Here is a 57,671-nt window from a genome sequence, read left to right as displayed (position 1 = left end):
GGTATAATAGGTCTGCGCACGATCGTAATCGATCCGCGGACCGACCGCATAGCGACCGTCGTAGATCGTGCTGCCGTCGTTGCGCGACGCGCCGGTCGTCGAAAGATTGCCCGCGGTCAGATTATACTGCTGGAAATCGCGGTTGTTGGTCTTGTCGGTCTGCTGGAACTTGCCGCCGAGCTTGATCGTGCTGTCGCTGCCGAGCCCGATCGGGACGGTCAGGTCGGCGCGGCCCTGGTACAGATCCTCCGCGGCGCGACGACGGTCGTAATTGACGCGGTAGCCGCTGAAGAGAGCTGGGTTGGTCGACGTCGCATTGGCGGTGTTGACGGTGAACAGGGGATCGCTGCGATCAAGCGACAGGCCGGTTAGCGCGGTGCTGCCGGTGCGGAACGAATATTCCGAGCGGAGCGGATCCTTCTTGAGCGCCTTGCTGTAGGTGCCGCTGACTTCGAGCTGGGATCCGCCGAACCCGAACTTGCCGCCCAACTGGCCGGTGAAGGTCGAATCGTCCTCGTTGCGCAACCGTAGGAAGCGCGTCCCGCGCGAACTGAACGTGCCCCCCGCCGTGACCGTCGCGGTCTGCGGGATCTCGATGCGGAACTGGTCGCGCGTCTCGTGATCCTTGAACGCCGAATAGAGCGTGCGGAGATAGACGCTGGTGGTCGCGTTCGGGCGCCAGTCGAAATTGCCGACTGCGCCGTAGCGGGTGCGCGTGAGGTTGTAATCGCGGACGCGGAAATCGTCGGGCACCGCGACGCCGTTGACCGTCTTCCAGTTGGACGATCCCTGGAAATTCTCGGACTCGATCGGGCGGCGCGAATAGTTGGCCGAGAGCACGACCCCGAAGGTCTTGTCCGCACCGAAGCGCGAGCCAGCGGTGATGTCGCCCTCATAAGGGCTGCGGCTGTTGAGATTGTTGTAGCCGTTGACGAGCCGCGCGTTGGCGAACGCCTTGGTGCGGTCGAATGCGGTCAGCGTGTCGATGTCGACCTGTCCGGCGATCGCATTGGCGTCGCGATCGGGGGTGAGCGACTTGATGACGGTGACAGAGCCGATCAGCGACGACGGGATATCGTCGAGCTTGACCTGGCGTCCCTCGGGCTCGGGGGCAGGCGCAGTCTGGCCGTTGATCGTCACGTTGGCGAGGTTCGGGTTGGCGCCGCGGATGATGACGTAGCGGCCTTCGCCCTGATCGTTGGCGACCGAGATGCCGGGCAGGCGGCGGACCGCTTCGGCGACATTCTGGTCGGGCAGCTTGCCGACGTCGTTGGCGTTGAGCGTATCCTGGATGACGTTGGACGTGCGCTTCGCTTGCAGCGCGCGGCGGTCGGCGGCGCGCTGGCCGGTGACGACAATGTCGGTGCCGACGGGATCGGCATGGGGCGCGTCGAGCCGGAAGGCGACGACCGAGGGCGTGTCACTCGACACCGCGCTGCGCGTGACGGTGGGGTAGCCGACGTAGCGGAAGGTCAGTTCGACCGGTCCAGCGGGGAGATCGCGGAGCACGAACATCCCGTCATTGTCGGCGGTCGCGCTACGCCCATTCGCCGTGACCGTAGCACCCGGCAGCGCATCGCCGGTGGCAGGGTCGAGGACACGCCCCGCAACGTCAGCGGCGAAGGCGGGCATTGCGGTGGAGGCGAGCATGGCAGCGCACAGCGCCGCCCGAGGCGCGCAGATGCGCGCCCGGAAGTGTCCGAACATGATGAATTTTCCCCTGGACGAAGTCCGGGGGTTCCCGGTCCTTCGTGATCCCGGCGCGCTACGCGAGGTTCATGACGCGCGCGTGACGAAGCCGACGCAGGGGGTCGTTTTGCAACGGGTGTGGGATTGTGGTGCCACGCGTGGTGACGCTCCACGGTTTTCCACAAGAAAAGGGCCGGGGATTGCGCCCCGGCCCTTCCTGTTCGTCCAGCCACTAGGGGCAGGGTGCATGGTCCTGTCCGGACCCGAGGGTCTCGCGCCGACCAAAGCCGGCGCAAGGCCCCGCGGGATCAGAAGTCCATGCCGCCCATGCCGCCCATGCCGCCGCCGCCCATGGGCATGGCGGGCTTGTCTTCCGGCAGCTCGGACACGGCGGCTTCCGTCGTGATGAGCAGGCCAGCGACCGATGCTGCATTCTGCAGCGCGGTACGGACGACCTTGGTCGGATCGATCACGCCGGCAGCGACGAGGTTCTCGTACGTGTCGGTCGCAGCATTGAAGCCCATCGTGGTGTCGTTGCCGTCGAGCAGCTTGCCCGAGACGACGGCGCCGTCATGGCCCGCGTTGCTGGCGATCTGGCGAACCAGCGCGGTCAGCGACTTGCGGACAATGTCGATCCCGCGGGTCTGGTCTTCGTTCGCGCCGGTCAGGTTCTCGATCGCCTTGGTTGCGTACAGCAGAGCCGTACCGCCGCCGGGGACGATGCCTTCTTCGACAGCTGCGCGGGTTGCGTGCAGCGCATCGTCGACGCGATCCTTGCGCTCCTTGACTTCGACTTCCGAAGACCCGCCGACCTTGATCACGGCAACGCCGCCAGCAAGCTTCGCGAGACGCTCCTGGAGCTTCTCCTTGTCATAGTCCGAGGTCGTGTTCTCGATCTGCTGACGGATCGCATCGGTGCGGCCCTTGATCGACTCATGGTCACCAGCGCCATCGACGATGACGGTGTTGTCCTTGTCGATCGTGACGCGCTTGGCGGTGCCGAGCATGCCGAGCGTGACCGACTCGAGCTTGATGCCGAGGTCTTCCGAGATCATCTCGCCCTTGGTCAGGATCGCGATGTCCTCGAGCATCGCCTTGCGACGATCGCCGAAGCCCGGTGCCTTGACCGCTGCAACCTTGAGGCCGCCGCGCAGCTTGTTAACGACGAGCGTGGCCAGAGCCTCACCCTCGATGTCCTCGGCGATGATTAGGAGCGGACGACCCGACTGAACGACGGCTTCCAGGATCGGGAGCATCGCCTGCAGGTTCGACAGCTTCTTCTCGTGGATCAGGATGTAGGGATCCTGAAGCTCGACCGACATCTTCTCGGGGTTAGTGATGAAGTAGGGCGAGAGGTACCCACGGTCGAACTGCATGCCTTCGACGACGTCGAGCTCGAACTCGAGACCCTTGGCTTCCTCGACGGTGATCACGCCTTCCTTGCCGACCTTCTCCATCGCTTCCGCGATCTTCTCGCCGACTTCCTTGTCGCCGTTGGCGGAGATGATGCCGACCTGGGCGACTTCATGCGAACCCGAAACCGGCTTCGAACGCGCCTGGAGATCCTTGACGACTTCGACGACCGCGAGGTCGATACCGCGCTTGAGGTCCATCGGGTTCATGCCGGCCGCGACCGACTTCATGCCCTCACGGACGATCGCCTGCGCGAGAACCGTTGCGGTGGTCGTGCCGTCGCCAGCGATGTCGTTGGTCTTCGACGCGACTTCGCGCAGCATCTGCGCGCCCATGTTCTCGAACTTGTCCTTGAGCTCGATTTCCTTGGCGACGGTGACGCCGTCCTTGGTGATGCGCGGGGCACCAAAGCTCTTGTCGATCACCACGTTGCGGCCCTTTGGCCCCAGCGTGACCTTGACCGCGTCGGCGAGAATATCAACGCCGCGGAGAATGCGCTCGCGGGCGTCACGCCCGAATTTTACGTCCTTGGATGCCATGGTGGGCTACCCTTTCAGAAGTTGAAGATAGTGAAGGTCGTTTACGGAAAAGCTCAGGCAACGATGCCGAGAATGTCCGATTCCTTCATGATCAGAAGGTCTTCGCCGTCGATCTTGATTTCGGTGCCGGACCATTTGCCGAACAGCACCTTGTCGCCGGCCTTGACTTCGAGCGGGTGGATTTCCCCTGCCTCGTTACGCGCGCCAGTGCCGGCGGCGACGACTTCGCCTTCCTGCGGCTTTTCCTTGGCGGTTTCCGGGATGATGATCCCGCCTGCGGTCTTCTCTTCTGCCTCTACGCGGCGGACGAGGACGCGGTCGTGCAACGGACGAAAGTTCATGCGCGGAGTCCCTTATCTTGTGAACAGCTGTTGGCACTCGCCATCGGTGAGTGCCAGCACACCGCATATGCGTACGCCACCCGGCATCGTCAATACGGGCGATCCGCGATTTACTGGCCAGCCGGTCCTATTCGCGGGCAGGGCGAGCCCGACCGCGAAAAGCTGTGTTGCGTCGCTAACACGCATTTACTCCGCCCGGGGGCTGCTCTAGCTGTACCGGGTATTTTTCCGCATTTGCAGGGAGCGGCGCAGGTGAAACTCGTTCGAGGCGCTTGGAAGTTACTGGTCGGGATCAAGGACGCGCTGGTGCTGGTCGCCATGCTGCTGTTCTTCGGCCTGTTGTTCGGCCTGCTCGCGGCAAAACCCAATGCGGGCGCGATCAAGGATGGCGCGCTGGTCCTCAAGCTCGACGGCCCGATCGTCGAGCAGCCGACACCGGGAGACCCGTTCGCGGCGCTCACCGGTGGCGGGTCCGCCCCTGAATATCGCCTGCGCGACGTGGTGCGATCGCTCGACAAGGCGGCCAAGGACGATCGCGTCAAGACGGTCGTGCTCGATCTCGACTCGTTCGCGGGCGGCTATCCCGCCGCGCTGACCGAAGTCGGCGATGCGCTCCGCCGCGTGCGCGATACCGGCAAGCCGGTGCTCGCTTATGCGACCGCCTATACCGATGGCGGCTACCGCCTTGCCGCGAACGCGAGCGAGATCTGGATGAGCCCGATGGGGGGCACGTTGTTCATGGGGCCGGGCGGCAGCCAGCTTTATTACAAGGGCCTGATCGACAAGCTCGGGGTCAACGCGCACGTCTACCGCGTCGGCAAGTACAAGTCGTTCGTCGAGCCCTACACGCGCACCGAAGCCTCGCCCGAGGCGAAGGAAGAGGTGGTCAAACTGTACCAGGTTCTGTTCCAGCAGTGGCAGGAAGTGGTCGCAAAGGCGCGGCCCAAGGCCAAGTTCCAGCCGTTTTTGACCACGCCTGGCGCGGTCATCACCGCCGCGCAGGGGAATATCGCCGAGGCTAACCTCCAGGCGGGGATCGTCGACAAGCTCGGCACCCGGCTCGATTTCGGCAAGCGCGTCGCACAGCTCGCGGGTGCGCCGACCGGCAAGGCACCGGGGACGTTCAACACGATCAAGCTCGCCAATTACGTCGCGGCGAACCCGCTGCCAACCGCCGGCGCCAAGATCGGCGTGCTGACGATCGCGGGCGACATCATCGACGGCAAGTCCAAGGCGGGCTCGGTGGGCGGCGACACGGTCGCCAAGCTGGTGCTCGAGGGCCTCGCCAAGAAGGACCTCAAGGCGCTCGTCGTGCGCGTCGATTCGCCCGGCGGCTCGGCGCTCGCGTCCGAGGACATGCGCCGTGCGATCATCGAGGCGAAGGCGCAGAAGCTGCCGATCGTCGTGTCGATGGGCAATATGGCGGCGTCGGGTGGCTATTGGGTCGCAACCGCAGGCGATGTGATCTTCGCCGAGCCGACCACGATCACCGGCTCGATCGGCATCTTCGGGATCATCCCGACCTTTGAGAATACGCTCAAGAAGATCGGCCTGACGTCGGACGGCGTGCGCACCACGCCGCTGTCGGGGCAGCCCGATATCTACGGCGGTACGACGCCCGAGACCGACACGATCTTCCAGGCGGGGATCGAGAATGGGTATCGCCAGTTCATCACGCGCGTCGCCAACGCGCGCAAGATGAGCCTCGAGCGCGTCAACGAGATCGGGCAGGGGCGCGTCTGGGATGGCGGGACCGCGCGCCAGCTCGGCCTGGTCGACCGCTTCGGCGGGCTGCAGGATGCGATCGACGAAGCCGCCAAGCGTGCCGGGTTGAAGCCAGGTGACGTGCACGCCGAATATCTCGAGAAGAAGCCGGGCGCGTTCGCGATGATGATCCAACAGGTCCTCTCGTCGGGTCGCGACGATGACGATGCTTCGGCGGGCGATGCGTTCACGCGGATGGCGGCGGATCGCCGTGCGGTGTTCGCGCGCGCGTTGGGCGACGTGAAGCGGATTGGGACTGGCGCAGCGATTCAGGCGCGTTGCCTCGAATGCGACGGGATTGGCGGGACCGCACCGCGGCCCGGTGACGCCAAGCTGCTCGATCTGGTGCTGGCGCGGTTCGCGCTGTGATCGCGCCACGGGAGGTTCCGTCCGAAGGTCCTACCCGCGTCGCGGTCCGGCCCGCGACGCTCGACGATGCGGCGGCGATTGCGGAAATTTATCGCCCGTATGTCGAGCGGGGGACGGTCTCGTTCGAAACCGAGGCGCCCGACACCGCCACCATGTGCGCGCGGATGGCGAAGTCGAACGGGCTCTACCCGTGGCTCGTCGTGACCGAGGGCGAGGGCGGGCCGGTGCGGGGGTACACCTATGCGTCGGCGTTCCGCGATCGGCCGGCGTATCGCTACACGATCGAGACGACGGTCTATCTGGAAATGGGCACGCAGGGGCGCGGCAACGGGCGGCAATTGTATGATGCGCTGATCGACACGGTGCGCGCGCAGGGGTTCACCCATGCGATTGGGGTGATCGCGCTGCCCAATGATCATTCGATCCGGTTGCATGAGTCGGTCGGGTTCAGGCGCGCGGGGTTCTTTCGCGAGGCGGGGTATAAGGACGGGCGCTGGATCGACGTGGGCTATTGGCAGTGCGAGCTCAACCCGGCGACGATCCCGCCGCTGGAGCCTAAGCCGTTCAGCGAGACGGGGATGGTGTGGAGTTGGTGAGGGCGTAGGCGGCGAACTTGACTAAGCCCCTCCCCTTTAGGGGAGGGGTTGGGGTGGGGAAGTGATGGCCACGGAAGCGGAGTTGCTGGCTCGCGCGCACGAGATGCGGCGGAATCCTACTGAGCCTGAAGTTAGGCTTTTGGCGGGCGCTCTCTAATTCCCAGCTCAATGGCCTCAAGTTTCGTCGCCAGCATGTCGTATTCGAAGCTCAGGCAACTCTGGACTTCTTCTGCCCGGGGATCGGGCTTGGGGTGGAGGTCGACGGCGACACGCATGATGGGCCTTCCGATGGCAAACGCGACGTCCGGTTAAGGGCGCTCGGCTTTACGATTGTCCGCTTTGGCAACCTTGACGTGATGACGAACCTCGCAGGCGTTGCTGAGATGATCGCTGCGACCGCTTCCACGCTTCCCGACCGCTGGCAGCGCACTTCCCCACCCCAACCCCTCCCCTGAAGGGGAGGGGCTATCCGCGGGCGGCGCTCTTCAAGGGGAGGGGCTTTCTACGGGGCGCGCTTCAGGCTAAGCGCTCAAGCAAATGACTGATACCCCCGCACCCGCGCGCGATTACCGCGATACCGTCTTCCTGCCGAAGACCGACTTCCCGATGAAGGCGGGCCTGCCCGCCAAGGAGCCGGGGATTCTCGCCAAGTGGCAGGCGATGGGGCTGTACGAGAAGGTCCGCGCCGCGCGCTCGGGCCGCGAGAAGTTCATCCTGCACGACGGCCCCCCCTACGCGAATGGCGACATGCACATCGGCCATGCGCTCAACCACATCCTCAAGGATACGGTGTGCCGGACGCAGACCTTGCTCGGCAAGGACGCGCCGTACGTGCCCGGCTGGGACTGCCACGGGCTGCCGATCGAGTGGAAGGTCGAGGAACAGTATCGCGCCAAGAAGCGCAACAAGGACGAAGTCCCGCCGCGCGAATTCCGCGCCGAATGCCGCGCCTATGCGCAGCATTGGGTCGACGTCCAGCGCGAGCAATTGAAGCGGCTGGGGATCAACGGCGACTGGGACCACCCCTATTTGACGATGGATTTCGCCGCCGAGGCGACGATCGTCACCGAGTTGATGAAGTTCGCCGAGAGCGGCCAGCTGTATCGCGGGGCCAAGCCGGTGATGTGGTCGCCGGTCGAGAAGACAGCGCTCGCCGAGGCCGAGGTCGAATATGAGGACGTCGTGTCGACGCAGATCGACGTCGCGTTCGAGATCGTCGATGCGCCGAACGCGCCAGAATTGGTCGGCGCGCATGCGGTGATCTGGACGACGACGCCGTGGACGATCCCGGTCAACCAGGCGCTGAGCTACGGGCCGGAGATCGAATATCTGCTGGTCCGCTTCGACGACATGGTCGAGGGGCCGCGCACTTTGCTGATCGCGCATGATCTGCTAGAGAGCTTCGGCGCGCGGATCGGGCATCCGGTGATCCTCAAGATCGGCGACAGCGCGGGGACGGTGACCGCGCTTCAGTCGATCAAGGGCTCGCAGCTCGAAGGCGCGACCGCGCGGCATCCGATGCATGACCTCGGCGGGTTCTTCGCCAAGCCGCGGCCGTTCCTGCCGGGCGATTTCGTCACCACCGACGCGGGCACCGGGCTCGTCCACATGTCGCCCGATCACGGCGAGGACGATTTCCTGCTGTGCAAGCAGTACGGGATCGAGCCGGTCTTCGCGGTTGATGGCGCGGGCATGTATCGCGACGATTGGGCTTGGCTCGGCGGGCAGGGCTCGGTGATCAACAAGAAGTTCGTCTCCGCGGAGGGGCCGATCTGTTCGGACTTGCGCGCGGCGGGGGCGTTGATCGCGGCGAGCGATGATTTCGCGCATAGCTATCCGCATTCGTGGCGATCGAAGGCGAAGGTGATTTTCCGCGCCACGCCGCAATGGTTCATTCCGATGGATCTTCCTAGCCCCTCCCCCTCGGGGGAGGGGTTGGGGTGGGGCAGTCCAGCAGAGCCCGGTCTCGGTGAGACACCCCCCACCCCCATCCCCTCCCCTGAAGGGGAGGGGCGAAATGGGCAGACGTTGCGCGAAACCGCTCTTCGCGCGATCGAAGCGACCACCTGGTATCCCCCCAAGGGCCAGAACCGCATCACCGCGATGGTCGCGGGCCGCCCCGACTGGGTGATCAGCCGCCAGCGCGCCTGGGGCGTGCCGATCACTTTGTTCGTCGATCGCAAGACCGGCCAGTATCTCGTCGACCCCGCGGTCAACGCGCGGATCATCGCGGCGGTCAGCGCCGAGGGCGTCGACGCGTGGAGCGAGGAAGCGGCGCAGGATCTGCTCGGCCCCGATTATGCAGTCGCGGATTACGAGCGTGTCACCGACATTCTCGACGTGTGGTTCGACAGCGGCTGCACCCACGCGTTCGTGCTCGACAGCGGGCGCTGGCCCGACCTGCAATGGCCCGCGGACCTGTATCTCGAAGGCTCGGACCAGCATCGCGGCTGGTTCCAGTCGTCGCTGATGGAAAGCTGCGGAACGCGCGGGCGCGCGCCGTATAATGCGGTGCTGACGCACGGGTTCACGATGGATTCCAAGGGCATGAAAATGTCCAAGAGCCTCGGCAATACGATCAACCCGCTCGACCTGATGAAGGAATCGGGCGCGGACATCCTGCGGCTGTGGGCGCTGTCGGTTGATTTCACCGAGGATCACCGGATCGGCAAGGAGATCCTGAACGGGGTTTCCGACCAGTATCGCAAGCTGCGCAACACCTTCCGCTATCTGCTCGGCGCGCTCGAGGGCTTCGACGAGCCGGAACGGCTGCCGGTCGCGGAGATGCCCGAGCTCGAACGTTATGTGCTCCAGCTGCTCGCCGAGCTCGACGCCAAGCTGCGCGCGGCGGTCGCGGTGTATGACTTCAACAGCTACGTCCGGCTGCTGACCGAATTCGCGCAGGAGGATCTGTCCGCTTTCTACTTCGATATCCGCAAGGATTCGCTCTATTGCGACGGGGTGGATGATCCCAAGCGGCGCGGGTGCCGGACGGTGTTCGACATGCTGTTCCACGCGCTGGTGCGCTATGCCGCGCCCGTGCTGTGCTTCACCGCCGAAGAGACGTGGCAGGCGCGCTTCCCGAGCGAGGACAGTTCGGTGCATCTGCTCGAATGGCCCGAGCTGCCCGAAGTCGAAGGCGTCGATGTCGCGCATTGGGCGCAGGTCCGTGCCCTGCGGACGCAAGTGACCGAGGCGATCGAACCGCTGCGGCGCGAGAAGATCGTGCGCTCGAGCCTCGAGGCGGAGGTCGTCGTTCCCGACGCACCGATGCCGGTCGAAGCGCTGGCCGAGCTGTTCATCGTCGCCAAGGTGACGACGGGCGAGGGCGTGGCGGTCAGCCGGACCGACTATGACAAATGCGGGCGCTGCTGGCGGCTGCTGCCCGACGTCGCCGAGGACGGCGCGCTGTGCGATCGGTGCGCGGAGGTGGTGGCGTGAGGCTCCCGCTTGCCGGGCTGACGACCGCCATCGTGCTGTTCGTGGTCGATCAGGCCGCGAAGCTCGGCGTGACCGAGGGGCTCAAGCTCAATGCGATGACCGACGCGCATTACGTCACGTCGTTCTTCAACTTGCGTTTCGTCGCGAACCAGGGCGTGTCGCTCGGGCTGCTGCATGCGGACACCGATACGATGCGCTGGCTGCTGGTCGCGATGACCGGGGTGATCGCGCTTGGCGTGCTCATCTGGATGTGGCGCGAGACCAACCGCTCGGAACAGGCAGCGCTTGGGCTGGTGCTCGGCGGTGCGGCGGGGAATATCCTCGACCGGATCCGGCTTGGCTATGTCGTCGATTTCGCCGATCTGCATTTCGGCAGTTGGCAGCCGTTCCTGGTGTTCAACATCGCGGATGCGGCGATCTCGATCGGCGTGGTCATCTTGTTCGCGCGCGCGCTTCTGGTACGAGAGAAACCGGTGCGGGGGAGTTCGGCAACGGATGCACCAGCGAGCGGGTCCGGAACGCCACCGGGCACGAGCAATTCAGGGGCAGATCAGGGCCCAACGGAGACGTTTCATGCGTAAGTCGACGATTATTCCCGCCGCGCTGGCGCTGGTTCTGCTCGCCGGGTGCGCGCACAACAAGGTCGGTCGCAGCGGTCCCGACGAGTTCACGGTCGCGCGCCAGGCGCCGCTGGTGATCCCGCCCGATTTCTCGCTGACCCCGCCCAAGCCCGGCGCGGCGCGTGCGAACGACGTCAGCGCGAATGCGCAGGCGCTCGACGCGCTGTTCGGTGGCCCGGCGCAGCGCAGCGCGGGCGAAGCGGCGACGATCAGCCAGGCGGGAATCGACGATGACGATCCCGGCATCCGCTCGTCGGTCGGCGACCCGGGGACGACCGTGGTCGACAAGGGCACGACGACGCGCGACATCGTCTCCGCCCCCGAAGGCGACGGCCAGGCCGCGCGCGCCGCAACGCCGCAGTAACGTCCCGATCTAGACACGGACCATGAGGGGGGCGGTGACGCCCCCCTTTTTCGTGATTACCGACGCCGGTATCAGGAACGCGCTACCCAGGACTGTCCCGGGTAGCGCGCCGTAAAGTCCTGATGACGGGTTAGAACGCCACGCCCAGCGAGGCGACCACGCCGCCCTTGCTGACGTTGCGACCGCCGCCCGACACGAAATGGGCATCGGTGTCGACATAGGACACGCCGAGCGTCAGCACCTTATAGGTCGCCGTCGCGCCGAGCGCCCAGTCGGTATACCCCTTCTTGCCAGTCGAATCGGTCGCGAGCCAGCTCGGTCCGAAACTGTGCCCGACGTGCGCGATCAGGCCGAGCGGGGTCTTGGGAATCCCCGCCGAGAAATCCCCCGCCAGATAAACGTTGTCGCGTTTGCGCAGCACCCCCGATGCGCCCTGGTCGAGCGTCAACGCCTTCTGCTTGAACGCGTAATTGACCGTGACCTTGGACGTCAGCGGGCCGAAGGTGTGCGAGATGTCGGCATAGGGCTCGAGAAAGTCCGAGCTGCTCGTGTCGCCTGCCGGATGCGTCTTGGGGTAGACGTAATAGAGCGCTCCGACATCGAACGTCGTCCCGCCGACGACCTTCTTGTAGCCGCCGATCAGATCGATTTCCTGATGCCCGGTTCCGGCGACGGTGACGTAATTGTCGACCGACGACCCCCATACGGAGACGTAGAAACCCGATTCATGCGTAACGGTGATCGACCCCTGGACCGCCGCGTTGCGGTCGGTCTGCGAGACGCCGCGAAAGCGATAGTCGCTGACGAGCGCCGCGGTGCCGTTGATCGTGACCGCGGGCGGAGGGGCGGTTTCCTGCGCGAAGGCAGGGGTAGCGGAAGCGACGAGCACGAGCCCGCCGAGCGTTGTTCTGGAGAAGCGCATCATTTCCCTTTCGAAAATGCGACTGTCCCCGCCTGCCTTCCCCGATCCAGCATCTGTCGATGGCTGCAAGCCACCCCGCGCCGATAACCGGAGAGGGCATAGCAATGCCGTGTTCCGCCGCAGCGCACAAGCGAGATTGCTGCCGCATTGCGCGTTCGTAAGGAAATGTTGCTGCGCTGCCACAGCAACCCGAATCTTACCGCACCGCAGCGAACCGCTTCAGGCCCGCGGCGAGATCCGCGATCAGGTCTGCCGGGTCTTCCAGGCCGATCTGGAGCCGCACCATCGGCCCCGCATCGGCGCGCTGCGTGACGCTGCGATGGCGTTGTGGATCGACTGGAATCGCGAGGCTTTCGAACCCGCCCCAACTGTACCCGATCCCGAAATGGTCGAGCCCGTCGATCAGCGCCGCGCGGGCGGCCTCGGTCCCGCCGTCGAGGACGAACGAGAACAGCCCGGACGATCCCGCGAAGTCGCGCAGGAACGTGGCGTGGCCGGGGCAATCGGGCAGCGCCGGGTGCAACACCGTCGCGACTTCGGGCTGGCGTTGCAGCCAGCGCGCGACCTCGAGCGCGCTTTGCTCGTGCTGGCGCAGGCGGATCGCCATGGTGCGCAAGCCCCGCGAACCGAGCCAGCAATCGTCAGGGCTGGCGACTTGCCCGAGCTGGAAACTGGTGTCGCGCAGCCGCGCAAAATGGCCGGGCGCGGCGGTGACCGAGCCGAGCATCACGTCGCTGTGGCCGACGATATATTTGGTGCACGCCAGGATCGTCAGGTCGATCCCGTGCGCGATCGCGGGGAAGAACAGCGGGGTGGCCCAGGTGTTGTCGAGCAGGGTGGTGACCCCGCGCGCCTTGGCCGCCGCTACGATCGCGGGAATGTCCTGCACCTCGAAGGTCAGGCTGCCCGGGCTTTCCAGCACGATCGCGCGGGTGGTGTCGCCGATGAACGCGGCCATGCCCGCGCCGATCAGCGGGTCATAGAAGCGCGTCGTGATCCCCATCCGCGCGAGCAGCCCGGTGGCGAGCGAACGAGTCGGATCATAGGCGGTGTCGGGGATCAGCACTTCGTCGCCGGGGGACAGGACCGACAGCAGCGCGGCGGCGATTGCTGCGACGCCCGAGGGATAGAGGAACGTGCCTTCCGCGCCGGGTTCGAGCTCGGTCAGCGCGTCGGCGAGGCTCCACTGCGTGGGCGTGCCGCGGCGACCGTAGAACAGGCGGTGATGCGTGTCGCGGGCACCCGCCGCGCGGAGGTCGGCGACCGAATCGTACAGGATGGTGGATGCGCGCCAGACGGGGGTGTTGACGACGCCTTGGGTCCATTCCTTGCGGCGGCCTGCGGTGACGACGCGGGTGGAATCGCCCTTGGGGGTGTCGGTTTTTTTCATGGCTTGGCGTCCCTGCAATGCTGGGGACTGCAAAGCGGGAGACGCGGCGGAAGGCAAGGGTAGAGCGTGGAATCTCTAAAGCCCCTCCCCTTCAGGGGAGGGGTTGGGGGTGGGGGAGTGCCTCGCAGAGAGTTGAGTACTGCTGGACTGCCCCACCCCAACCCCTCCCCTGAAGGGGAGGGGCTAAGACGGTTACGCCGCGCCTGTCGCCTTTGGCGTCGTGCGATCCGCGCCCCATTCGGACCAGCTGCCGTCGTACACCGCCGCTTCCACGCCCAATAGATGCGCGCCGAACGCCAGCGCCGACGCGGTGATGCCCGACCCGCACGTCGTCACCAGCGGTTTGGCGAGGTCGATCCCCGCGCCTTCGAACGCGCTGCGTAAGGGATCGCCGGTCTTCCACGTGCCGTCTTCGTTGAAGATCTGCCCGACCGGCAGGTTCCGCGAGCCCGGGATATGCCCCGGATGCGTCGCGGGGCGCGGATCGGCTTCCTCGCCGGTGAAGCGTGCGGCCGAGCGCGCGTCGAGCACTTGTTCCGCGCCGCTGTCGACGTTCGCCTTCATCTGGTCGAGCGTGCGGACGCCCTTGTCGTCGGCCCAGACGGTGAAGTGGCGATGCCGCAATTGCTCCTTGCCGCTCGCGGTGTCGCGCCCCTCGGCCTGCCACTTGGCAAGCCCGCCATCGAGAATCGCGACGTCGTGCGCGCCAAAGGTCCGCAGCATGAACCACGCGCGCGCCGAGGTGTGGTAGGGTGAATTGTCGTAGAGCACGATCCGGCTGCCGTCGCCGAGCCCGAGCGACTGCATCCGGCTGGCGAACTTCTCGGGGGTGGGGAGCATCGAGGGCAGGTCGTTCGACGTGTCGGCGATTTCGGCGAGATCCAGGAACACCGCGCCGGGGATATGCGCCGCCTCATATTCGGCGGCGGCGTTGCGATCACCGAAGCCCGCGAAATAGGTCGCGTCGACGATCCTGAGATCGTTCGCCCCGAGTTCGTTGGCGAGCCACTCCGTCGTTACCAGCGAGTCCATACCGCGTCTCCCTTGTGTGTTTTCGGGAGCCTAATACGCCTCTGCGGCGGCGTCGAGACGGTCGAGAAAGGCTTTTGCCGAGTCGCGGATCTCGCTTTGGGTCGCTTCGTCCATCTTGGCCCAGGTGCGATAGGGCATTGCCATCCGCGGGTTGCGCGCAAGCGTGTCCTCGTGGCGGACGACGAAGTCCCAGTAGAGCGCGTTGAACGGGCAGGCGTCGGGGCCGGTCCGTTGGCGGACGTCGTAGCGGCAACTCTTGCAGTAATCGGACATCTTGTTGATGTACGCGCCGCTCGCCGCATAGGGTTTGGACCCGAGCAGGCCGCCGTCGGCGAACTGGCTCATGCCAAGCGTGTTGGGCAATTCGACCCATTCGTACGCGTCGATATAAATTTCGAGATACCACAAATGGACGGCATGCGGATCCGCGCCGATCAGCAGCGCGAAGGTGCCCGTGACCATCAACCGCTGGATGTGATGTGCGTGCGCATTCTCCAGCGTCTGCCCGATCGATTCGGCGAGGCAGTGCATGTCGGTCTCGCCGGTCCAGTAGAAGGCGGGCAGCGCGCGCTTCGCATCCAGCACGTTGCGGTGCGCGTAATCGGGGCCTTCGCGCCAATAGATGCCGCGGACATATTCGCGCCAGCCGATGATCTGGCGGATGAATCCCTCCGCCGTGTTGATCGGCACTTTGCCCGCGCGATACCGTTCTTCGACCGCGCGGCACAGCGCCAGCGGGTCGAGCAGTCCGGCGTTGAGATACGGGGAGAGCAGCGAGTGCCACAGGCTGGGCTCGCCCGTCAGCATCGCGTCCTGATAATCACCGAACCCGGCGAGCGCATGGTCGAGGAACTGCTTCTGCTGGCGTTCGGCATCGTGCGCGGTCACCGCCCAGGCAAAGCTGTCGAGGCTGCCGGGATGATCTGCGAACCGCTCGGCAACGAGCGCGAGCACGGCTTGGGTGATCGCATCGGGCGGGAAGCGTAAGGGGCGCGGCATCAGCAGGTCGGCCTTGGCCGGCTTGCGATTGTCGTGGTCGAAATTCCATTGGCCGCCGACGGGATCCTTGCCGTCCATCAGCAGCCCGGTCTTGCGGCGCATATCTCTGTAAAAATACTCCATTCGGAGCTGCTTGCGCTCCTCCGCCCAAGTCGCGAACTCGGCGTGGGTGGCGATGAAGCGGTCGTCGCTGCGGATCTCGACCGGGATGCCGAACAGCGTTTCCCACGCATCGAGCATCGCGCGGACGCGCCATTCGCCCGCTTCGGTGACGACGATCCGTGCGGGATCATGCCGCCCGACCGCACGCGCGACCTCTCCGGTGAAGCTGCCGGTCGAATCGGGGTCGTCCAGCGCGACATAGTCGACCGTCCAGCCCTGGTCGCGCAGCAGCGCCGCATGGTGGCGCATCGCGGATAGAATGAACGCGATCTTCTGCTTGTGGTGGCGGACGTAGGTCGTTTCGTCGGCGACCTCCATCATCAACAGGCGCGCCGTCGCGGGATCGGCGCCCCGCAGCGACGACAGGCCGAGCGAAAGCTGGTCGCCCAGGATCGGGATCAACGTGAGGGGCGGCAGTTCCATTTCGGCGTCCGGTCTCCTATCTCTTGTGCATGACCCCATTGCATCTTGGCCAGACGAGTGCGCTGCCTGCTTCACCAGAAGCGGCGGTGCTCGATTACGTTCCCAATCCGCGCGTTGGATCCTTGTATCTCGTGCGGTTCGCGGTTCCCGAATTCACGTCGCTATGCCCGGTCACCGGCCAGCCCGACTTCGCGCATCTGGTGATCGATTATGCGCCGGCCGAGACGATCGTCGAATCCAAATCGCTCAAATTGTTTCTCGGGGCTTTCCGCAACCATCAGGGTTTTCACGAGGATTGCACGGTCGGCATCGGCGAGCGATTGTTTGCGGAAATGCAGCCGCAATGGCTTCGGATCGGGGGATATTGGTATCCGCGCGGCGGGATCCCGATCGACGTCTTCTGGCAGTCCGGGCCACCGCCCGAGCGGCTGTGGCTGCCGCCGCAGGACGTGCCCGGATATCGCGGGCGCGGCTGACGCATGGACCGTCCGCCAGGGTGGTGCATTCGGACTGGCGCGGGATTAACATCGATTAACGCGAATCTTTTGCTGCGGCGCAACATTTCTGCAACCATATTGAAACTTGGCCGTTCGTTTCGTGACAGCTGAGGGGAATTCCCCCTTTCACTCTTAGGATTACGAGCATGGTGCACTTGGCAGATGTCGTGACCCCGATCGATCACCTTGCACTGATCGGCAATTTCCTGCCTCGGAAATGCGGCCTTGCAACATATACGACGGACACGTTTACCGCATTGAAGGGTCGGTTTCCCGACCTCGACATCGATATTTACGCGATGGATGACCACCCCGGCCGGTACGAATATCCGCCCGAAGTGACGCGCAGCATCCCCGATCAGGACCGCAGCGCGTATCTCGATGCCGCGCGCGAAATCGAGGCGAGTGGGGCGCAGGCGATCTGGTTGCAGCACGAATATGGCATCTTCGGCGGGGTCGCCGGGGAGCATATCCTGGCGCTGCTCGACCGCGTTTCGCTGCCGGTTATTGTCACTTTGCACACGATTCTGGAGAAGCCTGACGCCGATCAGCGTCGAGTTATGGAAGGTTTGCTGCAACGTGCGTCGCGTGTCGTCGTGATGGCGGAGCGCGGCCGGGAAATCCTCGAGCGCGTCTATGGCGCCAGTGGCCGGTCGATCGTGATGATCCCGCATGGCGTGCCGGATCGCGATTTCGTCCAGCCCGATTCGCTCAAGCCGCGCTTCGGCTGGGAAGGGCGCAAGGTCGTGCTGACCTTCGGTCTGCTCGCGCCGGGCAAGGGAATCGAAGTGATGATCGAGGCGCTGCCCAAGATCGTCGCCGCACATCCCGAGACGCTGTACACGGTGCTGGGTGCTACGCATCCGAACCTCGTCGCCTATGAGGGCGAGAAGTATCGCGATGGCCTCAAGGCGCTCGCCGAGAAGCTGGGCGTGTCGGACAACATCCAGTTCATCGATGCCTTTCTCGAGCATGACGAATTGATCGACTATCTCCAGGCGGCCGACATCTACGCGACGCCGTATTTGAACCCGGCGCAGATCACCTCGGGCACGCTCAGCTACGCCGTCGGCGTGGGCAAGGCGGTCGTTTCGACGCCGTACGTCCATGCGACCGAAATCCTTGCGGATGGGCATGGCGTGCTGGTCGACTTCAGTGATTCGGACGCGTTCGCGCGCGAAATCATCGCTTTGCTCGGCAATGACCGCAATCGCACGCGGTTGCAGGAGCGTGCCTATGCGCGCGGTCGCACGATGATCTGGCCGCGTCTCGCCGAAGTCGCGATGCGCGAGATCGCCGGGATGGTTGCTGCCAAGCCGCGTCGGTTACACGGCTCCAGCACCTCGTTCACGCCGCTGACCCCCGATTTTGCGGCGGTCGAGCGGATGAGCGACTCGACGGGGATGCTCCAGCATTCGATCTATTCGGTTCCGGATCGTCGCCACGGCTATTGCATCGACGACAATGCGCGCGCGCTGATGCTGGTCAGCCAGATGCCCGACATGGACGAGGTCCAGCGCGACAAGTGGATGACGATCTACGCATCGTTCGTCCAATATGCGTGGAACCCGGAGGCGCGACGTTTCCGTAACTTCATGAACTTCGACCGGACCTGGTGCGAAGACACTGGATCGGAAGATTCGAACGGTCGCACGCTGTGGGCGCTCGGCGTGACGGCGCGCGATGCGCAGTCATCGAAGCATCGGGACTGGGCGGTGCGGATGTTCGACATGACTGCGTCGATCACGATGGAGCTCGGCTCCCCGCGCGCGCATGGTTTTGCGATGCTCGGGGCGGCGGCGATGCTCGATGCGCATCCGGGGCATGCTTTGTCGAAGCAGATCCTTGCGCGCTACGGCGACGAGCTGTGTGCCTTGCTCGAAGTCGCGCGGCGTCCGGAGTGGGAATGGTTCGAAATCGTTCTTGCCTATGACAATGCGCGTCTGCCGGAAGCGCTGATCCGCGCCGGGATCGCGCTCGATCGCCCCGAGTTCGTCAAGTGCGGGCTGACCACGCTCGACTGGATCGTCGGCAAGCAGACCTCGCCCGAGGGCCGCTTCCGCGCGGTTGGCAGCGAAAGCTTCGGGCGGGTCTATGCCGAGCCGCTCCAGTTCGACCAGCAGCCGCTCGAAGCGCAAGCGACGATCGATGCGTGTCATGCGGCGTATCTTGCGTCGGACGACCTCCGCTGGGTGGAAGAAGCGGGTAAGGCGTATCGCTGGTATCTCGGCGCCAATGATCTCGATTTGCCGCTGGCAACGTCCCAGGATGGCGGGTGTTTCGACGGATTGATGCCGACCGGACTCAACCGAAACCAGGGGGCAGAGTCGATCCTGGCGCTACAAATGGCGAATTGCACGATTTCGGGGCTGGCAAAGCGTACGGAAAGCGTGGCAGGACCCCATAGCGCCGTCGCGTAGCCTCGCTCGCGACGCCGCCGAAGGCGTTGAACGAGGCTATTACGTGTGATTGAGCTGTTCCAGCATGCCCTGCGGTTGCACGCAGACCCATCACGAGTGGTCGTCCGGCCATTCCACCTTGCGTGGTCGCGCAATGGTGGAAGCCGGACCGAGCGCATCGTTGCAGCGGTGATGTCGCTCGACGCGGCGCAGACGCGGGCCGAACTCGAACTCGTCCTCAAGGACTTCGAGGCGCGTCACTGGCAGACGCGGCGCGTGTTCATGACGCGCTACGACGAGATCGAGGACATGCTCGGGATCGACGGGAGCGAGATCGGCGACGAGAAGCGCCAGCTGATCGGCGCGTATTTCTGCCACGAATACAGCTATGCCGCCGCCGCGCTGATGAACCCGAGCGCGGTGCCGCATTTCGACCAGTCGGGCATGCCCGCCGGATCGCAGCGAATCCTGATGTCACTTCGCGCGGTCGGCGAGGGGCATATTTCGTCGGTCGCGTTCCGCGAGGGGATCATCACCGACGGCAACCAGCTCAAGCTCGCGCCCGAGCCGCCGTTCGCGACCGCGACCGACGCGGTCGGGATCGACGAGGAAACACTCCCCGAGGGGCCGATCACGGTGTTCCGCCATCGCGACTCGACGCTGTCGGGCACGGTGATCTTCCCGATCACCGCCGCGCAGTCGAAGGGACTCGAGGATCTTCGCCTCGTCCACTTCACGCATGACGACGGGACGGTCGAGTGGCTCGGCACCTACACCGCGTATAACGGCTCGGTGATCCAGTCCGAACTGATGCGCACCCGCGACTTCCGCGCGTTCGATCTGGTGCCGATGACCGGCCCGGCCGCACGCAACAAGGGCATGGCGCTGTTCCCGCGCAAGGTCGGCGGGCAGTATATGATGATCGGCCGGCAGGATGGCGAGAATCTGTTCCTGCTCAAATCGGACACGCTGACGCATTGGGACGAGGGGCAGAAGCTGCTGACCCCGGCGTTCCCGTGGGAGCTGGTGCAGATCGGCAATTGCGGCCCGCCGATCGAGCTTGACGAGGGCTGGTTGCTGCTGACGCATGGCGTGGGCGCGATGCGCAAATACGCGATCGGCGCGGTGCTTCTGGATAAGGCGGATCCGTCGAAAGTGATCGGCCGGACGCGCGAGCCGATCCTCGCGGCGGCGAACCAGGACCGCGAGGGGTATGTGCCCAACGTGGTCTATACGTGCGGCGCGATCCGGCATGGGGACACGCTGTTCGTGCCGTATGGCGTGGCGGACAGTTCGGTGGCGTTTGCGTTCATTCCGATCGGGTCGCTGCTGGAGGCGATGGAATAGCGGTTTTGGGTGGGGTGGCCGGTGTGGGCTGCTCCGCTCGGGGTCGACGGTGGGGAGGGGGCGGCGGCGCCAAGCCTTTTCTTCTTCATTCCCGCGGAGGCGAGCGTTCTACAAAACCGTCCGTCATCCTGAACTTGTTTCAGGATCCAGCCCTCCGCGAGTCCGGACTGTGCCTGTTGCACGGTGGATGCTGAAACAAGTTCAGCATGACGGCAACTTTTGGGGTGAGTGTGCCGATCAAATCTCCGATTGCCTTATTTGGAGGCCTCGCGACGGCGGGAATCCATTAGTACCGCCCGTCGTGTCCTGCGCCGTCAGCCAGTATGGATCCCCGCGTTCGCGAGGATGACGGGGGATGCCCCGGAACCCAGGATTACGCGTGTGGCGTTTGCTGCCCTGCACTCCTGCTTTTGCAGGAGAACGGTCGGTGGCTTTTCGTGCGCTACGCCCCACCGTTCGTTTCAAGCGTAGTCGGGAAACTTGGCACGGCGTAGGTTTCTCGACTTCGCTCGAAACGAACGGTGGTGGACGTGAGGTGTGAAATGTGCGCTCCCTGATGCATCAGGCTGAACGGCAATAGTTGGCGGAAAGCGGACCATCCGGGTACGAGAATGACAGGCTTCTGTATCCGACGTTACACGGGCCTGTTGCTGCGCGTCAGTGGACGTCACCTACGCATCGGCCCTCCGCGACCATTGTTGGCGTAGGGCCAGGCCAAATATGGGGCACCGTTGTCATGCGAACTCTAAGATCCGGGAGGGTGATCTCGTAACCGGTCATGTTGTAGTGGATAGGACCACGTCCAACGATCGAATTCGGGGTGATCGAGACTGGCATCGTCGTCGCCTCGAAATGGTTGCTACTTACTGTCATCAGGTGCGCTTTCCGGTCGATTAAAAGCGCAAATCGCTGCTGTTCGACGTCCTCGCCAACGAAGCACTGAAGGCTAACCGTGGTCGAGAGCGGGTCTGTGGGGGAAGCTAGCGCGGCAAGTATCAGAGCGAATAACATCCAATGTTTATAGCGCGGAACGATAGCTCTTCACTCAACGTAGTTCGCAGCGCCATTACTCAACATGGAATGGTAGACGCACGGACAAATAAGGCACCGCGTTTATTTTCAGCGAATGCGGCTCCTTCAGCCAGCATTGGGCGTCAGCGGAACAACCGCTTCAGGACGCTATGACCGACTTCCGGGGACCGCTACGCCGCCTGCGCAATCACCCGCCGCATCGTCGCCCGGTACAGGATTGCCACCATCGCCGCGAACAGCACCGTTCCCCCGATCAGCGCGGGCGTCGCGAACCCGGCGCCGACCACCGCGAGCGGTGAATCCGTCCCCGACCCCGCGACGACGAACGCGAACAGCACGCCGAACAGGCTTTCCCCCACGATCAGCCCGGTCGCGGTGAGCACGCCAAAGCGGCGCGCGCGTTCGGGGTTAACGGTGCGGTCGGCCCAGCGGTCGTAAAACCAGCCTACCACCGCGCCGATCACCGTCGGCAGGATCACGCTCATCGGCAGGTAGATGCCGATGCCGATCGCCAAGGGGGGCAACCGCAACAGCTTCGCGCGCCCGAGCAGCATGTCGACGACGATCGCGACCACCCCCGCGGCGATCCCCCAGTTGAGCATCGTCCAATTGAGGTTGCCGCCCAGCACACCCTGCGCAAGCGTGGATATCAGCCCCGCCTGCGGGGCGGCAAGCGCATTGGGACCGGCCCCCGGCGCCCCAACGAACCCGAACGCGCTGTTGAGCACGTTGAGCACCGGCGGCACCACCAGCGACCCGAACACCACGCCGATGATCAGCGCGACCTGCTGCTTCCACGGTGTCGCGCCGACCAGCTGGCCGGTCTTGAGATCCTGCAGATTGTCGTTCGAGATCGTCGCGACGCCGAACACGATGCCGGTCACGATTAGCGCATAGGCGATCAGCGCTTGCGTGGTTTCGGGCGCGGTGCCGCGCCCGAACAGCCCGACCAGCATCAGCGACGAGGCGATGACGGCGAGGATCCCGATTCCCGAGACGGGCGAATTGGACGCACCGATCAGGCCCGCCATGTACCCGCACACCGCCGCAATCATCAGCCCGATGACGAGGATGAAGACGAGCGCCCCGCCGATCAACGCGAGCGCCGCGGGTGCGAGCGGCCCGCCCGCGATCACGCTCCACAGCAGCCAGGCGATCGGCAGCAGCACCGCGATCGACCCGCCGAACACGATCCCGATCGGCAAGTCGCGTTCCTCGAGCGCGAGCGTCTCGCCAGCGCCGCGTGCGCGCGATGCCGCGAGCGCCGAGCGGATCCCGCCGATGACGGGCCGCGCGATGCTGATCAGCGTCCACACTGCGGCTACGCCGATCACGCCCGCGCCGAAGAAGCGCACGTCCGAGCGGAAGACGGTGTTCGCCCAGGTCTCCGCCCCGCCAGCGACCGGGTGGATCGCGGTGAGATACGGCAGCAAGATCCACCAGCCGATCACCATGCCGAGGCCCTGCGCCATCCCGACCGAGATCCCGACGAGATGCCCGACCCCGAGCAGCGCGAACGACAGCCCGCCCGAAATGCCGGTCGCGCCAGCCCCCGCGCGGAACCACACCGAGGCCTCGGCGATCGCGAGCTTCATTTGCGTAAGGAGCGCGAACCCCGCTGCGGCGAAGGCGTTGACGATGATGATGCGAAGGCCCGTCGCACTTTCGGCGGCCCCGCTCGCGTCGCCGTCGCCGCGCACGCCGGAACCGACCTGAAGCACTTCGGCGGCGGCGCGGCCTTCGGGATAGGGCAGGTCGGTGTCGACGACGAGCGCGCGGCGGAGGGGGACCGAGAACATCACGCCGAGCACCCCGCCGGTCATCGTGATCGCAGCGGTGGTCACGAACGGGAAGCCCTGCCACCAGCCGATCATGATCAGCCCGGGCAGCACGAAGATGATTGCCGCCAGCGTCCCCGCCGCGCTCGCGATCGTCTGGACGATGTTGTTCTCGAGGATCGTCGCGTCCTTGAACGCGCTCAGCACCGCCATCGAGATCACCGCCGCCGGGATCGACGTCGCGAAGGTCAGCCCGACCTTGAGCCCGAGATAGACGTTCGCGGCCGTAAACAGCAGTGTGATGATCCCGCCCAGCAGGATCCCGCGGAGCGTCAGTTCGGCGATCGGTTTTGCAGCGCGCGTGTCGGTCATGGCGTACCGTTGCACAAAGCGCGCGCGTCGGGACAGGACTTTGTGGCGCGGCGCGCTGTCGTGGCGTCTTGGGGGCGGGCGTGACTTTTCGGGGACTGGTGCGTTGGCGGGGCCATGAAGACTGTGTGGTTCATCACCAACCCGAAATCGGGCACTGCGACTCCCGCCAAGGCCAAGGCGCTCGAGACGATCTGCAACGAGCATGGGCTGACGCTCGCCGGGCGCACCGCTTTCCCGGACGAGCCGCTGCCCACCGCGCGATCGCTCGACGCGGCGGGGGTGGATACTGCGGTGCTGTTCGCGGGCGACGGGACGATCAACGCGGCGGTGACCGCGCTGCTCGACTGGCAGGGCGCGATCCTGATTTTGCCGGGGGGGACGATGAACCTGCTAGCGAAATTGCTCCATGGCGGGACCGATCCCGCGAAGATCATCGCCGCGGCGCACGACCGCGCGCACAAGACCGCCTTGCCGTTCGCGCAAGTGGGGGAGAACCGGGCGTTCGTCGGGCTGATCCTCGGGCCTGCCGCGAGCTGGGTCCGCGCGCGCGAGATCGTGCGGAGCGGGAGCCTGCGCGGTCTGGGGCGCGCGCTGAAGCATGCGTGGAGCCGGACCTTCGGCAAGGGCATCCGGCTGGAGGGTGTGCCCGGACTGAAACCCGGCGCGCAGGCGGTGCTGGTGCGCGCCGAGGACGACCGGCTCGACATCGCGGCGATCGACGCGCGCGATTTCCGGAGCATCACGCGGCTGGGCTGGGAATGGCTGACCGGGGACTGGGTCGCCGCGTCGGAGGTGACGCAGTGCCACGCGACCAGCTTCCGCACCGCCGGCAAGAAACCCGCGCTTGCGCTGTTCGATGGCGAACCCGCGATGCTCGAGCCGGGTAGCGAGGTCCGTATGGGGCGGACGCGCGACCTTTTCCTGACCACGCGCGAACAATAAGGGGTGTCCGCGATGATCCGTCTGTTTCACGTCAGCGACGTCCACTTCGGGCGCGAGGATACCGCCGCGGTCGCGTGGTTCGATGCGCTGGTCCATGCCGAGCGCCCCGATGCGGTGGTGATGACCGGCGACCTGACGATGCGTGCGCGGCGACGGGAGTTCGACGCCGGGCTGCACTGGCTCCAGCGCTTGCCGGTGCCGGTCACGGTCGAGGTTGGCAACCATGACCTGCCGTATTGGAACTTGTTCGACCGCTTCTTCCGCCCCTATCGCCGGATGGGCAAGGTCGAGCGGATGGTCGAGCGACCGATCGACTTGCCGGGCGTCGCGATCGTGCCGCTGGTGACGACCGCGCGGGCGCAGTGGCGGCTCAACTGGTCAAAGGGCTACGTCAGTCGGGGGGCGCTCCGCCGCACGCTCGACCTGATCGCGGCGGTGCCGAACGACCGGCTGATCTTCATCGCGGCGCATCACCCGTTGATCGACGCCAACACGCACGCCTCGGCCAACACACGCGGGGGTGCAGGGGCGCTCGACGCGCTGGCGGCGGCGGGGGCGGATGCGGTGCTGACGGGCCACGTCCACGACCCGTTCGACATGGCGCGAGAGGTCGATGGACAGGTGGTGCGGATGATCGGCGCGGGGACGCTGTCCGAACGGACGCGCACCACCCCGCCGTCGTTCAACGAGATCCGCATCGCGGACGGGCGGTTCGAGGTGGTGTGCCGGACGATGTCGTCACAGCCGGACGCAGTGCTGGCGCGCGAGCGGGTCTAACGGGACGTATCGGGGAGCGGCTGAAACGGATGGGGCGTGAAGGACTTCGGTCGCAATGGCTGCCCTCAGTCCTTCCGCACCTCAGCCGGGAAGGTGACGATGAAATGTGCGCCGCCGTCCGATTTCGCATCCACGCTGCCATTCAGGCTGCGCGCCAGTGTGCGGATCAATTGCAGGCCGAGGCTGGTCGATGACCCCTTCCCCAGATCGAATGTCGGGGGGAGCCCCGCGCCGTAATCACGAACCGTCAGGCACACCGAATCGCCCTTAACGGTCGCCGAGACCGAGACCTTGCCGCCGTCCGCGCCATACGCATGCTTTGCCGCATTGGTGACGAGTTCGGTGATCAGCAGCCCGACCGCCACCGCCTGATCCGCGTCGATCGAAATTGCGTCGGACGTGCAATCGAGCGTCAGGCTCGGCAATTGTCCCGCCAGACTCGTGCAGAGATCGTCGAGCAATGCGAGCATCTCGACCCGACCGGTGCCCTGCCGCCACAATTGGTCGTGCGTCCGCGCGATCGCGATGACGTGGCCCGACGCTTCGTTGAGCGCGCTCGACACTTCCGGCAGCGGGTTGCTGCGCGATTGCAGGTGAAGGATGCTCGACAGCATCGTCAGGCTGTTCTTGACGCGATGGCTCGCCTCCTGGACGAGCACCTTCTGGAAATCGAGCGCCTCGGCCAGGCGGCGTTCGCCGTCCTGCCGCTCCATCGCGACGCCGAGCAAATTCGCGAATCCCTGGAGGAACGCGATGTCCGCCGCTTCGAACTGGCCCGCGCTCGGGCTGTCGACCTCGAGCACGCCCCATGCGCCGGTCGTGGTCGAGATCAGCACGTTGATCGCCCGCCGCACACCGTGCTCGACCATGATCTGCGGGGTGCGGAAGCGATCCTCGCCCTCCAGATGGTTAGAGATGACCGGAGTCCCGTTCTGGAAGGCGAAGCCCGCGGGCGATTTGTTGTCCGCCGCAAGGCTCGCATTGCCGATCACGCCGGCCTTCCAGCCGACACCGGCGCGGAACAGCAGGTCGCGCGGTTCGGGGCGATATTCGAGAATTTTGCACAGACCGGTCCGCATGCCGTCCGCAGCCATCTCGGCAGCCTTGGCGAGCAGGGCATCATTGTCGCGACACTGCAAGGCGAACAGTCCGAAGTCGGACAGGATCGCCTGTTGCTGCAGCCGATACCCGAGCAACGATCCGGCGCCGACCTGCTCGATCGCTTCGGCGAAGGAGGTCGGTTCGTTGGACGTGCCCTGCGCTGCCTCGACGACGTCGTCGGAGGCGCCGGCCATCAGGGCGGTCTGCGTCGTTGCGGGCGGGGTGGGGTCGTCAGTCACTGGTCGTGTCCTGTGGTGAGGGAATGGCACCAATCCTCACCGTTCGTTTCGAGCCTAGTCTAGAAACCAGCGTCGTGCTGGAATTCTTGACGAGGCTCGAAACGAACGGCTGGCATGGCGGCCGTTCACCTTGGGTATTTTCCGGCTTTCGACCGGACAGTGGAGCGCTTCAAGCACCCGCGCTCATCAATAGGAATGATCGTGTACGCGCGATTGCACCAAACGCCAAAAGGGCGGCCCGTTGCCGGACCGCCCCTTCGTAAGCACCGAGGTTCGGGAAGCTTAGCGCTTCGAGAACTGGAAGCTACGACGTGCCTTCGCACGGCCATACTTCTTACGCTCGACGGTACGGCTATCGCGCGTCAGGAAGCCTGCCGCCTTGACGGGCGCGCGCAGGATCGGCTCGAACTTGGTCAATGCCTGGCTGATGCCATGCTTGACCGCGCCGGCCTGACCCGAAAGGCCACCACCCTTGACGGTGCAGACGACGTCATATGCACCCTCGCGCTCGGTCACGCCGAACACCTGGTTGATGACGAGACGCAGCGTCGGACGTGCGAAATACACTTCCTGGTCACGACCGTTGATCGTGATCTTGCCCGAGCCAGGCTTGATCCAGACGCGTGCAACTGCGTCCTTACGACGACCGGTGGCATAGGCGCGGCCGTACTGGTCGAGGATCTGCTCACGGAGCGGCATCGTCGGAGCGGCTGGCTCCTCGATCTTGCCGGCCATGTAATCCTCGGCCTTGGCGTCGGACTGGGTTGCTGCAGCCGGAGCGGCAGCAGGTGCGGGGGTGTTGGTCAGAGCGGCGAGATCAGCCAGCGACTGGCGGTTGTCGGACATTATGCGCCCACCTTGTTCTTGCGGTTCATGCTGGCGATGTCGAGAACCTCGGGGTTCTGCGCCTCATGCGGATGCTCCGTGCCGGCGAAGACGCGCAGGTTGCGCATCTGCTGACGGCCGAGCGGGCCGCGCGGAATCATCCGCTCGATGGCCTTTTCGATCACGCGCTCGGGGAAACGCCCTTCGAGCACCTTGCCCGCGGTGATTCCCTTGATGCCGCCGGCATAACCGGTGTGCTTGTAATAGACCTTGTCCTTGAGCTTGTTGCCCGTGAACCGAACCTTGTCCGCGTTGATGATGATGACATTGTCACCGCAATCGACGTGGGGGGTGAAGCTCGGCTTGTGCTTGCCGCGCAGGATGTTCGCGATGATCGACGCCATACGGCCAACGACCAGACCATCGGCATCGACGATGATCCATTTCTTCTCCACCTCATACGGCAATGCCGGCTTGGTGGTCTTCATCAGCGCCTTCATGGGGCTTGTGACCTTACATAGCTAAAATGACGGATGCCGCCCCGGGGGACGGCATCGTTGGTGCCGCTAATGCTGGGACTGCGCCAGAAAGTCAAGGTTTCGGCGGGTCTCCCGACAGGTATCGGGATACCGGCAGCGATGACGTTGGGGCGATGACGTCAGATCGTGCGCCGCCCGACGGCATGCGCCGCTGCGACCGTCGCGATCAGCAGCAGGGCAGCATTCGCCTGATGCGCCACTGCGACGACGATCTCGACGCCGCTGAGCAGCGTGGCGATGCCGAGCAGGATCTGCGCCGCAACGAGCGCGATCGCGATTGTCCCGGTTTTCGGCGCGCCCGCGCGGATCGCGCGCCAACCGAGCGCGACGATTCCGGCAGCGGCGGCAAAGGCGAGCCAGCGATGGATGAACTGCACGACGATCGGATTGTCGATCACGTTGCGCCACATCGGATCGGTCATCGGCGTCGCGGCGGGGAAGATTTCGTCCCCCATCAGCGGCCAGCTGGAGAAGGCATAGCCCGCGTCGAGCCCCGCAGTGAACGCACCGAAAAGGATCTGCGCAAACAACAGGATCAGCGCCGCCGCGGCAAAGGCGCGCATCCGGGCTGCGCGCGCAAGTCGAGTCGCGGCGAGATCGCGCAGGTCTAGCGCGGTCCACACCGTGCCGCCGAGCAACGTCAGCGCGGTGACGAGGTGGATCGCGAGGCGGATATGGCTGACGTCGGTGCGCTTGGTCAGGCCCGAGGACACCATCCACCAGCCGATCGCGCCCTGCAGCACGATCAGTGCGACGAGCGCGCCGAGCCGCGGCGCATAGCCGCGCGGCAGGCGTCCGCGCGCCCAGAAATAGAGGAACGGCAGGAGGTAGACGAGGCCTACCACGCGCCCGAGCAGCCGGTGGACATATTCCCAGAAGAAGATCGCCTGGAACCCGGCCATCGTCATCCCGCGGTTGAGCTGCTGATATTCCGGGATCCGTTTGTAATTGGCGAACTCCGCATCCCATTGCGCAGCGGTGATCGGTGGGACGATCCCGCTGATCGGTTTCCACTGCGTGATCGACAGGCCCGATTCGGTCAGCCGGGTGATCCCACCGATCACCACCATCGTCACGACCAGAGCGGCAGCGAAGAACAGCCAGAGCGACAGGGTGCGGGGGCGGACCCGCGATGGAAGCGAGGATGCTTGGAGCATGGCGGCACCCTACGCCGCAACGCGCCACGCGTCGATTGTCGATTGCGCGTGTCCGGTTGCAAAAGACCCGTGATGATATGTTGTAACTTGGCGCCGGCTATGCCACATGGGCCGCCGTATGACGGCGCTCGCCTCCTCTCCCGCCCTTCGGTGGATCGAACAGCGATTCGACAATATGGCGATCGGGCTGTCCGGGCTGTGCGTGGTGCATTGTATTGCGAGTTCGGTCTTTCTTGCGATCGCCGCATCGGCGGGCGGACTGCTGCTGAACCCGCTGTTCCACGAGATCGGGCTGACGATCGCGATCGGCTTTGGCGTGCTCGCGCTCGGGCGTGGGATCTTCCTGCACGGCTATATGATGCCCGCGGTCGTCGGTGCGGCCGGGCTGGGGATGATGGCGGGGGCGATCTCGCTGCCGCATGACGGCAACGGGATGGAAACCGTGTGGACGCTGATCGGCGTGGCGACGCTGGCGCTCGGCCACGATCTCAACCGTCGCGCGGCCTATTGAGCGTACCGTGCCGGACGTTGCGGCGCGGGCGGGGAGGGACTATCTCTTGGCGATGGCCATGCACCGACATTACGAACCGCAGGACGCCGATCTGGCGCTCGCGGCCCAGGCGACCCTAGAGCGATCGGGCGAGCAGTGGACCGCGATGCGCGCCAACATCTTCCGCGCGCTCGCTGGGTTCGACAAGCCCGCATCGGCCTATGACATTGCCGAGGCTGTCTCGAAGACCGAGGGGCGCCGGGTCGCCGCGAACAGTGTGTACCGGATCCTCGACCTGTTCGTGACCGCGAATCTGGCGCGGCGGGTGGAAAGTTCGAACGCCTACATCGCCAATGCGCATCCCGATTGCCTGCACGACTGTATCTTCCTGGTGTGCGACGCCTGCGGGCAGATCGTCCATCTGGACGACGACCGGCTGACCAAGGGCGTGCGCTCCGCCGCGGTCGCCGCCGGTTTCGCGCCGGAGCGCCCGGTGATCGAAGTCCGCGGCAAATGCGCGGCGTGCGCGGCGAGTGCCAAGGCGGCGTGATCTCCGGCCGCGGTCGTCTGGCCCGGCTTCGTCAAGAAAATGTCGTATCGTAACAGAAGCAACTTGCAGCAATCGACAGCGTGACACAGCGGCGCTAAACAGGCCTGATGGTTGACGCTCTCAAGACGCCGTTACTCGATACGGTCAATGTTCCCGCAGATCTGCGGACCCTCCCTGCGACCGAGCTGCGCGCGCTTGCCGACGAGCTGCGGCAGGAGACGATTGCCGCTGTCGGTGTGACCGGGGGGCACCTCGGTTCGGGGCTCGGCGTGGTCGAGCTGACCGTCGCGATTCACTACGTGTTCGATACGCCGCGCGACCGGCTGGTGTGGGACGTTGGTCACCAATGCTATCCGCACAAGATCCTGACCGGACGGCGCGACCGGATCCGCACGCTGCGGATGGGCGGCGGGCTGTCGGGCTTCACCAAGCGGTCCGAGAGCGAATATGACCCGTTCGGCGCGGCGCACAGCTCGACCTCGATCTCGGCGTCGCTCGGCTTCGCGATCGCCAACAAGATCGCGGACAAGCCCGGCAAGGCGATCGCGGTGATCGGCGACGGCGCGATGTCCGCGGGCATGGCGTATGAAGCGATGAACAATGCGGCGCAGGCGGGCAACCGGCTGGTCGTGATCCTCAACGACAATGACATGTCGATCGCGCCGCCGGTCGGCGGGCTGTCGGCCTATCTCTCGCGAATCGTGTCGAGCCGGGAATTCCTTGGCTTCCGCGAACTCGCCAAGAAGCTTGCCAAGAAGCTGCCGCGCCCATTCGCCTCTGGGCTGAGCAAGGCCGACGAATTCGCACGCGGGCTCGCGATGGGCGGCACGCTGTTCGAGGAACTCGGCTTCTATTATGTCGGGCCGATCGACGGGCATAACCTCGAGCAGCTGATCCCAGTGCTCGAGAACGTCCGCGATGCCGAAGAGGGCCCGATTCTCGTCCATGTCGTGACCAAGAAAGGCAAGGGCTATGCCCCGGCCGAGGCCGCGGCGGACAAGTACCACGGCGTCCAGAAGTTCGACGTGATCTCGGGCGTCCAGACCAAGGCACCCCCGGGGCCGCCGCAGTACCAGAACGTGTTCGGTGCGCAGCTCCTCAAGGAAGCCGCCAGCGACCCGACGATCTGCGCGATCACCGCGGCGATGCCGTCGGGGACCGGGCTCGATGGGTTCTCCAAGACCTATCCCGACCGCTTCTTCGACGTCGGCATCGCCGAGCAGCATGCCGTCACCTTCGCCGCGGGCCTCGCCGCGCAGGGGATGCGGCCGTTCTGCGCGATCTATTCGACCTTCCTCCAGCGCGCCTACGATCAGGTCGTCCACGACGTCTGCATCCAGAACCTGCCGGTCCGTTTCGCGATCGACCGCGCCGGACTGGTCGGTGCCGACGGCGCAACGCATGCCGGGTCGTTCGACGTGACCTATCTCGCGACGCTCCCCAACATGGTGGTGATGGCGCCGTCGGACGAAGCCGAGCTGGTCCACATGACGCACACGGCGGCTTTGCACGACAGTGGGCCGATCGCGGTGCGCTATCCGCGTGGCAACGGCACCGGTGTCGCGATGCCCGAGGTTGCCGAGCGGCTCGAGATCGGCAAAGGGCGGATCGTCCGCCAGGGGCACAAGGTCGCGATCATGGCCCTGGGGACGCGTCTCGGCGAGGCTTTGAAGGCGGCGGATGCGCTTGAGGCGAAGGGGTTGTCGACCACGGTCGCCGATCTGCGCTTTGCCAAGCCGCTCGACGAGGAGTTGATCCGCAAGCTGCTGACCAGCCACGAAGTCGCGGTGACGATCGAGGAATCCGCAATTGGCGGGCTTGGCGCGCATGTGCTGACCTTCGCGAGCGACACCGGGTTGATCGACGCGGGGCTCAAGCTGCGCACGCTGCGGTTGCCCGATACGTTCCAGGACCAGGACAAGCCCGAGGCGCAATATGCCGAGGCGGGGCTGGATGCGGATGCGATCGTCGAGACGGTGCTCAAGGCGCTGCGGCACAATTCGGGTGGCGTGGTCGAAGGCGCGCGGGCCTGACATTTTCCTTAAGCCCCTCCCCCTCGGGGGAGGGGTTGGGGGTGGGGAAGTGCCTCGTAGAGAGGTTGGCTTTGCTGGACTGCCCCACCCCAACCCCTCCCCTGAAGGGGAGGGGCTTTGAAACGTTCCGGCTCTTCCCACCCGCCCCAAATCCCCCCACACAGACCCCGGCGGCTCCGCGCCCGAGGGACCGACGATGTGCTTCTCCGCCACCGCCAGCTTTACCGCTTCCGCCGTGCTCGCCACGATCGGCGTCGCCACGCTGCGGCACGTGCGCGAACCGCGCGCGCTCCTGTTCGCCAGCGTGCCGCTGCTGTTCGCGTTCCACCAGTTTTCGGAAGGGCTGGTGTGGCTGTCGCTGGAGGGGCGGCTCGGGCGCTATGCGGTCGATCACAGCGTGTTCCTGTTCACGTTTTATGCGATCGGGATCCTGCCGCTGCTGATGCCGACCGCGGTCGCGCTGGTGGAGCCACGAGGGTGGCGGCGCCGCGTGATCGTCGGGTTGACCGGCGTCGGCGCATTGGTGTTCGTATGGGACATGGCGGGGCTGGTGATCGCACCGACTTGCGCCGTCATCGACCAGCATTCGATCGCCTATAGCAACCCGGTGACGAGCCGGCTGTGGGTGTCGCTGCTGTATATCCTGGCAACGTGCGGCGCGCTGCTGCTGTCGACCCACCGCGTGGTGCGGGGATATGGCGTGCTCAACGTGATCGGGCTGACGGTGGTACATCTGGTGAAGGGCTATGCCTTCGCCTCGGTGTGGTGCTTTTACGCCGCGGTGCTGAGCGTGGTGCTGTATCGGCAGTTCCATCGGCAGGACATCCATGTCGCAGCGCCGAATGGGGCCGGCGCGCCCGGGCGGCCGTTCGTCCTGTCCTGGCTGCGGTAAACTTGGGCGGGGGGATACGATCCAGCGATTGATTGCAGGATCGCTTTGTAAGTCTTTATAATACAATGTCTCTGAGTGATATTGTACGTAACCCTACAGTGACTGGGATGAGTCACTGTGTTGTTTCTTGCAAATGCAAACTATGCTATCAAGATTGAGTAAGTAAGCCTCCAGTATCCTGGTATAAAAAGGAGATCTGAATCTCCTGCAGGAGAGGTTGGAATCGGATCGGTCATCGTCACGGAATCCCGTGACTTGGCCGGATTGATTAGACCAGCTGCCTGGGGGGGTGTTGAATGAAGCCGCTTGTCGTCGTGAACGTATCCGAATTGAATTCGGTTGATGACCCCTTCATCGACTTGTCGGCCCTGGAGGATCGTACGGTTCTGTGGCGACGGTTCTCGGGGCTTCCGCGTAATATGCTGGAACACAAGATCCAGCGTCCGCGGATCTCCCGATATCGCGCGGCTTTCGAGGCCGTATATGCCGCACGAGGTTCTGCCGCGATTATCTCGCACATGCCGCGCATGACCAATGCAGTCGCCGCGCACGGCGGGAAGAAACTGCCGCCGCATCTGGCCTTCGCGTTCAATTTCACCGACCTGCCCGCACAGGCGGAGCGGAGCAAGATGGCGGAGCGCTTCGCGCGGGTCGATCAATTCTGCGTCTATACGCAGTTCGAAGCGGATATGTATGCGAGCGCCTTCGGGATCGATCGCGCGCGCTTTCAGCCCGTGACCTGGACACAGGACCGGCCGGTGCTCGCCGCCGATGCGGTCTTGCCGGAGCGTCCCTATGTGGTCGCGATCGGCGGGGAAGGGCGTGATTTCAGGACGCTCGTCACGACGGCACGCGCCTTGCCAGAGGTCACCTTCCTCGTCATCGCCCGCCCCCATCCCGCGCTGGTCGATGTCCCGTCCAACATGACCGTGCGCTACAACGTGCCGCTCTCGGAATGCTGGGCGCTGGCGGCGGGGGCGGAGATGCTGCTGGTGCCGCTGCTCGGGCCGGAAACCTGCTGCGGGCATATCACGATCGTCAGCGCCCGCCTGCTTGGCCTGCCGATCATCACGAGCGTGTCGCGCGGAACCGCGGAATATACGGAGGATTTCGCGGGGACCGTGCTTGTTCCCGCCGGGGACACGGAGCGGCTCCAGGAAGCGATCCTGGCGATCCACGAGGATCCTGACGCGGCGCGGGCGCTGGCTTCGGTCGATGCGGTTCGCGCCGGTGGGGAATACAGCCGGGCGCAGTGGACGCGCTATGTTTCGGACTTTCTGGAGCGTGTGGCGTGAGGGGGCTGCTGGGGCGAGCGCGGCGCTGAAGGGGGGCATGTCTTCGCCCCGGTTTGCGGCCTTAATGCAATGAAACTTGCCGCAACGGGCAGCGTGTCATTTGGGAGCGTCAAGCAGCCCAGTTTTTGGGAACATTGCCCGGTCGCCCCTGCCGGCGAGCAGGCCGGCGATGGCAATGTCTTCGTCGAGCGTTTTCCAATGGAGGCCGTGCTGGCTGATCTGGACCGTGCCGAGATCGGCCGGGCTGGCACCGAACAGCTGCGGAAACCAGGCGAGCGGCATGCCGAGCGTGCGGCCGTCATCGAGCTCGACCCACATCTAATCTGCGTCGAAGCCGACTTCGGTCCCCTTCGGGGAAATAGTCATGCCATGCGCTTGCTACCTCGGCGCAGCGATCGGCAGCGATGCGGCTGAGCATCGCTAGCGTCCGCCTGGAGGCGGGGATTAGCTTGCGCTAATCCCGCGCCCGGCGCGACTTACTCCGCCGCAACTCCAGCCCGCGAGAACATGTCCCCCGCGTCCGAGTCCTCGTTCGCGAACACCATGCCCGATGGGCCGGCCTTGGCCTTCTGGCGCTTGTCGAACCCGTCCCACACCTCGTTCCAGTTGCCGCGCGTCGCTGCCTTCGAATATTCCGTCGCGCGCTGTTCGAAGAAGTTGGCGTGCTCGACGCCGTTGAGCATCGGCGCGAGCCAGGGGAGGGGGTGTTCGTCAATCATGTAGATCGGCTTCATCCCAAGCTGCCCCAGCCGCCAGTCGGCGATGTAGCGGATGTACTTCTTGATTTCCTTGGGCGTCATGCCGTTGACCGGGCCCATTTCGAACGCGAGGTCGATGAAATTGTCCTCGAGCCGGACGGTGTGCTGGCACATGTCGGCAATGTCGTCGCGCACCGATTTGGTCAGGCAGTTCCGCTCCGCGCAGAAGGCGTGGAACAGCTTGATGATGCCCTCGCAGTGGAGCGATTCGTCGCGGATCGACCAGGTGACGATCTGCCCCATGCCCTTCATCTTGTTGAAGCGCGGGAAGTTCATCAGCATCGCGAACGACGCGAACAGCTGCAGCCCCTCGGTGAAGCCGCCGAACATCGCGAGCGTCTTGGCGATGTCCTCGTCCGAATCGACGCCGAACGTCTGCAGGTAATCGTGCTTGTCCTTCATCTCGCTATATTCGAGGAAGGCGCCATACTCGCTCTCGGGCATGCCGATCGTGTCGAGCAGATGGCTGTAGGCGGCGATATGCACCGTCTCCATGTTGCTGAACGCGGCCAGCATCATCTTGATCTCGGTCGGCTTGAAGATGCGGCCGTATTTCTCGTGATAGCAATCCTGCACCTCGACGTCCGCCTGGGTGAAGAAGCGGAAGATCTGCGTCAGCAAGTTGCGCTCATGGTCGCTGAGCTTCTGCGCCCAGTCGCGGCAATCCTCGCCCAACGGCACTTCCTCGGGCATCCAGTGGATCTGCTGCTGGCGCTTCCAGAAATCGAACGCCCAGGGGTATTCGAACGGCTTATACTGCTTGCGGGCTTCGGTGAGGGACATGGGGGCTACTCCGGAACGCTGTATTTGAAAGGAAAAACGGCACGGGACAGCGGCATCAGCCGCCCGCCCGGTGAATGAGAAATCCGCCGGTCAAGCCAATTGCGAGCAAGGCATAGGCGGTTGCGCCCAGCCATTGGCCGCGCTGGCGCGTGTACCAACGGTTGCGATACGTCATCACTTGCCGGTCGATCAGGAACCAGGCGGCGATCGCGATCGGGATGGACGCAAGATAGTCCAAGGCTTGCAGGACGCCAATAGGCGGGGTGCCGACTCGATGCGCAATCGCGTTGACCACGTAACCTCCCATCCAATGATTGAGGTAGAGCGGATAGGAAATCGCGCCGACGAACACGCCGAGTGGTTGGCGTTTCCCCGGAACCGCGGCTGCTAGAACGACTGCCACCGCCAACAGTGCGCGCACCTGCTGTAGCGGGAAATACGCTGCGACGGCCACGAGAACGGCGGCCACGACCGCAGCGATCAGCGGACCGCGATAGGTTGCGTTCCACGCCACGCCAGCCGCGTTCGTACCATAATCGCGATTGGCCACCGCCGCGAGGACACCCAGCGCGATCGGCGCGAACACCGATTGCAGCGCGAGCAGCACCGCGGCAACGATCACCCACGTCCAAAGCTGCTTGCCCCATTTCCACACGAGCATCAGCAGTGGTGCGAACAGGTAAAATTGCTCTTCGACCGAGATGCTCCAGAAGTGATTTCCGGTGCCCTTGAGCGGCATCTCCCCCAGCGCGCGCGGGAAGACCGTCCAAGTGATATGGGTGAACGTCGTATCGTAGAACAGATACTTAAACCAGTTGACGTCGACCCCGTGGCCAATCACCGCAGTCGTGTAGAGCAGGATCAGCGTCGCGAAATACGGGCACCAGATCCTGGTCGCGCGGTTGTAGAAGAAGCGCGGAAGCTCTGCCCATTCGGTCTGGAGCAGAATGCCGCCGATCAGCCATCCGCTGAGCGCAAGAAAAACGCCGACCGCGAGACTCCCGTCGATCGGCGCCGGAAACCGGATGCCGGCATGGACGAGCACGACGATCGACGCGAGGATGAAACGCAACCAGTCGAATACAGGATAGGCTGCGATCTTGCGGTGTTCGGGATTGGCGGCAGTGGCCGCAAGCCCTGGCGTTTGCGGCTGAATAAGCGTGTCGGTCAAGGGGTTACACTCCAGCGCAGCATGGCAGTCGCCGACATCAGTAGCACTACGCCCAAGGACATCGCCATAATTCCCATCATTCGAAACGCGTAAACGCGGGCCTCGCTCGCTGGCCGCAGCAGAGCAAGGAGAAGCCCCGCGCCAATGAGTGTGAACAGCGCCGCAACCGCGAACATGATGCCGATCGACAGGGTCACTGCAGCACCCGCCGTGCATCGATTCCCGCAGGCATGCGTTGGAGACCCGCAATCACACCACAGGAGCTACCATCATGGTCGACGCATCGCAGATTCAAGAACATGCCGAAGTCATCGGCGCAGACGGCGTCCATGTCGGCACGGTCGACCGTGTCGAGGGCGGCCGGATCAAGCTGACCAAGAAGGACTCGGGTGCGCAGGTCAAGGAAGGCACGACCAGCCACGAAGGGCATCACCATTACATCTCGCTTGGCCTGGTCGCGGACATCGAGGACGGCAAGGTCCGTCTCAGCGCGAATGCCGACGTCGCGGTGACGTTCGAAGAAGAAAAGTAATCCGGCATCCGGAGCGCCCTGCGCGCCGTGACCGATACAGGAGAGGGCGTCGCTCATGCGGCGCCCTCTTTTTTGCGAAGGACCACGGTGAGGTTGGGGCCGAGCGGCGCGCGAAAGCCGTACAACCGGCACAACAGTGCCTCGAACCCACGACGTAGCAGGCTGCGTGCTTTCCAGGCGAGGCCGCGATCGGGGATCGCGCTGCTGTCGGCACGGACGATGTCTAGGACTGTGCCGTGGACGAATTGCGTCATGATGGACGCCGACAGCGTCGAGACATGCGTATAATCCCCCGCCTGGTACAGCCCGGACAAAAGGCCTTGCCCATTGGGAAAGCGGACCACGCAAAGCCCGCCTGGGCGAAGCAACGCGCCGATCTGATCGAGCATCGTGCGGATCGCGTCGAACGAGAGATGTTCGAACACGTCGAACGCCGCGATCACGCCGAAGCGCGCGCGATGTGTCGCTACTGACTGCGCAAGGTCGACCGGCAGGACCTCAACGCCACGGTTCGCGGCGGAGGCCTGGCCCTGCTCCGACAATTCTGTTCCGCACAGCAAGGCGCCCTGCGCCTTCGCCCAGGCAAGGAAGCTGCCGTTGCCGAACCCGATTTCGAGGACGTGCTCGCCGGTCACCGGAACGCCGCGCATCTCGAGGTCGAAATACGCGCGGTCCGTCTGGTCGAGGGTCATGAACTGATCCTCGCTCCAGCCTTTCCAGGCCTCATAGCCATCATAAGCGGTCGTAGCGGACATGGTGGGCCCCCTCGGTCTCGCCGGCACGAGGGCCGTCGTGAACGGACCGGGCAACGGGCGTATGGTTGGTGTCGTGCCGACAACAGGATACGCGCGTCGTTGCAGACCCGACCGCGAGGGGCCGGTACAGTGCAAAAGTAGAGCCGCCGTACGGGACGCGTCGCGCGCACCGCAAGCGGAAGATCGGTATGTCCATCGCGGCCCAACCGATCGTTGTCGACGCGTAACGGATCGCGCGAGATCGCGCCACCCGTCTTGCATCGTGAGGATCTGAACGTCGGGCACGGCGGCTTTTACCTATTCGAGACTGCAGGTTGTCGGGGGCGCGACCGATCCGGTCCGGGGAAGGTGCCACCCGACACCCCCGCTATCGCATCACTGGCAGGCGAGACACTCGTCGTAATCGGTCGTCTCGAACTCATATTGCGGCTTCTCGATCGTATTGTCGTTCTCGACCCCGCCTGCGAAACCGGCGCGCTGCACCGACTTGGAGCGCAGATAGTAGAGCGACTTGATCCCCAATTCCCACGCGCGGAAGTGGAGCATCAACAGGTCCCACTTCTCGACGTCGGCCGGGATGAACAGGTTGAGCGAGGTCGACTGGTCGATATAGGGCGTGCGGTCCGCCTGGAGTTCGAGCAGCCAGCGCTGGTCGATCTCGAAGCTGGTCTTGAAGCAGTCCTTTTCCTCGACATCGAGGAACTCGAGATGCTGGACCGACCCGCCCTGTTCGAGGATCGAGTTCCAGATCGCATCCGAATTCTTCGACTTGGCGACCAGCAGCTTTTCGAGATACGGATTCTTGATCGAGAACGAGCCGCTGAGCGTCTTATGGGTGTAGATGTTCGCGGGGATCGGCTCGATGCACGCCGAGGTGCCGCCGCAGATGATGCTGATCGACGCGGTCGGCGCGATCGCCATCTTGCAGCTGAACCGCTCCATCACGCCACGATCCGCCGCGTCAGGGCAGGGCCCGCGCTCGACCGCGAGGTGCATCGATGCTTCGTCGACCTGCGCCTTGATGTGCTTGAACATCCGCAGGTTCCACGACTTCGCCATCGCGCCCTCGAACGCTAACCCACGCGCCTGAAGAAACGAGTGATAGCCCATCACGCCGAGGCCGACCGAGCGCTCGCGCATCGCCGAATAGGCGGCGCGCTCCATGCCGGGCTCGGCGCGGTCGATGAAGTCCTGCAGGACGTTGTCGAGGAAGCGCATGACGTCCTCGATGAAGCCCTTCTCGTCCTTCCACTGGTCCCACGTCTCGAGGTTGAGCGACGACAGGCAGCAGACTGCGGTGCGCTCATTGCCGAGATGGTCGGTGCCGGTCGGCAGCGTGATCTCGCTGCACAGGTTCGACGTCGACACCTTGAGCCCGAGTTCGCGGTGGTGGCGCGGCATGCCCTTGTTCACGTGATCCGCGAAGACGATGTACGGCTCACCGGTGGCAAGCCGCGTCTCGACCAGCTTCTGGAACAGCGAGCGCGCATCGACCGTGGCGCGTGCCGAGCCGTCCTTGGGGCTGACCAAAGTCCATTCGCTGCCCTCGCGGACCGCTTCCATGAACGCGTCGGTGATCAGCACGCCGTGGTGCAGGTTGAGCGCCTTGCGATTGAAATCGCCCGAGGGTTTGCGGATTTCGAGGAATTCCTCGATCTCGGGGTGCGATACGTCGAGATAGCAGGCGGCCGAGCCACGCCGCAGCGAGCCCTGGCTGATCGCGAGGGTGAGCGAATCCATCACGCGGACGAACGGGATGATGCCCGAGGTCTTGCCGTTGAGGCCGACCGGCTCGCCGATCCCGCGGACGTTGCCCCAATAGGTGCCGATCCCGCCGCCGCGCGAGGCGAGCCAGACGTTCTCGTTCCACGTGTCGACGATCCCGCCGAGGCTGTCGGGGACCGAGTTGAGGAAGCACGAGATCGGCAGGCCGCGCCCGGTGCCGCCGTTCGACAACACCGGCGTCGCGGGCATGAACCACAGGCGCGAAATATAGCCGTAGAGCCGCTGCGCATGCGCTTCGTTGTCGGCATAGGCCGAGGCCACGCGGACGAACAGGTCCTGGAACGTCTCGCCCGGGAGCAGGTAGCGGTCGCGCAGCGTTTCCTTGCCGAAATCGGTCAGCAGCGCATCTCGCGAATGGTCGACTTCGACCGGGTACAGCTGCACGTGGACTTCCTTGGAATCGCCGCGCGCCGCGAGCTTGCGATCTGCGCCGTTGCGATCAGTGTCCTGGGCAGCTGCCTGTGGCGCCTGAACGCTTGCTGCGAGCGCCTCGATCATGTCGGTTGCCATATCCGTCTTCACTTCCTCGGTATCCCGAAAATCCATTGTCTCGCCCCTGATGACATCTCGAAGTACCGGGATCGGACACGATATTCGTTCCCGATCCGTTCGATCTTCGTTCGACTCGGGGGACGAGCCCCCTCGTTAGCATTTCAGGGGCGATCGGTGAGAACAAAAACTGACCACTGCCGCATCCGCGATGCCGGTCGGGTCTCCTGTACGATATAAGGTCGTACGCTTCGTTCTACCAGTTGTTGGGTTCGCCCCCGAACCTTACCCCTACAGATTGTGCCGATCCCGTCCATCACGCAAGACGGTAAATGACATTTCGGGGACTCGGCTCGTCGCTAAAACTCGTCCGTTGGCGACTCTTTGCGATGCCGTGGGAGGAGCGACGCGCGGTCAAAGCTGGCGTTGCAGAAAGGCAAGAGACCGAACCGGGAACGTGACATTTATTTCACGCCGCGCGGTCAACCGGCGCCGTCGGCCGCCACGGGAAGCGTGATGCGCACCGCTAGCCCGCCGATCGTCGCCGTGTCGAGTGTCAGCGTGCCGCCATACAGGGTTGCGAGCTCGGCTGCGATCGACAGGCCGAAGCCGTGGCCGTCGCCGCGTTCGTCGAGCCTCTGCCCCGCGGACAACGCCGCGGCGCGGGTCGTTTCGGGGATGCCGGGGCCGTCGTCCGCGATCGTCAGCGTGGCGAATCGGTCACCTTGCGACCGGTTTGCTGTCACCACGATGCGATTCGTTGCCCAGCGCCATGCGTTGTCGAGTAGATTGCCGACCAGCTCGTCGAGATCCTGCCGGTCGACCGCCACCGCGAGCGCGGGGTCGATCGCGACTTCGGCGGTGATTCCGCGTTCGGCATGGATCCGCGCAAGCGCCGCCGCCAGATCCGCGACGACCGGGGCGAGCGGGGTCGCAACCCGCGCGGCCGCACCCGGGGTCGCGGCGCGGGCGCGGCCGAGGTGGTGCCGCACCGCCTGATCGATCCGGGCGATCTGTGCCGCGAGCGACCCGTCCGAATCGAGCGGGCGGACCGTGAGCGCGAGCGTCGCGAGCGGGGTCTTGAGCCCGTGCGCGAGATTGGCGACATGCCCGCGCGCATTGGCGAGCGCGGCGGCATTCTCCTCCAGCAGCGCGTTGATCTCGGCGGCGAGCGGGGCGAGCTCGCGCGGTTGGTCCGCGGGAATCGTGGTTGCCCGCCCACCGCGCACCGCCGCGAGGGCGGTCCGCATCCGACCAAGCGGAGCAAGCCCGACGCGCAACTGCACCAGCGTCGCGATGCCGAGCGCAACACCGAGCAGCAGCAACGACCCGAGCAGTGGCGCCATCGCGGCGCGCAGCGGTCGTTCGACGATCGCGCGCGGCGCCGAGGCCGTGATGCGGACCTGACCGGCGGGCGTGGCGAGCAGCAGGCTGCGCGCGTGCCGCGACCCGTGCTGGTCGCGCCAGTCGAGCGCACGGGTATGATCGTTAGGGCGACCGTGCCGGCGTGGCGCGTCCGGGCCGTCTCCCGGTGGCGGTTCGGGGAGGGACGGGGGAAGCGCTGCCCACGGCGCGCGCATCGCATCGACGTTCGGGGCGGCGGGAGAGGCGATCGTCTTTCCCGCCGCATCGATCCGCCAGTCCCAGCCGCTTGCCGGGTCGGCATAAGGCGCGGCGAGGATCAGGCGATCGCGGTCGATGCTGCCGTCCGGGCGCACCGCCTGTTCGAGGATGGCGATCTGCGAATCGAGCCGATCGTCCAGCCCCTGCATCACAAACCGGTCGAGCACCGCGCCGATCGTCAGCGCGGCAAAGGCGAGCGCCGCGAGTGTCGCGACCAGCGCGGTGACGAGCAGGCGCCCGTAGAGTGAGCGGGGCAGGAGGGTCATGCTTGCCGCCGGCCGGCGGCAACATGACGGCAGTTGGGGGAACTAGACGTCGCGCTCACGCCGCCACGATCCGATAGCCGCGCCCGCGGACCGTCTCGATCAGGTCCGCGCCGATCTTCTTGCGCAGCCGTCCGACGATCACCTCGAGCGAGTTCGAATCGGGGTCCGCGTCGCCTTCGTAGATATGCTCCATCAGGTCGAGCCGTTCGACCACCACGCCCTTGCGCAGCATCAGCGTCGACAGCACACGCCATTCGAGTGCGGTGAGGCGGAGCGGGAGCCCGTCGCGCTCGACCTGGCCGGTCTGCGCGTCGAACGCGATCGGACCACACACGATCCGCGCCGCGGCATGCCCCGCTGACCGGCGCACCAACGCGCGCAGCCGCATGACGAGTTCCTCGATTCGGAACGGCTTGGTCAAATAATCGTCCGCGCCCGCGCGAAACCCCGCGACCTTTTCGGACCAGCCATCGCGCGCGGTGAGGATCAGCACCGGCAGCGCGCGCCCGGCGGCCCGCCATTCCTCGAGCACGGTGATCCCCGATTTGCGCGGCAGCCCCAGATCGAGCACCGCCGCGTCATAGGTTTCGGTATCGCCGAGATGCGCGCCGTCCTCGCCATTCTCCGCGATATCGACCGCGAAATGCTCCGCGCGGAGCGCCTTGGCGGTGGCCTCTGCCAGCGCGGCGTCGTCCTCGACCAGCAGGATACGCATAAGGCGGCTCTTTCGTAGGCGGTGGCGCGACAGGATGCCGCGACAAGATCTGGCTAGCTTCGGGGATCCGGCTAGCTTGCGGGTCTAAACCCAAACTGAACCGCAAGGTTCAGTGGGCCGGTGGGACGACTCGGTAGAAGGCTGGACACCAACCCAAGGAGTTTACCGATGATTGAAGACACCACCACCACATCGCGCCGCAAGATCTCGCCGCGGGGTGCCCTGATCGCAGCGGCTTTGCTGGCCGTCGGCGTCGGCGGCGGTGCGACCGTCGCGCAGATGACGACGCCCTCTGTCGAAATGGCACCGATCAAGCCCGTCGCGATCCGGTCGCTGACCGATACCGGCAGCGTCGTCACGGTGCGCGGCAAGGTCGCTGAAGTCTATGGACCGATGTTCATCCTGGCCGATGGCAGCGGGCGTACGCTGGTAGAAGGCGGACGGCAGGTCGATGGGACCAGCCTGATCGGCGTTGGCCAGACGGTTAGCGTTCAAGGGCGTTTCGGCCGCAACATGCTTCACGCGTCGTTTCTGGTCGGCGCAGACGGCAAGGTGACCGCACTTCGCCCGATGCCGCCGCGCGGCGGCCCCGGTGGTCCCGGCGGCCCGCGTGGCCCGCACGGACGCGGGGGACCGGATGGTCCCGGTGGACCGGAGGGTCCCGATGGTCCTGACGGGCAGAATGGCGCCCCGCCGCCGCCGCCGGTTGCAGCGCCCGCCGCAACGACCGCTGGCGCAACGACCCCGACCGCGCCTGCCGTCGCGCCGACGACCGCAACCACAGCCAAGTGACCGAACGGGCCGCGCGATTCCATCGCGCGGCCTTTGGTCGCATCGGTTGCGGAAATGGCCTGCGGCGCGGAATTACCCCGCCTTGCGCGCTGCCTGGGGCACGCCAGGCGGCGTGAGTCGTTCGAGATTGAACGTCTCGGCGAATTCCAGTCCGGCTCGCCCGTCCGAAGCCCAGCGCAATTTGGCAGGGAACATCTGGTCCTCGATCAACTCGATCAGCACGTCCAGATCGATCGACGCCTCATCGACCTCGATCCCTTCGATCATCACGCCGGTCGACGAGATGTTGCGGATCCGCACGTCCCCGCTCGCCGCGCCCGCCTCAATGCGGGCGTTGCGCAGCATTGCGGTGCGCGGGTTGCGCGTGATCTGGTAGCCGCTTGCGGTCGCCATTCCGCCACCGACCTCGAGTTGCAGCAAGACGTCCGCCGCGCGGGTCGGCTTGCCGTAGACGTAGCCCTGGATATGGCTGCACCCCAGATCGCGGATCAGCGTGATCTCGTCGTGGTTCTCGACCCCTTCCGCAGTCGTATCCATGCCCAGCGCATCCGCCAGCGAGACGATCGCGCGGATGATCGCGGCGTTGCGATTGCCTGCGATCGTCGCGCCCTTGACGAAACTCTGGTCAATCTTGATCTTGTCGAACGGCGCTTTCTTCAGATAGCCGAGCGACGAATAGCCCGTTCCGAAATCATCGAGCGCGAGCCGGACTCCGCACCCTTTAAGCGTCTTGAACATCTGTTCCGACGCGGCGCTTTCGTCGAGGAAGACACCTTCGGTGATCTCCAGCTCGAGCCGGTGCGGCGCGATTCCCGATTTCGCGAGCGCCGAGGTGACCAGTGAGGGCAGGACCGGATTGGCGAACTGGATCGGCGAGACGTTGACCGCGACGCGCACGTCGCCGGGCCAGCCCGCCGCCTCGCTGCACGCGGTCCGCAGTACCCATTCGCCGATGCTTTCGATCAGGCCGCAATCCTCCGCCACCGGGATGAATTCGGCCGGACTGACGAGCCCGCGGGTCGGATGCTCCCAGCGCAGCAGCGCCTCATACCCGACGATCCGTTCGGAGCGCGTATCGACCACCGGCTGATAGGCGAGATAGAATTGGTTGCCGACCAGCGCCCGGCGCAGATCGTCCTCCAGCTGCTTCTTGCTTTGCGCGCCGATCAGCAATTCGTCGCGGAAGAAGCGATGGATCCCGCGGCCATCGCCCTTTGCGGCATACAGCGCGAGATCGGCATTGCGGATCAGCGTCTCCGAATCGGCGCCGTCCTGCGGCGCGACCGCGACTCCGATCGAGCAGCCGATGCTGATCGCCGAGCCCTCGATCGAATAGGGTTGCGACAGGTCGAAGATCACCCGGCGCGCGAGCTCGCCAAGTTTGTCGCGGTCGGCATGGCCGGGCATGATCACCTGGAATTCGTCACCGCCGAGCCGCCCGACCAGTCCCGCATCCCCGATCGCGCGTTGCAACCGCTGCGCGACCTGCTTGAGCAACGCATCGCCCATCTGGTGGCCGAGCGTGTCGTTGACCGACTTGAAGCGATCGAGGTCGAGCAGGAACAGGCTGATCATCCGCTGCGACATCGCTGGCTGCGCCAGCATCTGGTCGAGCGCAAGGCGCAACCGTTGGCGGTTGGCGAGCCCGGTCAGCCCGTCGAACAAGGCGAGCCGCGTGATCTCGGCGTCCGCACGGCGGCGTTCGGTCAAGTCGGTGCCGCTGCCGACGAAACCGAGAAAGATGCCGTCCTCGTCGAAGATCGGTCGGCCCGACATCGACCACCAGCGTTCGAGCTTGGCGCGACTGACCGGGCGGACCGAATAGTTGGAAAACGCTGTGCGCGACGAGAGGTGGAACGCGATCGTCCGCTCTGTCTCGGTCAGCGCGCCGTCCATCCGGAACAGCTGCGACAGTGGCTCGCCGATCGCGGGAGTATCGGGCAGGTCGAGTTCGAGCGCAACCTTGCTGGTCAGATAGGTGACCTCACCTTCGGCATTGGTCTGCCAGAACCATCCGCTCGAATGCGTTTCGAATTCGGCGACGAGCCGCGTCGCCATCCGGCCCTGCGCATTGTCGAGATCGCGCTGCGCGACCGTACTGCGTTCGAACAGGACAAGCCGGTAGGCGACGGTGGTCAGCATCAACAGCACGCCGACGCCAATCCACCATCCCATTCCGAACCGGTCCTGCACGCCGAGCGTCGCCAGCAAGCCAGCGCCAAACCCGATCGACGCCGCGCGTACGGGATACAATGCGACGATCATCACGATCATGGTGGCGAACGTCATGACGTAATTCGCCATCCGCGCGCCGGCCCCGGCGGGAGCAGGCTGGTCGCGAACAGCAGCGCCAGTACCGAAGCGCCGCCGAGCGCGGCGGATAGGGTCGCCAGGCGAATCTTGACATGCGGTTGCCAGCGTCGCGACGTCGTATGTCGCAGCGTCGCGATCAGCAGCATTCCCGAAATCGCGAGGACCAGCCCGGCGACGATCGCCGCGATCATCACTCCGGTCGCATGCAGGGTCGATGCGGTCCAGGCCAGTAGCGACGACGCCACGATCGTCGTCACCAACGCGAAGGGCCAAGTCGCGGAGAGCAGCCGCAACTGGCGACGCAGCGCATCGCGATGCGCTTCCGACGCGAGCGCGCTGGGGGACAGATCGATCCACAGCGCGACGAACGCAACGCGGAGCGCGCGAAGAGGGGTTGTACGGATACGCATCGCACCGACTCGTAGCCCACGACCCTTACAGTTTGCCTTGAAGGAGGTGGTTAACGAACCCGTCGTTCGAAGTCCGCGACTTGGCGCGGCCGCTCGCGCGGCATAAGGCAGGGCAAACGCCAGTACGGGAAGCGCTCATGACCACGATTATCCGTGAAGCCGATCTGATCGAAAGCGTCGCCGACGCGCTGCAGTTCATCAGTTTCTATCATCCGATGGACTATATCCGCGGGCTGGGCGCGGCGTATGAGGCCGAGCAGGGCCCCGCCGCCAAGGATGCGATCGCGCAGATCCTGACCAACTCGCGGATGTGCGCGGAAGGGCATCGTCCGATCTGCCAGGATACCGGGATCGTCAACGTCTTCGTGAAATGGGGGATGGACTGCCGGCTCGACGATACCAGCCGCTCGCTCCAGCAGGTCGTCGACGAAGGCGTCCGGCTTGCGTATCTCAACCCCGAGAACAAGCTGCGCGCGTCGATCCTCGCGGACCCCGCCTTCACGCGGCGCAACACCAAGGACAATACGCCGTCGGTGCTCCACGTCGAGCTGGTGCCGGGATCGCGCGTCTCGGTCGATGTCGCGGCGAAGGGCGGCGGGAGCGAGAACAAGTCCAAGTTCAAGATGATGAACCCGAGCGACTCGATCGTCGACTGGGTGCTCGAGATGCTCCCGCAGATGGGGGCTGGCTGGTGCCCGCCGGGGATGCTCGGGATCGGGATCGGCGGGACCGCGGAGCATTGCATGCTGCTCGCCAAGCAGGCGCTGATGGAACCGATCGACATGGGGCCGTTGAAGGCGCGCGGGCCGAAGACCGACATCGAGGCGTTGCGGATCGAGATTTTCGACAAGGTCAACGCGCTCGGCATCGGCGCGCAGGGGCTGGGCGGGCTGTCGACCATCCTCGACGTCAAGATCATGGACGCGCCGTGCCACGCCGCGGGCAAGCCGGTCGCGATGATCCCCAATTGCGCCGCGACGCGCCACGCGCATTTCTTGCTCGACGGCAGCGGGCCGGCGTATCTCGAAGCGCCCAAGCTCGACGAGTGGCCCGACGTGCACTGGGTGCCCGACCAGGCCGCGATCCGCGTAAATCTCGACACGCTGACCCCGGCCGACGTGCAGGGTTGGAAGCAGGGCGACCGGCTGTTGCTCAACGGCAAGATGCTGACCGGCCGCGATGCCGCGCACAAGCGGATCAAGGACATGCTCGACAAGGGCGAGCCGCTGCCGGTCGCGTTCGCGGGCCGAGTGATTTATTATGTCGGGCCGGTCGATCCGGTCGGCGACGAGGTGGTTGGCCCGGCTGGTCCTACGACCGCGACGCGGATGGATTCGTTCACGCGGATGATGCTGGGGCAGGGCCTGCTCGCGATGGTCGGCAAGGCCGAGCGCGGGCCCGATGCGACCAAGGCGATCGCCGAGGGCAAGAGCGCGTATCTGATGGCGGTCGGTGGCGCGGCGTATCTCGTCGCGCGCGCGATCAAGGGCTCGAAGGTCGTCGGGTTCGAGGACCTCGGGATGGAGGCGATCTACGAGTTCGAGGTCGTCGATTTCCCGGTAACGGTCGCGGTCGATTCGTCGGGCGCGAACGTGCATCAGCTCGCGCCGTTGGTGTGGAAGGACAAGATCGCGCGGGAGGGGCTGCTGGTCGGCGCCTGAGGGGCGCGTGCCTGACCCGTTCGGACTGAGCGACGTCGAAGCCCCCGCATCACAGGCCTAAGCCAATGGTGCGAGGAGCCCTTCGACTGCGCTCAGGGCGAACGGGTTGGAAGGGATCGCGTCCAAACGGGCCCTAAGCGCTAGTCGGCGGTCTTTTTGGCGGCCGGCTTCTTCGCGACTGGTTTCTTCGCAGCAGGCTTTTTGGCGGGTGCCTTCTTCGCCGGTGCCGCGGTTTCCGCATCGGCCGCGTCGCTCGCTTTGGCCGTCACCTTCTTCGCTGGAGCCTTTTTCGCCGCCGGTTTCTTGGCTGCCGCCTTCTTCTTCCCCTTGGTCGGCGGTGCCGCCGCCGCGCGCGCGTCGATCAGCTGGGCGGCTTCCTCCAGCGTCAGCGCATCCTTCTCGATCGACTTGGGCAGTGTTGCGTTGGTCGTGCCGTCGGTGACGTAGGCGCCGTAGCGGCCCTCCATCAGCTTGATCTCGGCTTCGCTCCGCGGATGCAAGCCAAGCACCTTGAGCGGCGCCTGTGCGCCGCGCTGCGGACGCCCGCCGCCCGCCGCAGCTTCGGCGAGCTTCACCACCGCCGCGTTCATCCCCGTTTCGAACACGTCTTCGGTCGAGGTCAGCCGCGCATATTTGCCCGCATGCTTGAGATACGGGCCATAGCGGCCGATCGCCGCCGTGATCGGTTCGCCGGTTTCGGGATGCGTGCCGATAGTCCGCGGCAGCGACAGCAATTTGAGCGCCCATTGCAGATCGAGCTCGCCGATATCCTTCGGGATCGACGCCATCTTGCGCGTCTCGCCCTCGCCGATCTGGATATACGGTCCGAACCGCCCCGATTTGCGCTCGACCGGCAGGCCGGTCTCAGGATCGTTGCCGAGCGTTTCCGGCCCCGTGTCGACACCCTCGCCGTCCGCACCCGGCTGGCCGAAGCGGCGGGTGTATTTGCACTCGGGGTAATTGGAGCACGCCACGAACGCGCCGAACTTGCCGCCGCGCAGCGCAAGCTGCCCCTGGCCGCAATTCGGGCACAGCCGCGGGTCGCCGCCGTCCGCCATCGGCGGGAAGAGATAGGGCGCGAGGAACTTGTCGAGCTCGGCGGTCACTTCGGACGGCTTCTGCTCCATCACCTCGGTCGTCCGCGGCTTGAAGTCCTTCCAGAATGCTTCCAGCACCGCCTGCCATTCGGCACGCCCGCCCGAGACTTCGTCGAGCTCGTCCTCGAGGCCCGAGGTGAAGTCGTAACTCACATATTTCTCGAAGAATCGTTCGAGAAACGCGGTCACCAGACGCCCCGATTCCTCGGCGAAGAAGCGGTTCTTCTCGACCCGGACGTACTCGCGGTCCTTGAGGGTCTTGATGATCGACGCATAGGTCGACGGACGCCCGATCCCGAGCTCCTCCAGACGCTTGACCAGCGACGCTTCCGAAAAGCGCGGCGGCGGCTGGGTGAAATGCTGTTCGGCGGTGACGCCCTTCTTGGCGGGCGCATCGCCTTCGCGCAGCCGCGGCAGGCGCTTGGCGTCCTCGTCCTGCGTGTCGTCAGAACCTTCCTCGTACAAAGCGAGATAACCTGGGAACAGCATCACCTGACCGGTCGCGCGCAGGGCGGTATGGCCGGTGCCGTCCGCCATTTCGACCGTGGTGCGCTCCATCCGCGCGCTCGCCATCTGGCTCGCGAGCGCACGCTTCCAGATCAGATCATACAACCGCGCATGATCCCCGCCGCCGGCCTTGTCCTTGGAAAAATCGGTCGGGCGGATCGCCTCGTGCGCTTCTTGCGCGTTCTTCGCCTTGGTCTGGTAGACGCGCGGCTTGTCCGGGACATAGCTCGCGTCATAGCGGTTCGCGACCGCATGGCGTGCGGCCGAGATCGCGCTCGAATCCATCTGCACGCCGTCGGTCCGCATGTAGGTGATCGCGCCGTCCTCATAGAGGCCCTGCGCGATCCGCATCGTGTGATCCGCCGAGAAACCGAGCTTGCGCGAGGCTTCCTGCTGGAGCGTCGAGGTGGTGAACGGCGGCGGCGGGTTGCGCGTCGCGGGCTTCACCTCGACCGACTGGACCGTGAAATGCCCTTGCTCGACCGCGGCCTTGGCGCGGTTGGCGACGCCTTCCTCGCCGATCGACAGGCGATCGAGCTTCTTGCCCTCGAACGTAACGAGCCGCGCCTGGAACGGCGTGCCGTCCTGCTCCATGTCGGCGATGACCGACCAATATTCCTGCGGCCGGAACGCTTCGATCTCGCGCTCGCGGCTGACGATGAGGCGCAGCGCGACCGACTGCACGCGTCCGGCCGACTTGGCGCCGGGCAGCTTGCGCCACAGCACCGGCGAAAGCGTGAAGCCGACCAGATAATCGAGCGCGCGGCGCGCGCGATAGGCGTCGATCAGATCGGTATCGAGCTCGCGCGGATGTTTCATCGCATCCGTCACGGTCGCCTTGGTGATCGCGTTGAAGGTGACGCGCTGGACGTCCTTGGGGAGCGCCTTGCGATTGCGCAGCACTTCCTGGACGTGCCACGAAATCGCCTCGCCCTCGCGATCCGGATCGGTCGCGAGGATCAGGCGGTCGGCGGTCTTGGCGAGATCGGTGATTGCCTTGAGCTGCTTGGTCTTGTCCGCGTAATTCTCCCACTCCATCGCGAACCCCTCGTCGGGGTTCACCGATCCGTCCTTGGGCGGAAGGTCGCGGACGTGGCCGTAGCTGGCGAGCACGCGGTAATCCGAACCGAGGTATTTCTCGATGGTCTTCGCCTTGGCGGGCGATTCGACGATGACAAGCTGCATGGGGGTCTATTGCGTCCTTACGTGTACGCGCGAGGATGGAGAGGCGGATCGGTGGCCGTCAAGCAACCTGTAACCGCGACGTATGACCGCGTCGGCGACTTGCCAAGGGTCGGGACGGTCAAAGCAGCGCCACTCGCCCGCCCGCATGCCGTTCCAACCGCCCGGCGAGTTCGAGTTCGAGCAGTACGGTCTGGACGATCGCGGGCGATGCGCCCGATTGCCGAATCAGCTCGTCGATCGCGACAGGCACCGGGCCGAGGAGGCCGATTATCGCGCGGCGGTCCGCATCGCTGGCGTCCTCCGGGGGCGGTGCGCGGAAGGCGCTGTGCGGGCTTTCTACCATGCGCCCGTCGATCGGCCGGATCGTTTCCAGCACGTCCGCGGCCGATTGTATCAGAGTCGCGCCGTCTCGGATCAGCCCGTTGCACCCCTGCGCGCGCGGATCGAGCGGGCTTCCGGGGACCGCCATCACCTCGCGCCCGAACTCTCCGGCAAGCCGTGCGGTGATCAACGAGCCGGATCGGGGCGCGGCTTCAACCACTACCGTCCCGAGCGCCAGCCCGGCGATGATGCGGTTGCGGTACGGGAAGTGCCGTGCGCGGGGTTCGGTGCCCGGGGGTTGCTCGGCGATCAGCAGGCCTTCGGTTGCGATCTGCTCCTGCAACGCTGCATTTTCGGGCGGATAAACCACGTCGATCCCGCCTGCGATCACCGCGATCGTCCCCGTCGCGATCGACCCGACATGCGCCGCGGTATCGACCCCGCGCGCCAGTCCCGACACGACGACGACCTGCTCGCGGCCGAGCTCCGCCGCCAGCTGACGCGCGAACCGGCACGCTGCAGCCGAGGCGTTGCGCGCGCCGACCATCGCGACCGGCGTCCGCGCGAGCAACCCCGTGTCGCCGCGGACGATCAGCGCGGGCGGGGCATCGTCGAGTTCCGCCAGCAATGCCGGATAGTTGGGCTGGCCGAGAAAGAGATGGCGCGCGCCGAGGCGTCGCACCGTTGCCAGTTCGCGTTCGGCGAGCGCCACCGGGGCAACCGCGGGCGGCTTCCCCCCGCCGCGCGCGGCGAGCTGCGGAAGCGCGGCGATCGCGGCATCGGCCGAACCGAAGCGCGCGATCAACTGAGCGTAGGTGACGGGGCCGACCTGTGCGGTCCGGATCAGACGGAGCCGCGCGATGGCGTCGCCGCTGCTCCGGTCCGGATCAGCCACTTTTCTGGCCGACGCGGGGTTCGGTGCCGCTGATCAGCCGATCGATATTGCTGCGATGCTTCCACAACACGAGCAAGGCGAGCGCGAGCAGCAGCAATACGATGTCGAACTTGGAGAAATAAGCCGCCGACAACGGCGCGCTGACCGCCGCGCACATCCCCGCCAGCGAGGAGATGCGCACCAGGGCAAGTAGCGCGATCCACACGGCGGCGAACACCACGCCGACCGGCCAATGCAACGCGAGCACGATGCCGAGCAGCGTCGCCACGCCCTTGCCCCCGCGAAAGCCGAGCCACACCGGATAGAGGTGTCCGAGGAACACCGCCGCCGCAGCGACCACGCCGTTCCCGCCGAGATACGCATCAGCCAGCCAGACCGCGAAGAAGCCCTTGGCGGCATCAAGGAACAGCGTCGCCGCCGCCAGCCCCTTGCGGCCCGTGCGCAGCACGTTGGTGGCGCCGATGTTGCCCGATCCGACCTGTCGCAAGTCGCCCGCACCCGCCATCTGCGTCAGCAGGACACCGAACGGGATCGAACCAAGCAGGTACCCGATCACCAGTGCCGCCAGCGGGGCCATCCACAGATATTCCGTCCGCACTCTTGGTTCGCCCCCTCGTTTGAAGCACCCCTATCAGGATGCGGCCCAGGACCCAACCCAGGCGCGCGCACCATGGTTTTGTAATTTCCGGTCCCGCGGTTAGGAACGGCGCAATGGATGCACGACCTGTTCTGTTCTTCGATTCCGGTGTCGGCGGATTGTCGGTGCTGGGGGCCGCCCGCGCGCTGCTGCCGGCGATGCCGGCGGTCTATGTCGCGGACTCGGCGGGGTTTCCGTACGGCACCAAGAGCGAGCAGGAAATTGGCGCGCGGGTTCCGGCGTTGCTCGGGCGGCTGGCGGAGCGGTACCGCCCGCGCTTGATCGTGATCGCGTGCAACACCGCGTCGACGATCGCGCTGGCGGCGGTGCGGAGCGCGCTTGACCTGCCGGTGGTGGGGACGGTCCCCGCGATCAAGGTCGCCGCGCTGCACAGCGCGACTCGCGTGATCGGCGTGCTGGGTACCGATGCGACCGTGCGCCAGCCTTATGTCGACGATCTCGCCGCGCGGTTTGCAAGCGACTGCCACGTGCTGCGGCACGGATCGGCGGACCTCGTCGCGTTGGCCGAAGCCAAGCTCCGCGGCGAGGCGACCGATCCCGCGCGCTATGCCGCGATCCTCGACGGGTTGTTTGGCCAACCGGAAGGCGCGCGAATCGACACGATCGTCAACGCCTGCACGCACTTCCCGCTAGTCGAACGCGAGTTGCAGGCCGCAGCCCCACATCCGGTGCGCTTTGTCGACGGTTCGGACGGGATTGCGCGGCGGATCGCGTTCCTGACGCAAGGGCAGCTCTGGCCTGAAGCGCCGCGCCCCGGCCTTGCTGTCTTTACCGGCGGGGCGCCGCAATCGCCAAGTCTCGTCGCTACACTGGCGCGCTACGGTCTGGGGACGGTCGAAACGTTGTAGGTTGTGGCGACGATCAGCGCGTCGATCAGACTGATCGCGCGAAGGCGCTGGAAATTGGCGGACACGCGGTCTATTTGGGCCGCATGGACATGGAAACATCCGCGCGCGGAGTCGATTATTCGCGCATCTTCGCGCAAGCCATCGATCGCCTCCATGTCGAAGGCCGCTACCGCGTCTTCATCGACATCCTGCGCAACAAGGGCGCTTTCCCCAACGCGCGCTGCTTTGCCGGGCATAACGGGCCCAAGCCGATCACGGTGTGGTGTTCGAACGACTATCTCGCGATGGGGCAGCATCCCGCGGTCATCGGCGCGATGGAAGAGGCGTTGCACGACGTCGGTGCGGGTTCCGGCGGAACGCGCAACATCGGCGGCAACACGCATTATCACGTCGATCTCGAATATGAGCTTGCCGACTTGCACGGCAAGCAGGGCGCTTTGCTGTTCACCAGCGGCTATGTCTCGAACGAGGCGACGCTGGCGACGCTCGCCAAGATCCTGCCGGGCTGCATCATTTTCTCGGACGAACTCAACCACGCCTCGATGATCGCAGGGATCCGAAATTCGGGGTGCGAGAAGCACGTCTTCCGCCACAACGACCTGGCACATCTTGAGGAACTGCTCGCGTCGGTCGACCCGACCACGCCCAAGCTGATCGCGTTCGAGAGCGTCTATTCGATGGAAGGCGACGTCGCCCCGATCGCCGAAATCTGTGATCTGGCGGACAAGTATAGCGCGCTGACGTATCTGGACGAAGTCCATGCCGTCGGCATGTACGGCCCGCGCGGCGGCGGCATTTCGGACCGGGAGGGCATCGCCGACCGGCTGACGATCATCGAGGGCACGCTCGGCAAGGCGTTCGGCGTGATGGGCGGTTATATCGCCGCGGACCAGACGATCGTCGACGTGATCCGCTCCTATGCGCCGGGCTTTATCTTCACCACGTCGCTGTCGCCGGTCCTGGTCGCCGGTGCGCTGGCAAGTGTGCGGCACCTCAAGGCGTCGAGCGTCGAGCGCGATGGTCAGCAGCGGGCGGCAGCGGCGCTGAAGGCGATGTTTGCGCAAGCCGGGTTGCCGGTGATGAACTCGACCACGCACATCGTGCCGCTGATGGTCGGGGATCCGGTCAAGGCCAAGAAGATCAGCGACATCCTGCTCGCCGAATACGGCGTGTACGTCCAGCCGATCAACTACCCGACCGTCCCGCGTGGCAGCGAGCGGCTGCGCTTCACACCCGGCCCGGCACATGACGCAGGCATGATGCGCGACCTGACCGATGCTCTGGTGGAGATCTGGAGCCGGCTGGAGTTGCGCAAGGCTGCGTGATTGGCGGGAAGCTACCGTCTCTTACTCGTTCGTCATCTCCGCGGAGGCGGAAATCCATACTGGCGAGCGGCTGTAACGGCCCGGCGCTGCACCAATGGATTCCCGCCTTCGCGGGAATGACGATTGTGGGGGGCGGGTCCCGCTGCCCCGGACGTCGCTGGACTTCGTCCCGGCAGGCGGAACCGCTTTTTGATCAACCCGTTACGTTTCCGTCATTAGAAAGGACGCGTAATGGGTAAAGGCTGTATTCTGTGGCTGGTTGGGGTGCCGATCCCGGTGATCATCGTGCTGTGGTTGCTCTTCGGCCATTGAGCCCGATCCCACCCTCGTCGGCGAAGCCGGGACGACGCGGGAGTGACGTCAGCCCAACGCCAGCAGCAATGTGAGCCCGCCCAGCCCGAGCGACAGCGGCAGGCGCAGGCTCATCCACCACCCAGGCACCAAACCCTGCCGTGAAAGCGTCAGATCGACCCCGAGCGCGCTGATCAGCGCGACGCCGAGCACCACCAGAGATGGCGCGGGCCACGGCGTGCCGATCGCCCAGGGGATCGCGCTTGCAAGCGCGATCAACGACGGGACCACCGCCGCCACCCAAATCCACTCGGGCGGCTTAGGTGCAGCTGCCGCGATCCCCCACCACAATCCGCCGAGGAAACTCAGGATCAGCGCGGCATAGGCATAGCCGAGCGCGATCGCGGAAAAATGCAGGGACGTGTCGCCGCCGAACACCACCGCCACCGCGGCGAGTTGTGGCAGCAGCCCGGCAAGGCCGAGCCAGCGGGGCAAGACGGGCGGGGTTGCGTTTGGCATCATCGTCGGCCCCTCATGCTTTGCTAAGCGAAGCACTCCACGCGTACCCGCGGCGCAGCGACGCAAACCGCCCGATCAGTCCATGTTCGCGCGCGGTCGCGCGGACCGCGTCGGGGAGGGCTGCGCGCGGCGTGACGTCGAACTTGGCCAGCCAGGCAAACAGCATCACCTGGAACGGGCGCGGCAACCCCTCCTGCTGGCCGAAATCGACGATGTCGAGCCGCCCGCCCGGCGCAAGCTTGCCCGCGGCTTCGCGCAAAGCGCCCTGCCAATCGGGAATCATTGACAGCGTATAGCTCTGGAACACGCGGTCGAATGCCGGCACCCCGAACAGCGCGGTCGAATCGAACGCAGTCGCGTCGCCTTGTGCGAGCTCGATCCGGTGCGACAACCCAGCCGCAGCGATCTTTGCGCGTGCGGTCTCCAGCATCGCGGATGAGATATCGATCCCGAAATAGCGCGCGTTGGGATAGGCACGCGCGGCTGCGATCAGGTTGCGACCGGTGCCGCACCCGACTTCCAGCACCAGCCCGCTGGGGGGCGGCGCGATCCCGGCGATCAGCGCGTCGCGCCCCAGCAGGTAATATTTGCGCGTCAGGTCATAGATATGGCGCTGCGACCGGTAGATCGCATCCATATGCCCCGCGTGGCCGGTCGGCTGGGTCACGCCAGGACGTAGAGGTGAACGCCGCCATAGATCGAGGAGCGATCGCGCTTGGTGTAATCCAGCGAGTCCTCGGTGCGATAATCCCACTTCGCCAGAATCGCATCCGGCACGCGGCCGGGCAGGATCGTCGCAATGCCGGCGGTGCGGAACAACACGCGCGACCCCGGCTTTGCGGTGCGGGTGATCTGCGTCCACAAATCGGTGAGCTGCTCGTCGGTCATCCAGTCCTGGGCATCGAGCAGGATGTAACGATCCTGCGAGGCATCGTCCTGCGCGCGGAGATGTTCGGTGAAGTTGACGTGGCGGACCTCGATCCGCTCCGCGCGATCAACGATCTCGGCATAATGGTCGCGCTGCAGATAGGGCGGAAGAGGCGCGGACTCGCCCTTGCCATAGCCACGCCCGAACGCCTGCCAGGCAAAATAATTGTCCTTGATGTCGAAATCGCACGCGAGCTTCTCGAGCCGGGCGCGCAGAACCACCGCCATCTTCTCGTCACCGGCCAGCGCTTCATATTGCGCAGGCGGAATGCCGAGGCCGAACAGCGACGCGGGATGGTCGGTGATCCACTTGACCACCGCCTTGTCGAAGAACGGCGCCAACTCGCGGTCAAAGATCTCGCGCTGTTCCTCGATCGACTTGGCTTCGAGCAGCACCTTGGGGTTCACCCCGTTCAACCGCGCGAGCAGATGCGCCACACCGATGAAATTACCGAGCAACCCGCGCTTGTAGACGTTTTTCGAAAACCCGCCGATCCGGCGGCGCCCGATCATGTCGCGGCCTTCCCAGTAAGCGAGTGTCGTCTCGTCGAGATGCGGGCGGATATAGGTGCGATACGCCATCACGTTCGCGCGCGAATTGGCGGTCGCGAAGAAGCGGTGGAACGCCTCGTAGCTCGGCAAATGCCGCGCCGCGACAAGCTTGAGCTTGTTGAGCGCGATGTGCGCGGTGTTGAGGTCGACCGCGGTGATCGCCT

At 65.3% G+C, this 57,671-nt stretch carries 49 protein-coding genes (2 of these 49 running past the window's edge); 21 read left to right on the top strand and 28 right to left on the bottom strand.

Annotated elements, in window-relative coordinates:
* The 3 genes from ABIC16_RS00530 to groES form a co-directional block, all read right to left on the bottom strand.
* On the bottom strand, positions 1–1,707 hold the 5' portion of the coding sequence (locus ABIC16_RS00530; RefSeq protein ID WP_354289660.1) for a TonB-dependent receptor. The gene continues 1,074 nt to the left of window position 1, outside the view; 1,707 of the gene's 2,781 nt are visible here — the first part of the coding sequence; the start codon lies at positions 1,705–1,707; its stop codon lies off the left edge, out of view.
* Positions 1,708–1,997: 290 nt separating this feature from the next.
* Positions 1,998–3,641 carry a chaperonin GroEL gene (groL, locus tag ABIC16_RS00525; protein WP_277970969.1) on the bottom strand — a complete coding sequence of 548 codons (1,644 nt, stop codon included), beginning with the start codon at positions 3,639–3,641 and terminating at the stop codon, positions 1,998–2,000.
* Positions 3,642–3,694: 53 nt separating this feature from the next.
* Entirely contained in the window at positions 3,695–3,982 is a 288-nt protein-coding gene (gene groES / locus ABIC16_RS00520) for a co-chaperone GroES (protein ID WP_010162031.1), read from the bottom strand.
* A 252-nt stretch (positions 3,983–4,234) separates the two neighbouring features.
* Between groES and sppA the strand changes: the two genes are divergently transcribed.
* From sppA to ABIC16_RS00490, 6 genes are all read left to right on the top strand, one after another.
* Positions 4,235–6,115 carry a signal peptide peptidase SppA gene (sppA, locus tag ABIC16_RS00515; protein ID WP_354289659.1) on the top strand — a complete coding sequence of 627 codons (1,881 nt, stop codon included), beginning with the start codon at positions 4,235–4,237 and terminating at the stop codon, positions 6,113–6,115.
* Positions 6,112–6,711, top strand: a complete 600-nt coding sequence (locus ABIC16_RS00510) for a GNAT family N-acetyltransferase (protein ID WP_354289658.1) — start codon at positions 6,112–6,114, stop codon at positions 6,709–6,711. Before sppA ends, ABIC16_RS00510 begins: the two co-directional genes overlap by 4 nt.
* Before the next feature lie 113 nt (positions 6,712–6,824).
* Positions 6,825–7,166 carry an endonuclease domain-containing protein gene (locus ABIC16_RS00505; protein WP_354292226.1) on the top strand — a complete coding sequence of 114 codons (342 nt, stop codon included), beginning with the start codon at positions 6,825–6,827 and terminating at the stop codon, positions 7,164–7,166.
* An 82-nt stretch (positions 7,167–7,248) separates the two neighbouring features.
* The gene (gene ileS, locus ABIC16_RS00500) at positions 7,249–10,152 is read left to right on the top strand and encodes an isoleucine--tRNA ligase (protein WP_354289657.1); all 2,904 of its coding nucleotides are present in this window, start codon (positions 7,249–7,251) and stop codon (positions 10,150–10,152) included.
* The gene (gene lspA / locus ABIC16_RS00495) at positions 10,149–10,733 is read left to right on the top strand and encodes a signal peptidase II (RefSeq protein ID WP_354289656.1); all 585 of its coding nucleotides are present in this window, start codon (positions 10,149–10,151) and stop codon (positions 10,731–10,733) included. The genes ileS and lspA overlap by 4 nt, the downstream gene beginning before the upstream one ends.
* Positions 10,726–11,136, top strand: coding sequence for a DUF3035 domain-containing protein (locus ABIC16_RS00490; protein ID WP_277970963.1), 411 nt, complete (start codon positions 10,726–10,728; stop codon positions 11,134–11,136). Before lspA ends, ABIC16_RS00490 begins: the two co-directional genes overlap by 8 nt.
* A gap of 130 nt (positions 11,137–11,266) precedes the next feature.
* On the opposite strand, the gene ABIC16_RS00485 is transcribed toward ABIC16_RS00490, so the two are convergent.
* From ABIC16_RS00485 to ABIC16_RS00470, 4 genes are all read right to left on the bottom strand, one after another.
* Positions 11,267–12,058, bottom strand: a complete 792-nt coding sequence (locus ABIC16_RS00485; RefSeq protein ID WP_354292225.1) for a TorF family putative porin — start codon at positions 12,056–12,058, stop codon at positions 11,267–11,269.
* 196 nt (positions 12,059–12,254) lie between these two features.
* The gene (metC, locus tag ABIC16_RS00480) at positions 12,255–13,448 is read right to left on the bottom strand and encodes a cystathionine beta-lyase (protein ID WP_354289655.1); all 1,194 of its coding nucleotides are present in this window, start codon (positions 13,446–13,448) and stop codon (positions 12,255–12,257) included.
* A gap of 192 nt (positions 13,449–13,640) precedes the next feature.
* Positions 13,641–14,480: a sulfurtransferase gene (locus ABIC16_RS00475; RefSeq protein WP_354289654.1), complete on the bottom strand. Its 840-nt coding sequence runs from the start codon at positions 14,478–14,480 to the stop codon at positions 13,641–13,643.
* A gap of 30 nt (positions 14,481–14,510) precedes the next feature.
* A complete protein-coding gene (locus tag ABIC16_RS00470) occupies positions 14,511–16,064 on the bottom strand; it encodes a cryptochrome/photolyase family protein (protein WP_354289653.1) in 1,554 nt (517 codons plus the stop codon).
* Between the two features lie 29 nt (positions 16,065–16,093).
* On the opposite strand from ABIC16_RS00470, the gene queF reads away from it, so the two are divergent.
* From queF to ABIC16_RS00455, 3 genes are all read left to right on the top strand, one after another.
* Positions 16,094–16,540 (top strand): preQ(1) synthase, encoded by a 447-nt coding sequence (gene queF, locus ABIC16_RS00465; RefSeq protein ID WP_277970959.1) that lies wholly within the window; start codon positions 16,094–16,096, stop codon positions 16,538–16,540.
* Positions 16,541–16,707: 167 nt separating this feature from the next.
* Entirely contained in the window at positions 16,708–18,981 is a 2,274-nt protein-coding gene (locus ABIC16_RS00460) for a glycosyltransferase family 4 protein (RefSeq protein ID WP_354289652.1), read from the top strand.
* Between the two features lie 45 nt (positions 18,982–19,026).
* The gene (locus ABIC16_RS00455) at positions 19,027–20,307 is read left to right on the top strand and encodes a glycoside hydrolase family 130 protein (RefSeq protein ID WP_277970957.1); all 1,281 of its coding nucleotides are present in this window, start codon (positions 19,027–19,029) and stop codon (positions 20,305–20,307) included.
* A 1,202-nt stretch (positions 20,308–21,509) separates the two neighbouring features.
* Here the strand turns inward: ABIC16_RS00455 and ABIC16_RS00450 are convergent.
* Positions 21,510–23,489, bottom strand: coding sequence for an OPT family oligopeptide transporter (locus ABIC16_RS00450; protein ID WP_354289651.1), 1,980 nt, complete (start codon positions 23,487–23,489; stop codon positions 21,510–21,512).
* A 114-nt stretch (positions 23,490–23,603) separates the two neighbouring features.
* Between ABIC16_RS00450 and ABIC16_RS00445 the strand changes: the two genes are divergently transcribed.
* Positions 23,604–24,431 (top strand): diacylglycerol/lipid kinase family protein, encoded by an 828-nt coding sequence (locus ABIC16_RS00445; protein WP_354289650.1) that lies wholly within the window; start codon positions 23,604–23,606, stop codon positions 24,429–24,431.
* 12 nt (positions 24,432–24,443) lie between these two features.
* On the top strand, positions 24,444–25,208 hold the full coding sequence (locus ABIC16_RS00440; RefSeq protein ID WP_354289649.1) for a metallophosphoesterase family protein: 765 nt from the start codon (positions 24,444–24,446) through the stop codon (positions 25,206–25,208).
* A gap of 65 nt (positions 25,209–25,273) precedes the next feature.
* On the opposite strand, the gene ABIC16_RS00435 is transcribed toward ABIC16_RS00440, so the two are convergent.
* From ABIC16_RS00435 to ABIC16_RS00420, 4 genes are all read right to left on the bottom strand, one after another.
* Positions 25,274–26,548, bottom strand: coding sequence for a sensor histidine kinase (locus ABIC16_RS00435; protein WP_354289648.1), 1,275 nt, complete (start codon positions 26,546–26,548; stop codon positions 25,274–25,276).
* Between the two features lie 282 nt (positions 26,549–26,830).
* Complete coding sequence (gene rpsI / locus ABIC16_RS00430; RefSeq protein WP_354289647.1) at positions 26,831–27,394, bottom strand: 30S ribosomal protein S9; 564 nt, start codon at positions 27,392–27,394, stop codon at positions 26,831–26,833.
* Positions 27,394–27,873: a 50S ribosomal protein L13 gene (gene rplM, locus ABIC16_RS00425; protein WP_010162051.1), complete on the bottom strand. Its 480-nt coding sequence runs from the start codon at positions 27,871–27,873 to the stop codon at positions 27,394–27,396. Before rplM ends, rpsI begins: the two co-directional genes overlap by 1 nt.
* A 158-nt stretch (positions 27,874–28,031) precedes the next feature.
* Positions 28,032–29,069, bottom strand: coding sequence for a COX15/CtaA family protein (locus ABIC16_RS00420; RefSeq protein ID WP_354289646.1), 1,038 nt, complete (start codon positions 29,067–29,069; stop codon positions 28,032–28,034).
* Positions 29,070–29,187: 118 nt separating this feature from the next.
* Between ABIC16_RS00420 and ABIC16_RS00415 the strand changes: the two genes are divergently transcribed.
* The 5 genes from ABIC16_RS00415 to ABIC16_RS00395 all read left to right on the top strand — a co-directional run bounded on the left by ABIC16_RS00415 (position 29,188) and on the right by ABIC16_RS00395 (position 34,329).
* Positions 29,188–29,580, top strand: a complete 393-nt coding sequence (locus tag ABIC16_RS00415) for a MerC domain-containing protein (RefSeq protein ID WP_277970979.1) — start codon at positions 29,188–29,190, stop codon at positions 29,578–29,580.
* A 52-nt stretch (positions 29,581–29,632) separates the two neighbouring features.
* A complete protein-coding gene (locus ABIC16_RS00410) occupies positions 29,633–30,109 on the top strand; it encodes a Fur family transcriptional regulator (RefSeq protein WP_354289645.1) in 477 nt (158 codons plus the stop codon).
* 107 nt (positions 30,110–30,216) lie between these two features.
* Positions 30,217–32,142 (top strand): 1-deoxy-D-xylulose-5-phosphate synthase, encoded by a 1,926-nt coding sequence (dxs, locus tag ABIC16_RS00405; RefSeq protein WP_277970950.1) that lies wholly within the window; start codon positions 30,217–30,219, stop codon positions 32,140–32,142.
* 196 nt (positions 32,143–32,338) lie between these two features.
* Positions 32,339–33,034, top strand: a complete 696-nt coding sequence (locus ABIC16_RS00400) for a DUF6629 family protein (RefSeq protein ID WP_354289644.1) — start codon at positions 32,339–32,341, stop codon at positions 33,032–33,034.
* 527 nt (positions 33,035–33,561) lie between these two features.
* Entirely contained in the window at positions 33,562–34,329 is a 768-nt protein-coding gene (locus ABIC16_RS00395; protein WP_354289643.1) for a glycosyltransferase, read from the top strand.
* Positions 34,330–34,425: 96 nt separating this feature from the next.
* Here ABIC16_RS00395 and ABIC16_RS00390 read toward each other — a convergent pair whose 3' ends face one another.
* The 4 genes from ABIC16_RS00390 to ABIC16_RS00375 all read right to left on the bottom strand — a co-directional run bounded on the left by ABIC16_RS00390 (position 34,426) and on the right by ABIC16_RS00375 (position 37,238).
* Positions 34,426–34,647, bottom strand: coding sequence for a DUF2442 domain-containing protein (locus ABIC16_RS00390; protein WP_354289642.1), 222 nt, complete (start codon positions 34,645–34,647; stop codon positions 34,426–34,428).
* 158 nt (positions 34,648–34,805) lie between these two features.
* Positions 34,806–35,870, bottom strand: a complete 1,065-nt coding sequence (locus ABIC16_RS00385) for a ribonucleotide-diphosphate reductase subunit beta (RefSeq protein WP_354289641.1) — start codon at positions 35,868–35,870, stop codon at positions 34,806–34,808.
* A gap of 55 nt (positions 35,871–35,925) precedes the next feature.
* Positions 35,926–37,041, bottom strand: a complete 1,116-nt coding sequence (locus tag ABIC16_RS00380; protein WP_354289640.1) for an acyltransferase family protein — start codon at positions 37,039–37,041, stop codon at positions 35,926–35,928.
* Positions 37,038–37,238, bottom strand: coding sequence for a hypothetical protein (locus ABIC16_RS00375; protein WP_277968900.1), 201 nt, complete (start codon positions 37,236–37,238; stop codon positions 37,038–37,040). Before ABIC16_RS00375 ends, ABIC16_RS00380 begins: the two co-directional genes overlap by 4 nt.
* Before the next feature lie 74 nt (positions 37,239–37,312).
* On the opposite strand from ABIC16_RS00375, the gene ABIC16_RS00370 reads away from it, so the two are divergent.
* Positions 37,313–37,573: a DUF2171 domain-containing protein gene (locus ABIC16_RS00370; protein ID WP_354289639.1), complete on the top strand. Its 261-nt coding sequence runs from the start codon at positions 37,313–37,315 to the stop codon at positions 37,571–37,573.
* Between the two features lie 53 nt (positions 37,574–37,626).
* On the opposite strand, the gene ABIC16_RS00365 is transcribed toward ABIC16_RS00370, so the two are convergent.
* The 4 genes from ABIC16_RS00365 to ABIC16_RS00350 all read right to left on the bottom strand — a co-directional run bounded on the left by ABIC16_RS00365 (position 37,627) and on the right by ABIC16_RS00350 (position 43,206).
* Entirely contained in the window at positions 37,627–38,328 is a 702-nt protein-coding gene (locus ABIC16_RS00365) for a class I SAM-dependent methyltransferase (protein ID WP_354289638.1), read from the bottom strand.
* Positions 38,329–38,703: 375 nt separating this feature from the next.
* Entirely contained in the window at positions 38,704–40,659 is a 1,956-nt protein-coding gene (locus tag ABIC16_RS00360) for a ribonucleoside-diphosphate reductase subunit alpha (protein ID WP_354289637.1), read from the bottom strand.
* 425 nt (positions 40,660–41,084) lie between these two features.
* The gene (locus ABIC16_RS00355) at positions 41,085–42,491 is read right to left on the bottom strand and encodes a sensor histidine kinase (RefSeq protein ID WP_354289636.1); all 1,407 of its coding nucleotides are present in this window, start codon (positions 42,489–42,491) and stop codon (positions 41,085–41,087) included.
* A gap of 55 nt (positions 42,492–42,546) precedes the next feature.
* Positions 42,547–43,206 (bottom strand): response regulator, encoded by a 660-nt coding sequence (locus tag ABIC16_RS00350; RefSeq protein WP_277968895.1) that lies wholly within the window; start codon positions 43,204–43,206, stop codon positions 42,547–42,549.
* 168 nt (positions 43,207–43,374) lie between these two features.
* Between ABIC16_RS00350 and ABIC16_RS00345 the strand changes: the two genes are divergently transcribed.
* The gene (locus ABIC16_RS00345; RefSeq protein ID WP_354289635.1) at positions 43,375–43,998 is read left to right on the top strand and encodes a hypothetical protein; all 624 of its coding nucleotides are present in this window, start codon (positions 43,375–43,377) and stop codon (positions 43,996–43,998) included.
* A 72-nt stretch (positions 43,999–44,070) separates the two neighbouring features.
* Here ABIC16_RS00345 and ABIC16_RS00340 read toward each other — a convergent pair whose 3' ends face one another.
* Both ABIC16_RS00340 and ABIC16_RS00335 read right to left on the bottom strand, forming a co-directional pair.
* Positions 44,071–46,287: a putative bifunctional diguanylate cyclase/phosphodiesterase gene (locus ABIC16_RS00340; RefSeq protein ID WP_354289634.1), complete on the bottom strand. Its 2,217-nt coding sequence runs from the start codon at positions 46,285–46,287 to the stop codon at positions 44,071–44,073.
* On the bottom strand, positions 46,284–46,721 hold the full coding sequence (locus ABIC16_RS00335; protein WP_354289633.1) for a hypothetical protein: 438 nt from the start codon (positions 46,719–46,721) through the stop codon (positions 46,284–46,286). Before ABIC16_RS00335 ends, ABIC16_RS00340 begins: the two co-directional genes overlap by 4 nt.
* Positions 46,722–46,858: 137 nt before the next feature.
* Here ABIC16_RS00335 and ABIC16_RS00330 point away from each other — a divergent pair, with 137 nt between their 5' ends.
* A complete protein-coding gene (locus ABIC16_RS00330) occupies positions 46,859–48,382 on the top strand; it encodes a fumarate hydratase (RefSeq protein WP_354289632.1) in 1,524 nt (507 codons plus the stop codon).
* A gap of 140 nt (positions 48,383–48,522) precedes the next feature.
* On the opposite strand, the gene topA is transcribed toward ABIC16_RS00330, so the two are convergent.
* The 3 genes from topA to plsY all read right to left on the bottom strand — a co-directional run bounded on the left by topA (position 48,523) and on the right by plsY (position 52,964).
* Positions 48,523–51,171 (bottom strand): type I DNA topoisomerase, encoded by a 2,649-nt coding sequence (topA, locus tag ABIC16_RS00325; RefSeq protein WP_354289631.1) that lies wholly within the window; start codon positions 51,169–51,171, stop codon positions 48,523–48,525.
* Positions 51,172–51,289: 118 nt separating this feature from the next.
* Complete coding sequence (dprA, locus tag ABIC16_RS00320) at positions 51,290–52,387, bottom strand: DNA-processing protein DprA (RefSeq protein ID WP_354289630.1); 1,098 nt, start codon at positions 52,385–52,387, stop codon at positions 51,290–51,292.
* Positions 52,380–52,964 carry a glycerol-3-phosphate 1-O-acyltransferase PlsY gene (plsY, locus tag ABIC16_RS00315; protein WP_354289629.1) on the bottom strand — a complete coding sequence of 195 codons (585 nt, stop codon included), beginning with the start codon at positions 52,962–52,964 and terminating at the stop codon, positions 52,380–52,382. The genes dprA and plsY overlap by 8 nt, the downstream gene beginning before the upstream one ends.
* A 134-nt stretch (positions 52,965–53,098) precedes the next feature.
* On the opposite strand from plsY, the gene murI reads away from it, so the two are divergent.
* Together murI and hemA are read left to right on the top strand one after the other, a co-directional pair.
* Positions 53,099–53,893, top strand: a complete 795-nt coding sequence (gene murI, locus ABIC16_RS00310; protein WP_354289628.1) for a glutamate racemase — start codon at positions 53,099–53,101, stop codon at positions 53,891–53,893.
* 83 nt (positions 53,894–53,976) lie between these two features.
* The gene (gene hemA, locus ABIC16_RS00305; protein ID WP_354289627.1) at positions 53,977–55,218 is read left to right on the top strand and encodes a 5-aminolevulinate synthase; all 1,242 of its coding nucleotides are present in this window, start codon (positions 53,977–53,979) and stop codon (positions 55,216–55,218) included.
* Positions 55,219–55,578: 360 nt separating this feature from the next.
* Here hemA and ABIC16_RS00300 read toward each other — a convergent pair whose 3' ends face one another.
* The 3 genes in view from ABIC16_RS00300 to ABIC16_RS00290 are tightly spaced (at most 26 nt apart) and all read right to left on the bottom strand, a layout consistent with a single transcriptional unit that may run on beyond the window.
* Positions 55,579–56,031, bottom strand: a complete 453-nt coding sequence (locus tag ABIC16_RS00300; RefSeq protein ID WP_354289626.1) for a DUF3429 domain-containing protein — start codon at positions 56,029–56,031, stop codon at positions 55,579–55,581.
* A 10-nt stretch (positions 56,032–56,041) separates the two neighbouring features.
* Complete coding sequence (locus ABIC16_RS00295; RefSeq protein WP_354292224.1) at positions 56,042–56,665, bottom strand: class I SAM-dependent methyltransferase; 624 nt, start codon at positions 56,663–56,665, stop codon at positions 56,042–56,044.
* Positions 56,666–56,691: 26 nt separating this feature from the next.
* Positions 56,692–57,671: the 3' portion of a BtaA family protein gene (locus tag ABIC16_RS00290; RefSeq protein WP_277968885.1), read on the bottom strand. 262 nt of this gene lie beyond the right edge of the window; 980 of the gene's 1,242 nt are visible here — the last part of the coding sequence; its start codon lies beyond the right edge, outside the window — the gene reads right to left on this strand; the stop codon is at positions 56,692–56,694.

It is taken from the genome of Sphingomonas sp. PvP055 (assembly GCF_040546365.1).
Taxonomy (GTDB): domain Bacteria; phylum Pseudomonadota; class Alphaproteobacteria; order Sphingomonadales; family Sphingomonadaceae; genus Sphingomonas; species Sphingomonas echinoides_A.
Note: the sequence above shows the minus strand (reverse complement) of the source record. Positions and strands in the feature narration are given on the sequence as shown.

Excerpts from the sequence above, each read along its gene's own strand:
- groL (WP_277970969.1), bottom strand. The coding sequence starts at position 3,641 with ATGGCATCCAAGGACGTAAAATTCGGGCGTGACGCCCGCGAGCGCATT.
- groES (WP_010162031.1), bottom strand. The coding sequence starts at position 3,982 with ATGAACTTTCGTCCGTTGCACGACCGCGTCCTCGTCCGCCGCGTAGAG.
- ileS (WP_354289657.1), top strand. The coding sequence starts at position 7,249 with ATGACTGATACCCCCGCACCCGCGCGCGATTACCGCGATACCGTCTTC.
- ABIC16_RS00490 (WP_277970963.1), top strand. The coding sequence starts at position 10,726 with ATGCGTAAGTCGACGATTATTCCCGCCGCGCTGGCGCTGGTTCTGCTC.
- ABIC16_RS00485 (WP_354292225.1), bottom strand. The coding sequence starts at position 12,058 with ATGCGCTTCTCCAGAACAACGCTCGGCGGGCTCGTGCTCGTCGCTTCC.
- metC (WP_354289655.1), bottom strand. The coding sequence starts at position 13,448 with ATGAAAAAAACCGACACCCCCAAGGGCGATTCCACCCGCGTCGTCACC.
- ABIC16_RS00475 (WP_354289654.1), bottom strand. The coding sequence starts at position 14,480 with ATGGACTCGCTGGTAACGACGGAGTGGCTCGCCAACGAACTCGGGGCG.
- ABIC16_RS00470 (WP_354289653.1), bottom strand. The coding sequence starts at position 16,064 with ATGGAACTGCCGCCCCTCACGTTGATCCCGATCCTGGGCGACCAGCTT.
- queF (WP_277970959.1), top strand. The coding sequence starts at position 16,094 with ATGACCCCATTGCATCTTGGCCAGACGAGTGCGCTGCCTGCTTCACCA.
- ABIC16_RS00460 (WP_354289652.1), top strand. The coding sequence starts at position 16,708 with ATGGTGCACTTGGCAGATGTCGTGACCCCGATCGATCACCTTGCACTG.
- ABIC16_RS00450 (WP_354289651.1), bottom strand. The coding sequence starts at position 23,489 with ATGACCGACACGCGCGCTGCAAAACCGATCGCCGAACTGACGCTCCGC.
- ABIC16_RS00445 (WP_354289650.1), top strand. The coding sequence starts at position 23,604 with ATGAAGACTGTGTGGTTCATCACCAACCCGAAATCGGGCACTGCGACT.
- ABIC16_RS00440 (WP_354289649.1), top strand. The coding sequence starts at position 24,444 with ATGATCCGTCTGTTTCACGTCAGCGACGTCCACTTCGGGCGCGAGGAT.
- rpsI (WP_354289647.1), bottom strand. The coding sequence starts at position 27,394 with ATGTCCGACAACCGCCAGTCGCTGGCTGATCTCGCCGCTCTGACCAAC.
- rplM (WP_010162051.1), bottom strand. The coding sequence starts at position 27,873 with ATGAAGGCGCTGATGAAGACCACCAAGCCGGCATTGCCGTATGAGGTG.
- ABIC16_RS00420 (WP_354289646.1), bottom strand. The coding sequence starts at position 29,069 with ATGCTCCAAGCATCCTCGCTTCCATCGCGGGTCCGCCCCCGCACCCTG.
- ABIC16_RS00415 (WP_277970979.1), top strand. The coding sequence starts at position 29,188 with ATGACGGCGCTCGCCTCCTCTCCCGCCCTTCGGTGGATCGAACAGCGA.
- ABIC16_RS00410 (WP_354289645.1), top strand. The coding sequence starts at position 29,633 with ATGGCCATGCACCGACATTACGAACCGCAGGACGCCGATCTGGCGCTC.
- dxs (WP_277970950.1), top strand. The coding sequence starts at position 30,217 with ATGGTTGACGCTCTCAAGACGCCGTTACTCGATACGGTCAATGTTCCC.
- ABIC16_RS00400 (WP_354289644.1), top strand. The coding sequence starts at position 32,339 with ATGTGCTTCTCCGCCACCGCCAGCTTTACCGCTTCCGCCGTGCTCGCC.
- ABIC16_RS00395 (WP_354289643.1), top strand. The coding sequence starts at position 33,562 with ATGACCAATGCAGTCGCCGCGCACGGCGGGAAGAAACTGCCGCCGCAT.
- ABIC16_RS00390 (WP_354289642.1), bottom strand. The coding sequence starts at position 34,647 with ATGTGGGTCGAGCTCGATGACGGCCGCACGCTCGGCATGCCGCTCGCC.
- ABIC16_RS00385 (WP_354289641.1), bottom strand. The coding sequence starts at position 35,870 with ATGTCCCTCACCGAAGCCCGCAAGCAGTATAAGCCGTTCGAATACCCC.
- ABIC16_RS00370 (WP_354289639.1), top strand. The coding sequence starts at position 37,313 with ATGGTCGACGCATCGCAGATTCAAGAACATGCCGAAGTCATCGGCGCA.
- ABIC16_RS00365 (WP_354289638.1), bottom strand. The coding sequence starts at position 38,328 with ATGTCCGCTACGACCGCTTATGATGGCTATGAGGCCTGGAAAGGCTGG.
- ABIC16_RS00360 (WP_354289637.1), bottom strand. The coding sequence starts at position 40,659 with ATGGATTTTCGGGATACCGAGGAAGTGAAGACGGATATGGCAACCGAC.
- ABIC16_RS00355 (WP_354289636.1), bottom strand. The coding sequence starts at position 42,491 with ATGACCCTCCTGCCCCGCTCACTCTACGGGCGCCTGCTCGTCACCGCG.
- ABIC16_RS00350 (WP_277968895.1), bottom strand. The coding sequence starts at position 43,206 with ATGCGTATCCTGCTGGTCGAGGACGACGCCGCGCTGGCAGAGGCCACC.
- ABIC16_RS00345 (WP_354289635.1), top strand. The coding sequence starts at position 43,375 with ATGATTGAAGACACCACCACCACATCGCGCCGCAAGATCTCGCCGCGG.
- ABIC16_RS00340 (WP_354289634.1), bottom strand. The coding sequence starts at position 46,287 with ATGACGTTCGCCACCATGATCGTGATGATCGTCGCATTGTATCCCGTA.
- ABIC16_RS00335 (WP_354289633.1), bottom strand. The coding sequence starts at position 46,721 with ATGCGTATCCGTACAACCCCTCTTCGCGCGCTCCGCGTTGCGTTCGTC.
- ABIC16_RS00330 (WP_354289632.1), top strand. The coding sequence starts at position 46,859 with ATGACCACGATTATCCGTGAAGCCGATCTGATCGAAAGCGTCGCCGAC.
- topA (WP_354289631.1), bottom strand. The coding sequence starts at position 51,171 with ATGCAGCTTGTCATCGTCGAATCGCCCGCCAAGGCGAAGACCATCGAG.
- plsY (WP_354289629.1), bottom strand. The coding sequence starts at position 52,964 with ATGGCCCCGCTGGCGGCACTGGTGATCGGGTACCTGCTTGGTTCGATC.
- murI (WP_354289628.1), top strand. The coding sequence starts at position 53,099 with ATGGATGCACGACCTGTTCTGTTCTTCGATTCCGGTGTCGGCGGATTG.
- hemA (WP_354289627.1), top strand. The coding sequence starts at position 53,977 with ATGGACATGGAAACATCCGCGCGCGGAGTCGATTATTCGCGCATCTTC.
- ABIC16_RS00300 (WP_354289626.1), bottom strand. The coding sequence starts at position 56,031 with ATGATGCCAAACGCAACCCCGCCCGTCTTGCCCCGCTGGCTCGGCCTT.
- ABIC16_RS00295 (WP_354292224.1), bottom strand. The coding sequence starts at position 56,665 with ATGGATGCGATCTACCGGTCGCAGCGCCATATCTATGACCTGACGCGC.